Origin of the sequence: Pikeienuella sp., from assembly GCF_046290545.1 — a bacterium.
Taxonomy (GTDB): domain Bacteria; phylum Pseudomonadota; class Alphaproteobacteria; order Rhodobacterales; family Rhodobacteraceae; genus Pikeienuella.
On record NZ_JBKAGV010000002.1, the window covers coordinates 1 to 57,671 of the forward strand.

Annotated in this window: 42 protein-coding genes (1 of these 42 running past the window's edge); 27 read left to right on the forward strand and 15 right to left on the reverse strand. The window is 70.2% G+C overall.

Features of this window, described 5'->3' with window-relative positions:
* The 4 genes from ACE37J_RS00475 to mdoH all read left to right on the forward strand — a co-directional run.
* Window positions 1-230: hypothetical protein (locus tag ACE37J_RS00475; RefSeq protein WP_409705323.1), on the forward strand; the 230-nt coding region annotated here is incomplete at its 5' end.
* Between the two features lie 7 nt (window positions 231-237).
* Window positions 238-1,797 carry a glucan biosynthesis protein gene (locus ACE37J_RS00480; RefSeq protein ID WP_409705326.1) on the forward strand — a complete coding sequence of 520 codons (1,560 nt, stop codon included), beginning with the start codon at window positions 238-240 and terminating at the stop codon, window positions 1,795-1,797.
* Window positions 1,790-3,343, forward strand: a complete 1,554-nt coding sequence (locus ACE37J_RS00485) for a glucan biosynthesis protein (RefSeq protein WP_409705329.1) — start codon at window positions 1,790-1,792, stop codon at window positions 3,341-3,343. The genes ACE37J_RS00480 and ACE37J_RS00485 overlap by 8 nt, the downstream gene beginning before the upstream one ends.
* Window positions 3,340-5,430 carry a glucans biosynthesis glucosyltransferase MdoH gene (gene mdoH / locus ACE37J_RS00490; RefSeq protein ID WP_409705332.1) on the forward strand — a complete coding sequence of 697 codons (2,091 nt, stop codon included), beginning with the start codon at window positions 3,340-3,342 and terminating at the stop codon, window positions 5,428-5,430. The genes ACE37J_RS00485 and mdoH overlap by 4 nt, the downstream gene beginning before the upstream one ends.
* 22 nt (window positions 5,431-5,452) lie before the next feature.
* On the opposite strand, the gene ACE37J_RS00495 is transcribed toward mdoH, so the two are convergent.
* Together ACE37J_RS00495 and ACE37J_RS00500 are read right to left on the reverse strand one after the other, a co-directional pair.
* Entirely contained in the window at window positions 5,453-6,136 is a 684-nt protein-coding gene (locus ACE37J_RS00495; RefSeq protein ID WP_409705335.1) for an HAD-IA family hydrolase, read from the reverse strand.
* Window positions 6,137-6,517: 381 nt separating this feature from the next.
* A complete protein-coding gene (locus ACE37J_RS00500) occupies window positions 6,518-7,606 on the reverse strand; it encodes an NAD(P)/FAD-dependent oxidoreductase (RefSeq protein ID WP_409705338.1) in 1,089 nt (362 codons plus the stop codon).
* Window positions 7,607-7,720: 114 nt separating this feature from the next.
* On the opposite strand from ACE37J_RS00500, the gene ACE37J_RS00505 reads away from it, so the two are divergent.
* The 5 genes from ACE37J_RS00505 to ACE37J_RS00525 all read left to right on the forward strand — a co-directional run bounded on the left by ACE37J_RS00505 (window position 7,721) and on the right by ACE37J_RS00525 (window position 29,829).
* The gene (locus tag ACE37J_RS00505; protein WP_409705341.1) at window positions 7,721-8,149 is read left to right on the forward strand and encodes a PaaI family thioesterase; all 429 of its coding nucleotides are present in this window, start codon (window positions 7,721-7,723) and stop codon (window positions 8,147-8,149) included.
* Window positions 8,150-8,297: 148 nt separating this feature from the next.
* Entirely contained in the window at window positions 8,298-8,762 is a 465-nt protein-coding gene (gene rplM / locus ACE37J_RS00510; protein ID WP_409705345.1) for a 50S ribosomal protein L13, read from the forward strand.
* A gap of 2 nt (window positions 8,763-8,764) precedes the next feature.
* A complete protein-coding gene (rpsI, locus tag ACE37J_RS00515; RefSeq protein WP_409705348.1) occupies window positions 8,765-9,256 on the forward strand; it encodes a 30S ribosomal protein S9 in 492 nt (163 codons plus the stop codon).
* 222 nt (window positions 9,257-9,478) lie between these two features.
* Window positions 9,479-10,618: an acyltransferase family protein gene (locus ACE37J_RS00520; protein WP_409705351.1), complete on the forward strand. Its 1,140-nt coding sequence runs from the start codon at window positions 9,479-9,481 to the stop codon at window positions 10,616-10,618.
* A gap of 206 nt (window positions 10,619-10,824) precedes the next feature.
* A complete protein-coding gene (locus ACE37J_RS00525) occupies window positions 10,825-29,829 on the forward strand; it encodes a beta strand repeat-containing protein (RefSeq protein ID WP_409705354.1) in 19,005 nt (6,334 codons plus the stop codon).
* 73 nt (window positions 29,830-29,902) lie between these two features.
* On the opposite strand, the gene ACE37J_RS00530 is transcribed toward ACE37J_RS00525, so the two are convergent.
* From ACE37J_RS00530 to ACE37J_RS00555, 6 genes are all read right to left on the reverse strand, one after another.
* Complete coding sequence (locus tag ACE37J_RS00530; RefSeq protein WP_409705357.1) at window positions 29,903-31,156, reverse strand: acyl-CoA reductase; 1,254 nt, start codon at window positions 31,154-31,156, stop codon at window positions 29,903-29,905.
* The gene (locus ACE37J_RS00535) at window positions 31,120-32,187 is read right to left on the reverse strand and encodes an acyl-protein synthetase (RefSeq protein WP_409705360.1); all 1,068 of its coding nucleotides are present in this window, start codon (window positions 32,185-32,187) and stop codon (window positions 31,120-31,122) included. Before ACE37J_RS00535 ends, ACE37J_RS00530 begins: the two co-directional genes overlap by 37 nt.
* Window positions 32,180-33,592, reverse strand: a complete 1,413-nt coding sequence (locus tag ACE37J_RS00540; protein WP_409705363.1) for an AMP-binding protein — start codon at window positions 33,590-33,592, stop codon at window positions 32,180-32,182. Before ACE37J_RS00540 ends, ACE37J_RS00535 begins: the two co-directional genes overlap by 8 nt.
* Window positions 33,593-33,596: 4 nt before the next feature.
* Entirely contained in the window at window positions 33,597-34,340 is a 744-nt protein-coding gene (locus tag ACE37J_RS00545) for a glucose 1-dehydrogenase (RefSeq protein WP_409705366.1), read from the reverse strand.
* Window positions 34,327-34,557 carry a hypothetical protein gene (locus tag ACE37J_RS00550; RefSeq protein WP_409705369.1) on the reverse strand — a complete coding sequence of 77 codons (231 nt, stop codon included), beginning with the start codon at window positions 34,555-34,557 and terminating at the stop codon, window positions 34,327-34,329. Before ACE37J_RS00550 ends, ACE37J_RS00545 begins: the two co-directional genes overlap by 14 nt.
* Before the next feature lie 149 nt (window positions 34,558-34,706).
* A complete protein-coding gene (locus ACE37J_RS00555; protein ID WP_409705372.1) occupies window positions 34,707-35,192 on the reverse strand; it encodes an acyltransferase in 486 nt (161 codons plus the stop codon).
* Window positions 35,193-35,317: 125 nt separating this feature from the next.
* Between ACE37J_RS00555 and ACE37J_RS00560 the strand changes: the two genes are divergently transcribed.
* Window positions 35,318-36,259, forward strand: coding sequence for a DUF6635 family protein (locus ACE37J_RS00560; protein ID WP_409705375.1), 942 nt, complete (start codon window positions 35,318-35,320; stop codon window positions 36,257-36,259).
* A 46-nt stretch (window positions 36,260-36,305) separates the two neighbouring features.
* Here the strand turns inward: ACE37J_RS00560 and ndk are convergent, their stop codons facing one another.
* Entirely contained in the window at window positions 36,306-36,728 is a 423-nt protein-coding gene (gene ndk, locus ACE37J_RS00565; RefSeq protein WP_409705378.1) for a nucleoside-diphosphate kinase, read from the reverse strand.
* Window positions 36,729-36,800: 72 nt separating this feature from the next.
* Between ndk and ACE37J_RS00570 the strand changes: the two genes are divergently transcribed.
* From ACE37J_RS00570 to ACE37J_RS00595, 6 genes are read left to right on the forward strand one after another with little or no spacing between them, the layout of a single operon-like run.
* Window positions 36,801-37,298, forward strand: coding sequence for a DinB family protein (locus ACE37J_RS00570; protein WP_409705381.1), 498 nt, complete (start codon window positions 36,801-36,803; stop codon window positions 37,296-37,298).
* Window positions 37,295-37,708 carry a VOC family protein gene (locus tag ACE37J_RS00575; protein ID WP_409705384.1) on the forward strand — a complete coding sequence of 138 codons (414 nt, stop codon included), beginning with the start codon at window positions 37,295-37,297 and terminating at the stop codon, window positions 37,706-37,708. The genes ACE37J_RS00570 and ACE37J_RS00575 overlap by 4 nt, the downstream gene beginning before the upstream one ends.
* Before the next feature lie 28 nt (window positions 37,709-37,736).
* The gene (locus ACE37J_RS00580) at window positions 37,737-38,516 is read left to right on the forward strand and encodes an SDR family oxidoreductase (RefSeq protein WP_409705388.1); all 780 of its coding nucleotides are present in this window, start codon (window positions 37,737-37,739) and stop codon (window positions 38,514-38,516) included.
* A gap of 10 nt (window positions 38,517-38,526) precedes the next feature.
* Entirely contained in the window at window positions 38,527-38,823 is a 297-nt protein-coding gene (locus tag ACE37J_RS00585) for a DUF1330 domain-containing protein (protein WP_409705391.1), read from the forward strand.
* Window positions 38,820-39,542 carry an SDR family oxidoreductase gene (locus ACE37J_RS00590; protein ID WP_409705394.1) on the forward strand — a complete coding sequence of 241 codons (723 nt, stop codon included), beginning with the start codon at window positions 38,820-38,822 and terminating at the stop codon, window positions 39,540-39,542. Before ACE37J_RS00585 ends, ACE37J_RS00590 begins: the two co-directional genes overlap by 4 nt.
* 1 nt (window position 39,543) lies before the next feature.
* Window positions 39,544-40,119: a 2-hydroxychromene-2-carboxylate isomerase gene (locus ACE37J_RS00595; RefSeq protein WP_409705397.1), complete on the forward strand. Its 576-nt coding sequence runs from the start codon at window positions 39,544-39,546 to the stop codon at window positions 40,117-40,119.
* A gap of 600 nt (window positions 40,120-40,719) precedes the next feature.
* Here the strand turns inward: ACE37J_RS00595 and phnE are convergent.
* The 3 genes from phnE to ACE37J_RS00610 are packed head-to-tail and all read right to left on the reverse strand — an operon-like array spanning window position 40,720 to window position 43,143.
* Window positions 40,720-41,523 (reverse strand): phosphonate ABC transporter, permease protein PhnE, encoded by an 804-nt coding sequence (gene phnE / locus ACE37J_RS00600; RefSeq protein ID WP_409705400.1) that lies wholly within the window; start codon window positions 41,521-41,523, stop codon window positions 40,720-40,722.
* On the reverse strand, window positions 41,516-42,289 hold the full coding sequence (locus tag ACE37J_RS00605; RefSeq protein WP_409705403.1) for a phosphonate ABC transporter ATP-binding protein: 774 nt from the start codon (window positions 42,287-42,289) through the stop codon (window positions 41,516-41,518). Before ACE37J_RS00605 ends, phnE begins: the two co-directional genes overlap by 8 nt.
* A 2-nt stretch (window positions 42,290-42,291) precedes the next feature.
* Window positions 42,292-43,143: a PhnD/SsuA/transferrin family substrate-binding protein gene (locus ACE37J_RS00610; RefSeq protein ID WP_409705406.1), complete on the reverse strand. Its 852-nt coding sequence runs from the start codon at window positions 43,141-43,143 to the stop codon at window positions 42,292-42,294.
* A gap of 111 nt (window positions 43,144-43,254) precedes the next feature.
* Here ACE37J_RS00610 and ACE37J_RS00615 point away from each other — a divergent pair, with 111 nt between their 5' ends.
* From ACE37J_RS00615 to ACE37J_RS00645, 7 genes are all read left to right on the forward strand, one after another.
* Window positions 43,255-44,424: an alpha-D-ribose 1-methylphosphonate 5-triphosphate diphosphatase gene (locus ACE37J_RS00615; RefSeq protein WP_409705409.1), complete on the forward strand. Its 1,170-nt coding sequence runs from the start codon at window positions 43,255-43,257 to the stop codon at window positions 44,422-44,424.
* Window positions 44,425-44,508: 84 nt separating this feature from the next.
* Window positions 44,509-46,302, forward strand: coding sequence for a flavin-containing monooxygenase (locus ACE37J_RS00620; RefSeq protein ID WP_409705412.1), 1,794 nt, complete (start codon window positions 44,509-44,511; stop codon window positions 46,300-46,302).
* A gap of 338 nt (window positions 46,303-46,640) precedes the next feature.
* Complete coding sequence (locus ACE37J_RS00625) at window positions 46,641-48,515, forward strand: ABC-F family ATP-binding cassette domain-containing protein (protein ID WP_409705416.1); 1,875 nt, start codon at window positions 46,641-46,643, stop codon at window positions 48,513-48,515.
* Entirely contained in the window at window positions 48,512-49,132 is a 621-nt protein-coding gene (locus ACE37J_RS00630; protein WP_409705419.1) for a MarC family protein, read from the forward strand. Before ACE37J_RS00625 ends, ACE37J_RS00630 begins: the two co-directional genes overlap by 4 nt.
* A gap of 91 nt (window positions 49,133-49,223) precedes the next feature.
* Complete coding sequence (locus tag ACE37J_RS00635; protein WP_409705422.1) at window positions 49,224-49,691, forward strand: hypothetical protein; 468 nt, start codon at window positions 49,224-49,226, stop codon at window positions 49,689-49,691.
* Between the two features lie 131 nt (window positions 49,692-49,822).
* A complete protein-coding gene (locus tag ACE37J_RS00640; RefSeq protein ID WP_409705425.1) occupies window positions 49,823-51,133 on the forward strand; it encodes a hypothetical protein in 1,311 nt (436 codons plus the stop codon).
* The gene (locus ACE37J_RS00645) at window positions 51,133-52,479 is read left to right on the forward strand and encodes a CHAP domain-containing protein (protein ID WP_409705428.1); all 1,347 of its coding nucleotides are present in this window, start codon (window positions 51,133-51,135) and stop codon (window positions 52,477-52,479) included. The genes ACE37J_RS00640 and ACE37J_RS00645 overlap by 1 nt, the downstream gene beginning before the upstream one ends.
* A 3-nt stretch (window positions 52,480-52,482) precedes the next feature.
* On the opposite strand, the gene ACE37J_RS00650 is transcribed toward ACE37J_RS00645, so the two are convergent.
* Window positions 52,483-53,181, reverse strand: coding sequence for a haloacid dehalogenase type II (locus tag ACE37J_RS00650; RefSeq protein ID WP_409705431.1), 699 nt, complete (start codon window positions 53,179-53,181; stop codon window positions 52,483-52,485).
* A 145-nt stretch (window positions 53,182-53,326) separates the two neighbouring features.
* Here ACE37J_RS00650 and ACE37J_RS00655 point away from each other — a divergent pair, with 145 nt between their 5' ends.
* From ACE37J_RS00655 to ACE37J_RS00670, 4 genes are read left to right on the forward strand one after another with little or no spacing between them, the layout of a single operon-like run.
* Window positions 53,327-54,364, forward strand: a complete 1,038-nt coding sequence (locus tag ACE37J_RS00655) for a TRAP transporter substrate-binding protein (protein ID WP_409705434.1) — start codon at window positions 53,327-53,329, stop codon at window positions 54,362-54,364.
* A gap of 51 nt (window positions 54,365-54,415) precedes the next feature.
* Entirely contained in the window at window positions 54,416-54,967 is a 552-nt protein-coding gene (locus tag ACE37J_RS00660) for a TRAP transporter small permease (protein ID WP_409705437.1), read from the forward strand.
* Window positions 54,967-56,319 carry a TRAP transporter large permease gene (locus ACE37J_RS00665; protein ID WP_409705440.1) on the forward strand — a complete coding sequence of 451 codons (1,353 nt, stop codon included), beginning with the start codon at window positions 54,967-54,969 and terminating at the stop codon, window positions 56,317-56,319. Before ACE37J_RS00660 ends, ACE37J_RS00665 begins: the two co-directional genes overlap by 1 nt.
* Window positions 56,319-56,600 (forward strand): SCP2 sterol-binding domain-containing protein, encoded by a 282-nt coding sequence (locus tag ACE37J_RS00670; RefSeq protein WP_409705443.1) that lies wholly within the window; start codon window positions 56,319-56,321, stop codon window positions 56,598-56,600. Before ACE37J_RS00665 ends, ACE37J_RS00670 begins: the two co-directional genes overlap by 1 nt.
* A gap of 3 nt (window positions 56,601-56,603) precedes the next feature.
* Here the strand turns inward: ACE37J_RS00670 and ACE37J_RS00675 are convergent, their stop codons facing one another.
* Together ACE37J_RS00675 and ACE37J_RS00680 are read right to left on the reverse strand one after the other, a co-directional pair.
* Window positions 56,604-57,440, reverse strand: a complete 837-nt coding sequence (locus ACE37J_RS00675) for an SDR family NAD(P)-dependent oxidoreductase (protein WP_409705446.1) — start codon at window positions 57,438-57,440, stop codon at window positions 56,604-56,606.
* 76 nt (window positions 57,441-57,516) lie between these two features.
* Window positions 57,517-57,671 carry the end of an autoinducer binding domain-containing protein gene (locus tag ACE37J_RS00680; protein ID WP_409705449.1) on the reverse strand. The gene runs 688 nt beyond the window's last position, so 155 of the gene's 843 nt are visible here — the last part of the coding sequence; its start codon lies off the right edge, out of view; it ends in the stop codon at window positions 57,517-57,519.

Genomic DNA, 57,671 nt, shown 5'->3' on the forward strand with positions numbered 1-57,671 from the left:
GCGAGTCAATCGCGAATCGCTCCTCCATAGCAATATGTTCCCTCGAAGATATCGCCCCGGAGAAAAACAACGCTCAGAAACCGCGCCACAAAAGCCCGGCGCTGCAGCGGAGGGTTCAAGAAACACCGCATACCGTTAGAAAAATTGAATGCTGCTTTGCGAAAGCGGCATGGAACCGCATCCCGCGCCTGCGCTATCATGCGCAGGCCCGTATCCTTCCAGTGAAATGAACCCGCCATGAATGGCATCGATCGTCGCACGCTCTTCCTCGGGGCGCTTGCGCTCGCCGGCGCGACCGGCGCGCCCCTCTCCGCGCAGCCGCGGCTCGGCCCCGCAGAGCCCTTCGGCTTCGCGCAGCTGGCCGACCGCGCGCGCCGGATGGCGGGCGCGCCCTGGGCGCCGCCGGCGACGCCGCCCGCAGGCGTGCTGGACCGGATCGACTATGACGCCTACTGGCGCATCCGCTTCCGCGACGATTCCTCGATCCGGCTCGGAACCAGCGGGCCGGCGGCGCAGTTCTTCCATCTGGGGCGCTATGCGCGGGAGCCCGTCGCCGTTCACGTCGTCGAGGACGGCGCGGCGCGCGAGGTCGTCTACGAGGAGACGCTCTTCGATGTTCCAGCCGACAGCCCGGCGCACGAGATGGGGCCCCTCGCGGGTTTCGCCGGGGTGCGGTTCATGCGGCCGGGGCTGCGGCCGGACTGGCTCTCCTTCCTCGGCGCCTCCTATTTCCGCTGCGACGGGCCGGAGGCGCAATACGGCCTCTCGGCGCGCGGCCTCGCCATCGACACCGGCCTTTCGAGGCCCGAGGAGTTCCCCCGGTTCAGCGCGTTCTGGATCGGCGCGGGCGAGCGGGAGGGCGAGGACGTGACCGTTCACGCCCTGCTCGACAGCCCCTCGGTCACCGGGGCCTACCGGTTCGGCGCGACGCGGGAGGCGGGCTTCGGGCAGCGCCTCGCGATCGAGACGCGGCTCTTCTTCCGGAACGGGGTCGAGCGGCTCGGCGTCGCGCCGCTGACCTCGATGTTCTGGTATTCCGAGACCAATCGCGCCAGCGCGCCGGACTGGCGGCCGGAGATCCATGACAGCGACGGGCTCGCGCTCCATACCGGCGCCGGCGAACGGCTCTGGCGGCCGCTGCGCAACCCGGCGCGCGTCACCACGTCGAGCTTTTTCGACCGCGACCCGCGGGGCTTCGGGCTCATCCAGCGCGACCGGGAGTTCGATCATTATCACGACGACGGCGTGTTCTATGACCGGCGGCCCTCTGTCTGGATCGAGCCGCGGGGGAGCTGGGGCGCCGGGGCCGTCCAGCTCGTGGAGATTCCGACCGCGGACGAGACCTTCGACAACATCGTCGCCTACTGGACCCCGGCGGCCCAGCCGGCGGCCGGCGCGGCGCTCTCCTTCGACTACGACCAGCACTGGCGCGCGCTGGACCCGTTCCCCGAAACGCTCGCGCATGTGGTCGCCACATGGTCGGGCTGGGGCGGCGTGCCGGGCCAGCCGCGGCCGGCGGATGTCGACAAGATCGCGGTCGACTTCGCAGGCGGGGCGCTCGGCGGGCTGGAGGAGGGCGTGGAGTTCGAGCTCGAGGCCCGGGGGGGCGAAATCCTGATCCCGCGCGCCTATCGGGTGGTGGGCTCGGACCGCTGGCGGCTGATGTTCGACCTGCGCGGGGCGCATTCGGGGCCGGTGGAGCTCCGCGCCTATCTCCACCGCGGCGGCGAGCCGCTGACCGAGACCTGGACATGGCTCGCCGAGGGCGGCGCGCCCCGGGGGCTCAGCGATGGCTGAACCGGCGCTGGACCGGCGCGCCTTCATGGCCGGGATGGCGGCTTCGGGCTTCGCCGGCGCCCTGCCGGCGGCGGCGCAGGGGGATGCGCAGGGGGATGCGCCCTTCACGTTCGAGAGCGTCCTGGCGCTGGCCCGCGCCCGGGCGGAGAGCGATTTCGACGACAGCCGCCAGACGCCCTCCGGCCCCTTCGCCGATCTGGACTATGACGGCTATCGCGCGATCCGCTATCGCGCCGACCGCCGTCTCTGGACGGGCGAGGGGCGCGGGTTCTCGGTCGACCTCCTGCCGCCGGGCTCGATCTACGCCGACGCCGTCCGCATCTCGACCGTCGTCGACGGCGCCGTGATCCCGGTTCCGTTCGACCCGACCGTCTTCGAGTTCGACCCGGCGCGCTTCGCCCTCCCCGAGGGCGGCCTGCGCCCCGAGGACGGCGCGGGCATGGCCTGGACGGGGTTTCGCCTGCGCTTTCCGATCAACCGCGCCGAGGTCGAGGACGAGCTTCTCGTCTTCCAGGGCGCGAGCTATTTCCGGGCCATCGGGCGGGACCAGGTGTTCGGGCTCAGCGCCCGGGCGCTCGCCATCGGCACGGGCGCGCCGCGCGGGGAGGAGTTCCCCGTCTTCACCGATTTCTGGCTGCACCGGCCCGAGCCGAGCGCGACGGAGACGATCGTCCACGCCCTGCTCGACAGCGCGTCGGTCGCCGGCGCCTACGAATTCGTCGTCCGCCCCGGCGCGGAGACGGTGCTCGACATTCGCTCCGTTCTTTTCCCGCGCCGGCGCATCGACGATATCGGCGTCGCGCCGCTCACCTCGATGCACCTCTTCTCGCCGCTCGACCGGCGCGGCGTGGACGATCATCGCAACGCCGTCCATGACAGCGCCGGGCTGCAGATGCTCTCGGGCGCGGGCGAGCGCATCTGGCGGCCGCTCGTGAACCCGGAGATGCTGGAGGTCTCCACCTTCATCGACCACGATCCGGTCGGCTTCGGCCTTGCGCAGCGCAACCGCGCCTTCGCCGATTTCTCCGACGCGGAGGCGCGCTACGGCAAGCGGCCGACGGCCTGGGTCTCGCCCAAGGGCTCCTGGGGGCCGGGCGGCGTGATGCTCGTCGAGATCCCGACCGAGACCGAATTCAACGACAACATCGTCGCCTTCTGGCGCCCCGAGGCCGCGCTCGAACCGGGCCGGCCGCTCGAACTCGACTACCGGCTCTACTGGGGCGAGGACGCGCCGGACGGGGCGCCGCTCGCGCGGGTCATGGCGAGCCGGGGCGGGCGCTATGTCAACGATCCGACGCGGCGCACCATCGCGATCGACTTCGCGCTCGCCGAGGCGGGCGTCGAGGGCCTCGCACTCCATGCCGAGGCGGGGCGAGGCGAGATCGAGGCCGCGACCCTGATGCCGCTGCCGGAGACGGGCATGGTCCGCGCCGCTCTGCGGTTCCGGCCGCCGGAGGAGGGCGGGGCGGAATTGCGCGTTCTGCTGCGCGACGCGAAAGGGGCGCCGGCCTCGGAAACCTGGCTCTACCGATGGGGGCCGGGGTGAACGCGCCGACGCCCGCGGCCGCCCCCCTCGCCATGCCCGCGCAGGACCTCCGGCGCGCGCCGCGGGCCCGCTTCGCGCGGCAGTCATGGCGCGTCTACGCGGCGCGGCTCCTCGCCTTCGGCGGGGCGGCGGCGCTGACGGTCTATGCGTCCGACCAGATGCTCCGCGCCTTCGACCCCGAGGGCGTCAACGCGCTTCAGCTCGCGCTCCGGGCGCTTTTCGTCCTGACCTTCGGCTGGATCGCCTTTTCGGGCTGCTCGACGATCGCCGGGCTCCTCTTTCCGCCGTTCCGCGCGCAGGGCGACCCGGACGCGCCGCTGACGACGCGGACGGCCATCGTGATGCCGGTCTACAACGAGGACGCGGCGGCGAGCTTCGGCGCCCTCGCCGCGATGGGCCGCGGCCTCGCCGCGCGCGGCCATGCGGACGCCTTCGAGATCTTCATCCTCTCGGACACGCGGGACCCTGACGCATGGGCGCGCGAGACGACCGCCTTCGCCGCGCTGCGCCGGCAAATGCAGGGCGGCCCCGCGATCTGGTGGCGGCGGCGCACGGTCAACCGCGGGCGCAAGGCTGGCAATGTTCAGGATTTCGTCGAGCGCTGGGGCGCCCGCTACGACTTCATGCTGGTGCTCGACGCCGACAGCCTGATGGAGCCGGAGACCATCGTCGAGATGATCCGCCGGATGCAGGCCGCGCCGCGGCTCGCGCTGTTACAGAGCAACCCGGCGCTTGCCGGCGGGACGACCCCCTTCGCGCGCATCCAGCAATTCGCCGGCGCCGTCTACGGCCGCGTCGTCGCGCGCGGGGTGGCGGCCTGGCAGGGGACGGACGGGAATTTCTGGGGCCATAACGCCCTCATTCGCGTGCGCGCCTTCGCGGAGAGCGCGGGGCTGCCCGAACTGCCCGGGCGCAAGCCCTTCGGCGGGCATATCCTCAGCCATGACTTCGTCGAGGCGGCGCTGCTGCGCCGGGCCGGATGGGATGTCCGCATGGACCCCGATCTCGGCGGAAGCTGGGAGGGGGCGCCGCCCTCGCTGCTGACCTCCGCGGCGCGCGACCGGCGCTGGGCGCAGGGCAATGTCCAGCATGCGGCGCTCCTGCCTGCGGCGGGGTTGCGCATGGTGAGCCGCGTCCACTTCCTGATCGGGATCGGCGCCTATCTCGTCTCCCCGATCTGGCTGGCGATGATCCTCGTCGGGCTTGCGCTCACGGCGCAGTCCGCGCTGCTCCGGCCGGAATATTTCAGCGATGCGGTGCAGCTCTTCCCGCGCTGGCCGCGATTCGACTCGGAGCGGATGGCCTGGCTCTTCGCCGGCTCGACGGCGCTGCTGCTGCTGCCGAAGGCGCTGGGCGCGCTGGAGGCGGCCTCGCGGCCGGAGCTTGCGGCGCGGTTCGGCGGCCGCGGCCGGGTGGCGGGCGGCGTCGGCCTCGAGATCGTGCTTTCGGCGCTGCTGGCGCCGGCGCTGATGCTGATGCAGGCGCGGCAGATCATCGAGATCCTCATCGGGCGCGATTCCGGGTGGAAGACGCAGGAGCGGGCCGGGTCCGTCCTCCCCTGGCGGGACGCCCTTTCCGCGCATGGCGGGCATGCGGCGATCGGGCTCGGCGGCGGCGCGCTGCTCTGGCTCGTGCAGCCCGGCGTGCTGGTCTGGCTCTCCCCGATCCTCCTCGGGCTCGCGCTCGCGCCGCTTCTTTCGCGGCTGAGCGGCGACGCGCGGGTCGGGACTGCGATGGCGCGGCGGGGCCTCCTTGATTCGCCGGAGGACCGCGCTCGGCCTCGGATCGCCCTTGCGGCGGAGGCGGCGGAGGCGACGATCAGGCGGGAGATGGCGGCCGGCCTCGCCGATCTTGTCCGGAACCCGCGCCTTCTGGCGGACCATGCCGCGGCGATCGACCCTCGCGCGCCGCTCGACCCCCAGCGCGACGGCGAGCCGGCGCTGGCGCGGCTGACGGCGGCGGCGAAGCTCGCCGCGGCCCCTTCCTGCGAGGCCGGCCTCGGCTGGCTCACGCCGGCGGAGCGCGCGGCGGTCGCCGCCTGCCCGGAACTTCTGACGCCGGGCGGGCGCGCGAGACTGGCCGCGTGACGGCCTGCGCCCGCCGCCGGTTCTAGCCTTTGGCGCGCGCCGGGCCCACGAGGCGGTCGGCGAGGCCCGGAAGCTCCGCGAACCGGTCGAAGATCGCCTCGGGCGCGAGCGCGGCGAGCGGCGTCGTCGAAAAGCCGCCGGAGAAGAGCGCGCAGGGCACGCCCGCGGCGCGGGCCGCGTTGAGGTCCGTCTCCGTGTCGCCGATCATCACCGCGCGGCCCGGCGCGCCGCCCGCCCGCTCGATGGTCACGAGGAGGTGCCGCGGGTCCGGTTTGCGGACCGGCAGACTGTCCGCCCCGAGGAGGGCGTGGTAGCGCGCGCCGCCGCCCAGCCGCTCGATCAGGAGCCGCGCCAGCCGCTCCGGCTTGTTGGTGCAGATCGCGACGCGCCAGCCGGCGGAGAGGAGCGCCTCCACCGCATCCTCGGCGCCGGGGAAGTACCGGCTCGTCGCGTCGATCCGCGCCTCGTAGGCGTCGAGAAAGGCGGGATAGGCGGCGAGAACCTGATCGTCCGTGATCTCCCGCCCCGCCTTCGCCGCGGCGTGGCGCATCAGCCCGCGCCCGCCGCGCCCGGCCGCCGCGCGCGCCTCCACCGGGTCGAGCGGCGGCAGGTCGAGCCGCGGGGCGACGGCGTTCATCGCGGCGATAAGGTCCGCCGCCGTATCGACGAGCGTGCCGTCCAGATCGAATATCGCGCTGCGGATCATCGCCCCCTCCCCGAGTCGTTCGGCGGGACTATAGGGGGAAGCGCCGCCTTGGCGAGGGTTCGCAATCTTGAGATCCAATCGCATGCGCCGTGCGTCCGTCGCGCATGTCCCCGGCCTCGATCAGCGGCTCTCCGGTGGAGAGCCGCAGAGGCCGTCGCCCGGAGGCGCAAGCCGGAGGGCGAGGGGCGCCAAGCCGCCGCCGCGGTCGAAGATCAGTCCGAGCACGCCGCGGTGGGCGCGGTGACGCGCCCGCCGGGGGGCGGCGGGCGCGGGCTGATCTGACGCGGGTCAGATCAGCCGGGCGCTGATGGCGGCGTTCGGCTCCATAAGTCATGGATCCGGAGGGTGTAGACGTTCAGATGAGCCTACGCCGTCGGCCTCTCACCCGAAGCGCGCCGGCGCGAAGGGCGCCGGGTCGATCGCCGGGGCGGCGCCGCTTATCAGCGCCGCGGCGAGGGCGGAGAGCGCGGGCGCCGTCTGCACGCCGTATCCGCCCTGCCCGGCGAGCCAGAAGAAGCCCTCCGCCCGGTCGTCGAACCCGCAGATCGGCTCCCCGTCCGGCGCGAAGGAGCGGAGGCCGGCCCAGGTCCGCTCCACGCGCGTCACCTCGAAGGTCACCGCCTCGGAAAAGCGATGCAGGCCCTCGGCCACCACCATGTCGTCCGGCCAGGCGTCGCAGGGCTCCATCGGCTCGGCGTCGGCGGGGGAGACGATGAGCTTTCCGGCGGAGGGCTTGGCGTACCAGGTCTCCTTCGCGTCGGTGAAGAGCGGCCAGTCCTTCGCGTCCACGCCCGCGGGCGGGGGCACCACGGCGGCGGAGCGGCGCTTCGGCTGCACGAGGACCGGCGCGGCCCCCGCCATCGCGGCGACGCGGGAGGCCCAGGCGCCCGCGGCGTTGACGAGAACCGGCGCGGCGAAGGCGCCCGCCTTCGTCTCCGCGATCCAGAGCCCGCCCTCGCGGCGGAGCGTCTCGACCCGGGCGCTGGTGACGAGATGCCCGCCCCCCGCCCGCATCATCCGCCGGAACCCGCCGGTGATGAGGTCGACGTCGAGATCCTGCGCGTCCTCCTCCCAGACCGCCTCGGCGATCCGGTCCGTCCGGAGGACGGGGCAGCGCTCCGCCGCCTCCTCCGGCGTGACGCGGACGAGGCCCGGCGTCTCGGCCAGCAGCGCATCGAGCCCGCCCCCCTCCGGGTCGAGGAAGAGGAGCCCGCGCGGCTTCACCAGCGGCGCATCGGCGAAGCCCTCGGGCGGTTCTAGAAAGAAGGGCTCGGCCGCGATCGTCGCCGCCCGGACGCCTGGCGGGCCGTAGGACTTGATGTAGACGGCGGCGGAGCGGCCGCTCGAATGGAAGCAGGGCATCGGCTCCGCCTCCAGCACGATCACGCGCGCCTCGCCCGAGAGCATGGCCGCGACCCCGAGGCCCGCTATGCCGCCGCCGATCACCAGAACGTCCGCCGATTCCGCCACGCCTTGTCTCCCCGCCGCCTTCGCCGCGAGAGTGCGGCGCGCGGGCCGCGGGCGCAAGGCTGGCGCTCGCGCCGCCGCCCGCTATAGAGGGCGAGGAGCGGACAGGGGGGAACAATGGGCGCGCCGGAGCTGAAACTGAACGCCGACGAGGTCTTCGCCTATCTCGAGGAGGTGTTCCCCGCCGTGCGCGGCCGCTTTTCCGTTCTGGAGCTCGAACCGATGCGCGCGCGCCTCCGGCGGGAGACGGGGCCGGCGGACATCCGGCCGGGCGGCACCGTCTCCGGCCCCGCGATGTTCGAGACGGCGGATTGCGGCTTCTACGTCGTCCTCATGGCGATGATCGGGCGGCAGGCGCTGACCGTGACGACGAACGCGACGATCAACTTCCTCAACAAGCCCGAGCCGGCCGCGCTGATCTGCGAGGCGCGCATCCTCAAGCTCGGGAAGCTCCTCGCGACGGGGGACGCGACGATCTGGTCGGAGGGCGGGGCGCGGCCGGTGGCGCATGCGACGCTCACCTACGCGATTCCGCCCGCAAGATAGTGGGGTATCTAATAACCTCTTTTCTAAGTCATTGATTTTATTGTGATAATATCCGCATCTCCCAGTTGACTTCCGCATGAAAGCCGGTAGAAGGCCGCATCCGCCGCGGGACCGTCCCGCGGCCACGCCAACGGCGCAGGAGTTCGAGATGAAGACCTACAGCGCGCGGCCGGCGGATATCGAGAAGAAATGGGTGGTGGTGGACGCCACCGGAATTGTTCTCGGCCGCCTCGCCTCGATCATCGCCATGCGCTTGCGCGGCAAGCACAAGGCCACGTTCACGCCGCACATGGACATGGGCGACAACATCATCGTCATCAACGCCGAGAAGGTGCAGATGACGGGGAACAAGCGCGCCGACAAGACCTATTACTGGCATACCGGCCATCCGGGCGGCATCAAGTCCCGCACCGCGGGGCAGATCCTCGCCGGCGCGCATCCCGAGCGGGTGCTGGAGAAGGCGGTCCAGCGGATGATGCCGGGCGGCCCGCTCACGCGGCGCCAGCTCTCCAACCTCCGGATCTACGCCGGCGAGACGCATCCGCACGAGGCCCAGTCGCCCGAGGTGCTGGACGTCCGCGCGATGAACCCCAAGAACACGCGGAGCGCATGACCATGGCCGAAGAGATCAAATCGCTCGACGCGCTGAAGGGCGCCGTCGCCGAGGCCGGCGCCCCCCTCGCCGCCGAGGCCCCCAAGCGGGAGCCGAAGCGGGACGCGCTGGGCCGCTCCTATGCGACGGGCAAGCGGAAGGATGCGGTCGCCCGCGTCTGGGTGCGGCCCGGCTCCGGCAAGGTGATGGTGAACGGGCGGGAAATGTCCGTCTATTTCGCCCGTCCGGTGCTCCAGATGGTGCTCCAGCAGGCCTTTTCGGTGGCGAATGTGGACGGCCAGTTCGACGTCACGGCGACGGTGAAGGGCGGCGGGCTTTCCGGCCAGGCCGGCGCGGTGAAGCACGGCGTCTCCAAGGCGCTCTCGCTCTATGACCCGTCGCTCCGCCCGGCGCTGAAGGCCGCCGGCTTCCTGACGCGGGACAGCCGCGTGGTCGAGCGCAAGAAGTATGGCCGCCGGAAGGCGCGCCGGAGCTTCCAGTTCTCCAAGCGCTGAGGCGAAGGGGCGACCGCCCGCTTTCGGGGGCCCGCCATGCGCGGGCCCTTTTTCTGTTGCGCAGCCGCGTCGCGCCGCCCCATGGTGCGCGCCGGCCGGACCGCCTCGGGTAAATCCGGCCTGGGTGAACCTGGAAAGACGGTCGGGATGTCGATGCGCCTCACGCCGGAAACGTCATACGCGCCCGCTTCGCCGGGAAGACAGGGCGACAAGGCGGAAGCCGTGGAGAAGTTCGAGGCGATCGACGTCACGCGCGCGGTCGCGGTCGCGCTCGTGGTCTGGGTCCATGCGCACCACATCGTCCCCGGCCTCAACGTCTTCGTCGCCGCACTCTTCGGTTTCGGCCATCTGGGCGTTCAGCTCTTTTTCCTCGCCTCCGCCTTCACGCTCTGCCATTCGATGGCCTCGCGCGGCGAAGTCGACCTGAAGAAGTTCTACCTGCGCCGCTTCTTCCGAATTGCGCCGCTCTACTATGCTGCGATCGTCTTCTATTTCGTATGGCGAAACGGCCTGGAGCAGTTCCTCGGAGTCGAGATCACGGGCGACTACTCGCCGACGGCGTTCCTGCTCAACTTCCTGTTCCTGCACGGGTTCTCGCCTGAGCATTACAACTACGTGGTGCCGGGCGGATGGAGCATCGCGACGGAAATGGCGTTCTACGCGATCTTTCCGTTCATTTTCGCGCTCGTGATACGGATGAAGCCGGGCATGATCCTCCTCGCCGCGCTGTCGCTCGCCGCGGCGACGGCGAGCGGTCAATGGATCCTCTACAACATCGTCAACTCGGTGGCGGGGACGACGCTCGACAACGACGAGTTCAACGTCTTTTATGCAAGCATCTTCAACCAGATGCCGATCTTCATTCTGGGCATCTGCGTCTACTTCGCGCGCAAGCGCGCCCTGCCGCGCCTCGCCCCCGTCGTCGCCATCGCCCTGATCCTTGCGGGAAACCTCATCCAGAACGACCGCGCTTTCGACACAGGCGTGGACGGGGCGATCTATCCGTTTCTCGTCAGCTGCGGCTTCGCGATCTTCCTGCTCCTCGGATTTCAGCGGCTGAACCGCAAGCCCCTGGCCGAGGGCAGCCGCTTCGCCGCCTTCGTCCTCGAGGCGGGGCGGCGCTCGTATTCGATCTATATCTGCCATTTCGCGGTGCTGCATGTGCTCCGGGAGCTCTACGCAAGGCTGGGCGTCGGGCTCGATCCGAATCTCGCCCCCTTCGCCATTTTCATCGTCATGTTCCTCACGACCTACGTCATCGCCGGCTTCACGATGCGCTATATCGAGCAGCCGGGGATCGAGCTCGGCAAGGCCGTCATCGCGAGGCTGGATCGACGCCGCCTCGCCCGCGCCGCCGAATAGGGCGCAAAGCGCGCGATCCGCCATCCGCGCAGGGCGTGGGCCCGCGGGACAGAGTGCGGCTCGACCGGAGGCTCGTTCGTCGGGCGACGCGACTGACGCGGGCGTCATCGATTCTTCGCTATCCGTGGCGAAGACTGTGATTTAGGTTACATTAACGGCGTTTAAGAATCGGATAGTTTGAACAGGTCATCGCGCAGGGTTTCAGAATGAACATTCCTCTGACTTCGGAAGCTTCGGTCAACACTTTTGCCAGCGGCGCGCAGAACGGCGCGAGAATCGCCTCCCTCGCGGACGGCCGCTACGTCATCGTCTGGCAATCCCAGGATCAGGACGGATCGGGGTCCGGCGTCTTTGCGCAGCTCTACTCGGCGCAGGGGCAGAGGCTGGGCCCGGTTCTGCCGGTCAACGACACGCGGGAGGGGACGCAGAGCGACCCCGATGTGGCGGCGACGGAGGATGGCGGGTTCGTCATCGTCTGGGAAACGGTGAACCAGGACCAGCCGGGCTTCAACAATTCCGGAATCGTCTCGCAGCGCTACGACGCGGCCGGGGCGCCGGTGGGCGGAGAAAACATCGTCAACACGAGTGTTGCGGGCAACCAGACCGATCCTTCGGTCGCCGCTTTGCCGGGCGGCGGGCATGTGGTGGCGTGGCGCGACACTTCCGGGGAGATCCGGGCGCAGCGCTTCGACGATGCAGGCGCGCCGACGGGCGGCGAGTTCACGGTCGCCCCTTCGAACAGCTTCGCGCCCGCTGTCGCGGCGATCGCGCCGTCCGGGGGCGCGAACGGGCTCGCCGCCGGCGGGTTCGTCACCGCCTACGAGACGAGTTCGAGCATCGTCACCGTTCGCGTCCACGATGCGACAGGCGCTCCGGTCGGCGCCGCCATCACTCTCGGGACGTCGAACGGCCGGGGCGATCCCTCCGTCATCGGCCTCGACGGCGGGCGCTTCGCCGTGGTGTGGGATCAGTTCTCGGCGCCGGGGGACACAAGCGACACCGGCATACTGGCGCAGATCTTCGAGGGAGACGGGACCGCCGTATCGGGGCCCTTTCTCGTCAATCAGGAGCTTTCCTCCACGCAGCAATCCCCGGTGATCGCCGCCGACCCCGGCGGCGGCTTCGTCGTGCTCTGGGAATCGCAGACATCGGTCGGCGCGGGGGACGGCTCGGGGACTGGCGTGATCGGCAGGCGGTTCGACTCGTCGGGCGCTCCCGCGGGCGACGAGTTCATCGTCAACGAGGAGGTTGCCTCCACCCAGAACCAACCCGCCGTCGCCGTTCTGCCGACGGGCGAGATCGTCGCCGCCTGGACCTCCGTCACCTCCGGAACGGCGGGCGACGGTTCGGGAGACGGCGTGTTCCAGCGGCTCTTCGGCGACCCGGAGACGTTCGCCGCGCCCTCCGCCGCCCCGGAGGTGGAGGCCGTCTCGACGCTGCGCGTCTTCGCGGAGAACGTGTTCGAGGCGGGCGCGCAAAGGCTCGACATCGACGGCGCGGCGGCGGTTTCGGACCCGGATTCCGCAGATTTCGCCGGCGGGCGGCTGATCATCTCCCGCCTGTCGCAGAGCGTGGCGGAGGACGATCTCCCGGCGCAGGATGCGGACGGGCAGGATTCCTTCTCCTTCGAGACGGGCGGGCGCGTCTCGATCTCCGGCGCGGACGTGTCCGTGGACGGCGCCGTCGTCGGGACGCTGACAGCGGACGGGCAGGCGGGCGCGCCGCTCGTCCTCGCCCTGACCGCAGGGGCGACGCCGGCGACGGTGGAGGTGCTGGTCGAGCATCTGACCTATCGCAATCTTTCGGACGATCCGCGGCCGGAGACGACCGTTTCGCTCCTGCTGGAGGACGGAGACGGCTCCGCCGCCGATCCCGTCGCCATCACCATCCGGGTCGCGTCCGAGCCGGATGCGGACGGGCCGGTGCGCGGCGAGCGGCAGGTCAACAGCTTCTTCGAGGGCGAGCAGGTCACGCCCCATGTGGCGCCGTTGGCGGACGGCGGCTATGTCGTCGTCTGGACGTCGACGAACCAGGACAATCCCGGCGACAATGACCGGGGCGTCTTCGCGCAGCGCTATGACGCGAACGGCGCGGCCGTCGGCGGCGAGTTCCAGGTCAACGTCACCGCCCAGAGCGCCCAGTTCCAGCCGCAGGCGGCGGGCCTTGCCGATGGCGGCTTCGTCATCGTCTGGACGGATGCGTCCTCGCTCGACAGCAGCGGGCAGGGCGTGTTCTTCAGCCGCTATGACGCTTCGGGCGCCGTGATCGTCGCGGAGGAGCAGGCGCACACGCAAGTCTCCTCCACGCAGAACACGCCCCATGTCGCCGCGCTCTCCACCGGCGGCTTCGTGATCGGCTGGACCTCCGCCACTTCGGGCGGCGCCGGAGACGGCTCCGGCAACGGCGTCTTCGCGCAGACCTACAACGCGGGCGGCGCGCGCATCGGCGGCGAAGTGCAGGTCAATGTCGAAACCTCGGGCTCGCAGGACGGCGTGCGGTTCGCCGGGCTCGCCGATGGCGGCTTCGCCGCCGTCTTCGTTTCGCAGACGTCATCCTCCGCGGGCGACGGCTCCGGCAATGGCGTGTTCCTCAGGCTCTTCGGAGCGGACGGCCTGCCATTGGGCGGGGAAGCGCAGGTCAACCAGTTCACACCCAACGGTCAGGACTTCGCGAAGATCGCCGCGCTGGAGGGTGGCGGGTTCGTCGTCGTCTGGCGGTCGGAAGGGCAGGACGGCTCCTCGGGCGGCGTCTACGCCCGGCGCCATGACGATACGGGCGCGCCCCTCGGCGACGAGATACGGGTGAACGACCTGACCTCGGGCAACCAGACCGAGCCGGACGTGACCGGCCTTGCGGGCGGGGGATTCGCCGTCTCCTGGACGGACACGTCGACCCCGGCGCCGGGCTCCGGCTCCGACCCGCATGTGCAGGTCTTCGACGCGGACGGCACGCGCGTGGACAGCGCGCGGATCGTCAATACGAGCGTCCTCGGCACGCAGGATTCCGCCGCCCTCGCCCCCCTTCCCGGCGGCGGCCATGTCGTCGTCTGGCGCGACCAGAACGGGCTGGACGGTTCGGGTTCGGGCGTCTTCCAGCAGATCTTCGGCGACCCGGCGGATTTCGACCTCTCCGCGGCGCCGCTGATCGAAGGGCTGCCGGAGACCATCGTGATCGGCGAGGGCGCGGCGAATGCGGGCGCGCCGCTCGTCCCCTCGGGCGCGATCAACCTGACGGACGCGGATTCGCAGGATTTCGACGGGGGCCGCCTCACCGTCATGCGCTTCGCGCGCGACGAGAACGGCGACGATTTCACCGCGCCGGACGGCGCGGACCAGGACGTGATCTTCGTAGCCCCCGGCGGGCGCGTGGCCGTGGCGGGCGGCGTCGTTTCGGTGGACGGCGTCGCGATCGGCGCGATTTCGGGCGGCGTTGGGGCGGCGGCGCTGGTCCTGGACTTCACCGCCGGGGCGACCATCGACCGGGTCGAGGCGGCGATCCGCGCGCTTTCCTATGCGAACACCTCGGACAATCCGCGCGACGAGCGGAGCTATTCGATCACGCTGACGGACGGGGACGGCTCCGTCGCGGACCCGTTCCGCTTCACCATCCGCGTGGGGGAGGAGCCGGAGGCGGGCGCGTTCGGCCCCGTGGGCGGGGAGAGCCGGGTCAACGAGTTCACCTTCGGAGAGCAGACGAACCCGAAGGTCGCCGTTCTCGCCGATGGCGGCTGGGTCGCCGTGTGGCAGTCGACCGGGCAGGACGGGGATTCGAGCGGAGTCTTCCTCCAGCGCTACGATTCCGAGGGGAATCTGGCGGGGCCGGAGACGCAGGTGAACCTGACCACGGCGCGGGCGCAGGACGAGCCGGACGTCGCGGCGCTGGAGGGCGGCGGCTTCGTCGTCGTCTGGACATCGAACAATCAGGACGTTCCGAATTCCTTCGACGACGGCGTCTTCGCCCGCGTCTTCGACGCCTCGGGCGCGGCGACGACCGGGGAGATCGGCGTCAATGCGGGCCTCATCTCCCGGCAGGACGAACCTTCGGTTACCGGCCTCCCGGGCGGCGGCTTCGCCGTTGCCTTCACGACGAGCGCGAGCCTTGCCAATGGTGGGGACGGTTCGGGCGCCGCGGTGATCTTCCGCCTTTTCGATGACGCGGGCGCGCCGCTGACCGGCGATATCCGCGCCAACGAGCAGATTTCGAGCACGCAGAACGAAGCTGTCATCCTCACGTTGGCGGATGGGCGGATTGTCGTCGTCTGGACCTCCGTCACGTCGGGAACCGCTGGCGACGGCTCCTCCGCCGGCGTCTTCGCTCGGCTCTTCGACGCGTCGGGCGCGCCGCTCGGCGGCGAGTTCCAGGTCAATCAGGAAACCTCCTCTGACCAGAACACACCCGCGGCGGCCGCGCTCGCCGATGGCGGCTTCGTCATCGTCTGGGGCGATTCCAGCGGGCAGGACGGGTCGGGGATCGGCGTAGCCGCCCGCCGCTTCGGGGCGGACGGGCTGCCGGCGGGCGACGAGTTCGTGGTGAACGAGACCCGGAGTTCGACGCAGGACGATCCGGCGGTGCTCGCCCTCGCCGATGGCGGCTTCGTCATCGGCTGGAACGGCAATGGCGCCGGCGACAATTCCGGCGTCTTCGCGCAGCGCTTCGACGCTTCGGGCGCGCGGGTGGACGGGGAGATGCTCATCAACGAGCAGATCCAGGCGACCCAGAACCAGCCGGCGCTCGCCGCGCTGCCGGACGGCGGCTTCGTGGCGCTTTGGCGGTCTGACACGTCTGGCCCCGCCGGGGACGGCTCGGGCTCGGGCGTCTTCCAGCGCATCTTCGACGACCCGGCGGATTTCACGCCAGGCGCGGCGCCGGTCATCGAAGGCTTCGAGCCGGCGGACGGCATAGATCCGGCGGATTTCGCGACCGGCCTCGCGCGGATTGACCTTGACGGCGCGGTCGCCGTCGCGGACCTCGACTCGGCGGATTTCGCCGGTGGCCGGCTGACCCTCGCGGTCGCGGAGCGCGGCAATTTCAACGGAACGACGCTGACGCCGACGAGCTTCGGCGGCGCGGCGGTCGAGACGCTGGGGCTGATCCCCGGCGATCTCGGCGGCGGCGACGTGCAGGTTTCCGGGACCGACGTGACGGTGGACGGCGTCTCCGTCGGAACGATCGTCTCCGACGGCCTGGCGGGCGCATCCTTCGAGATTCTCCTCTCCGCCAACGCCATGCCCGAGGCGGTGGAGGCGCTGCTCGGCGCGCTCGGCTACCGGAGCACGGCGCCGGATCAGGCGATCCGCATCCGGCTCGACCTTTCGGACGGCGACGGGACGAGCGCGCCGACGCAGTTCCACCTGATCGAGACGGCGCCGCAGAGCGACATCGCGGAATCTCAGGTCAACACCTTCACGACCTCGACGCAGGACACGCCGACCGCCGCGCCGCTTGCGGACGGCGGCTATGTCGTCATCTGGCAATCGACCTTCCAGGACGACCAGACGGGAAATCGGGGTGTCTACGCGCAGCGCTTCGATGCGGCGGGCAAGGAGGTCGGGCCGGAATTCCGGGTGAACGACATTCCGGCGGGCGACCAGTTCGGCCCCGCCGCGGCCGGGCTCGCCGGGGGCGGGTTCGTGATCTCCTGGACCGAGTCCAGCGGGCGGGACGGCTCCGGACAGGGCGTCTTCGCGCAGGTCTTCGACATGTCGGGCGCACGGGCCGGCGCAGCGTTCCGGATCAATGAGGAGACAAGCTCCACCCAGGGCGAAGGTGTTCTGACGCCGCTGAGCGGCGGCGGTTTCCTCGCGGTCTGGAGATCGGAGAGCTCGGGCGGCGCGGGCGACGGATCAAGCGGCGGCGTGTTCGGGCGGGTCTTCGACGCCTCGGGCGCGGCGGCCGGCGGCGAGTTCCAGATCAACACGACGACGAGCGGCAACCAGTTCGACCCCGCCGCGGCGACGCTCGCCAATGGCGATGTCGTGGTCACCTGGACCGACCAGGGCGGCGCGGACGGAAGCGGCGCCGGCGTGTTCGCCCAGCGCGTGGCGCCGGACGGCTCGCTCCGCAGTTTTGACGGCCTCGCCGCCGGGGCGGACGAGCGACTGGTGAATTCGACGACGACCGGGACGCAGGACAATGCGCAGGCCGCGGCGCTGAATGGCGGCGGCTTCGTCGTCGTCTGGCAATCGCCGGACGCTTCGGGCATCGGCGTTTTCGCGCAGGTCTTCGACGCTTCGGGCGCCGCGGTCGGCGGGCAAGTCGCGGTCAACCAGTTCACAGCGTCAAGCCAGTTCGAGCCCGTGGTCTCCGCCACGCCGGACGGCGGGTTTCTCGTCGCGTGGACGGATTTCGGCTCCAATCCGGTGGAGACTCCCAATCAGGGCTCGGGCGCCGTCATCGCCCGCCGCTTCGACGCCACGGGCGCGGCGACGACCGACGAATTCCTCATCAATGTCGAGACGCAGAGCACGCAGAACCAGCCCGCCCTGACCACGCTGGCGAACGGCGCCGTAGCGGCGATCTGGGTTTCGGCGACATCCGGCCCGGCGGGAGACGGCAGCGGCTCTGGCGTCTTCCAGCGGCTGATCGACCTCCCCGCCCCTCCGGCGGGCGCGGGGGCGCCTGCGGTCGCCGGGTTCGAGCCGGTCTCGGTCTTCGACGAGGCGGCGGTGAATTCCGGGCTCCAGCTTCTCGCGCCGAACGGCGCGGTCGCGGTGATCGACCCGGATTCGGCGGATTTCGAAGGCGGCTCGCTCCTCCTTTTCCGCCAGCCGAACGTCAACACGAATGACGAGCAGCTCGGCCCGCTCGACGGCCCGGCGCAGGATGGCGTCGGGATCGTTGCGGGCGGCGGCGTTTCGATCTCCGGAGGCGCGGTCAGCGTCGGCGGAGTCGCGATCGGGACCATCGTGCGGGACGGCCAGGGCGGCGCGCCGCTTGAGATCGTCTTCACGGCCGGGGCGACCCCGGCGCGTGTCGAGGCGCTCATCGCCCGGCTCGGCTATTCCAACGCCTCCGACGCGCCGGATGCGACGCGCGATTTCGGGCTCCAGATCACGGACGGGGACGGCGGCTCGACCGGCACGATCCCGATCACCGTCGAGGTGACGCCGGAGACGGACCTGACCGTCTCGGCCGGGCCGGAGACCATCGTCAACAGCTTCACAGAGGGAACGCAGACGCAGCCGGCGATGGCGACGCTCTTCGACGCGGCCGGCAATGTCGCCGGCCATGTCGTCGTGTGGATGAGCACGAACCAGGACCAGAACGACCAGAGCTTCAACCGCGGAATTTTCGCGCAGACCTACGGGCTCGACGGCGCGCCGACGAGCGGGGAGATCCTCGTCAACGTCCACCGGCCGGGGGACCAGTTCGACCCGGTGGTGACCGGCCTCGCCGCGGGCGGGTTCGTCGTCGCCTGGAACGACAACAGCGGCGCGAACCCGGTCGGCGACGCGGCGGGAGACTTCAATTCGGCGATCTTCGGGCGCCTCTTCGCCAATGACGGCGCCGCGCTCTCGGGCGACATCCTGCTGAATGACGAGCCGGTGGGCACGCAGTTCCAGCCGGCGCTTGCGGCGCTATCGGGCGGGGAGTTCGTCGCGGGCTGGTCGGAATCGGGGACCAGGACGGCGTTCAACCAGGACGTGTTCTATCGCCTGTTTGACGCTTCCGGCGCGCCGCAGGGCGCCTCGGCGCTCGCCTCCGCCGAGATCGCCAGCACGCAGGCGAATCTCCAACTCGCCGCGCTTGCCGACGGCGGCTTCGTCGCGGTGTGGGAATCGACCAATCAGGACAATCCGGGAGACTTCAGCACCGGCGTCTTCGCGCAGCGCTTCGACGCGGCGGGGGCGAAGGTCGGCGCGGAACTCCCGGTCAACACGACTGTGGCGGCGGGGCAGTTCGCCCCCGTCGTCGCCGGCCTCGCCGATGGCGGTTTCGTCGTGGCATGGACGGACAGTTCGGGGCTCGACGGGTCGGGCCAGGGCGTCTTCCAGCAGCGCTATGACGCAGCGGGCGCGCCGGTGGGCGGCGAGGAGCGGGTGAGCCAGACGATATCGGGCACCCAGTCCGAGCCCGCGATTGTCCCGCTCGAGACGGGCGGGTGGGTCGTCGGCTATTTCAACGGCAGCTTCCCCTTCGCGCAGGTTTTCGGCGCGGATGGCGGGCGGATCGACGACGAGTTCCGCCTTCCCGTCTCCGCGCAGTTCGGCGTGAGCGGGGTCTCCCTCGCCCCACTCGCGGGTGACGACTTCGCGGCGACGTGGATCGGGTTCAACGGCCAGGACGGCTCGGGCGCCGGCGTGATCCAGCGCGTCTATTCGGCGACGGCGCCCTCCGCCGATCCGGAAGTCGCCGGCCTGCGGGAGATCGTCTCGCTCGACGAGGCGGCGGTGAACGCCGGCCCCGCCCTCCTCTTCCCCGCCATCGCCTTCGGCGACGCGGACAGCGCGAACCTCGCGGGCGGCGAGATTCGCCTCACCGTTCTGGCGACGCCGGAGACGGGGCCGAACTTCCCGGCGCCGGACGGCTCCGGGCAGGACGGCTTCACGCTCCTCCCCGGCGGCGGCGTGACCGTTACGGGGGCGGTCGTGAGCGTCGGCGGCGTGGCGGTGGGCGAGATCGTCTCCGGCGTCGCGACGGCGGGCGCGACCTTGGCGATCCGACTCAACGCGGATGCCACGCCGGCCGCCGTGGAGGCGGTGATCGAGCGCCTCGCCTATTCCAACGCTTCTGACGATCCGGCCCCGACGCGCCTTGTCTCCTTTGAGGCGACGGACGGCGCGGGCGGCTCGGTTCGCCAACTGATCGAGATCGAGATAGCGCCGGAGACCGACGGTCGCGAGGCGATCGGCGACGAAAGGCAGGTGAACAGCTTCACCACGGGCGAACAGGGCGAACCTTCGGTCGCGGGGCTCGCCGACGGCGGCCATGTCGTCGTCTGGACATCGACCAACCAGGACGCGACCGGAGACAATGATCGCGGCGTCTTCGCCCAGCGGTTCGACGCCTCGGGCGCGCCGGTGGGCGGCGAGTTCCTCGTGAACGTGACGACGACATCGGCGCAGTTCGACGCCAAGGTCACGGGGCTCGCCAATGGCGGCTTCGTCGTCGTCTGGGAGGATTTCAGCCAGCAGATCCAGCAGAACGCCTTCCCGGCCGCGGTGGCCCGGATCTATGGCGCGGACGGCGCGCCCGTGTCGGGCGAGATCAACGTCACCCCGGCGGGCGCCTTCAACGCGGCGAACCCCGTCGTGGCCGCGGCGGGGACTGGCTTCATCGTCGTCAGCCAGGCGAGCTCCGGCGCGATCTCCGGCCAGCGCTACAACGAAGCCGGCGGCGCGCAGGGGCTGCCGTTCGAGATTCCGCTGCCGCCGAACGGCTTTTCCCAGCTCACCGACCCGGCGGCGGCGGTTCGGGAGGACGGGCGCTTCGCGGTCGTCTACACGGGGACGAACCTCGACAATCCGGGCGACTTCGACCTGGGCGTCTTCATCCAGGCCTATGCGGCGGACGGCTCCGCCATCGGCGTTCCGCAGCTGGTGAACGACGTGGTGCGCCAATCGCAATTCGCGCCGAGCATCGCAGCCACGGCGGAGGGCTATGTCGTCGCCTTCGCCTCCGACATCGGCGACGGCAGTGCAACCAGCGTCATCGCGCAGCGCTTCGACGCCAATGGCGGCTTCGTCGGCGGGAATTTCCTCGTCAACGAACTCACGCAGAGCACGCAGAACGAACCCGTCGCCATCGGGCTCCCCGGCGGCGGCTTCGCCATCGCCTATACCGATTTCTCCTTCGTCGGCCTTGGCTCCGGAGACAGTTCGGGCGAGATCCGCGTGCAGCAATATGCGGCGGACGGATCGCGGATCGACGATGCGATCCAGGCCAATGTCGAGACGCAGAGCACGCAGAACCGGCCGGACATCGCGGCCTTGTCGAACGGCGCCATCGTCGCCGTCTGGCGTTCGGAAACGTCCGGCCCGGCCGGCGACGGTTCGGGCGGCGGCGTCTTCAGCCGGATCATCGGCGACCCGGCGGAATTCCCGGTGGACGGGGCGCCTGTGCTCGACGGCGTGAACGCCGAAGTCGTCTACGCGGAGAACACCGTAAACGGCGTGCCGCAGCTCATCGACGCGAACGGCGCGGCGGCGGTTTCCGACCCGGACAGCGCGGATTTCGCGGGCGGCTCGATCCTCGTCTCCAACATCATCGCCTCGGCGCCGCTGATCGACCAGATCAACCCGCCGGACGACCTGACGCAGGACGCGCTCGGCCTCCGGCAGGGCCCGCGCCTCTCGATCCTCGGGGACGAGGTGCGGGTGGACGGCGCGCTTGTCGCGACCCTCGGGAACGACGGGCAGGCGGGCCGGCCGTTCAGGCTGGATCTCACGGCCGCGGCCGATGCGGAGATCGTCGAGTTCCTTGTCGAGAACCTCACCTATCGCAACCTGTCCGACGATCCGCTGCCCGAACGGCTCCTCCGCATCCAGATCACGGACGGAGACGGCGGCGCATCCGACCCGGTGCTCGTCCGCGTCCGCATCGATGCGGAGCCGGACGGCGCGACGCCGCTCGGCGGCGAGCGGCAGGTCAACACGTTCGAGGACGGCGCGCAGAACGACAGCGCGACGGCGACGTTGGCCGATGGCGGCTTCGTCATCGTCTGGCGCTCGGAAGCGCAGGACGGCGCTTCGGGCGGCGTCTTCGCGCAGCGCTTCGACGCGCTCGGCAACCCCACGGCGCGGGACGGAACGCCCCTCGCCTCTGGCGTGACGGACGAGTTCCGCATCAACGCGACGACGGCGGGGAACCAGACCAACCCGGATGTGGCCGCGCTCGGCGACGGCTTCGTCGTCACCTTCGAGGGGCCTGACGCCTCCGGCACGGGCGTTTACGCCCGCCGCTTCGGCGGGGACGGGCAGCCGCTCGACGCGGCGGACATCGCGCTGAACGCGCTTACCTCCTCGACCCAGAGCCAGCCGCAGATCGTCGCGCTCGAGAACGGCTTCGTCGCCGTCTGGCGGGCGGAGACCTCCGCCGGTTCGGGCGACGGCTCCAGCGGCGGCGTGGCGGCGCGGCTCTACGATGCGGCGGGCGCGCCGCTTGGCGGAGAATTCATCGTCAACACGGAGACGCTCTTCGATCAGGGCGAGCCTTCGGTCACCCGGCTCGATGACGGCGGCTTCTTCGTCTCGTGGCAATCGCAATCGAACGGCGCCGCGACGAACCCGACGGCGGACGGTTCGGCCAACGGAATATTCGGCCAGCGCTTCGACGCGACCGGCGCGCCGGCAGGCGGCGAGATCCAGCTCAATTTCGTGACGGCGCAAGACCAGCGCGTCTCCGAGATCGCGACCCTCGCCAACGGCGACCTGATCGTGGTCTGGACGGACAGCCAGCTCGACGGCTCCGGCATCGGCGTCTTCGCCCGCATCTTCGGGCCGGACGGGGCGGCGCGGGGCGACCAGTTCCGCGTCAATGACGAGCGCATCTCTACGCAGGACCAGCCGGACGTCGCGGCGCTCGACACGGGCGGGTTCGTCATCGTCTGGACGGACCGGTTCGGGGCGATCGACGGCTCCAGCGGTGCGGTCGTCGCGCAGCAATACGCCGCCGACGGTTCGCGCCTGGACGGGCAGTTCGTCGTGAACACCGAGACGAGCGGGACGCAGGACCAGCCGGCGGTGACGGGTCTTCCTGGCGGCGGCTTCGTCGTCTCCTGGACCTCGCAGACCTCCGGCACGGCCGGCGACGGCTCCTCGGACGGCGTTTTCTACCGCGTCTTCGGCAACGAGGCGCCGACGATCTCCCCCGTCTCGGCGGAGGGGAACGAGGACGAACCCATCGTGCTCGGCGCCGACGTCTTCGACGCCGGCTTCGTCGATCCGGACGGGCAGGCGCTGCAATTCGTGCGGATCGAGACGCTGCCGACGCAGGGCGCGCTCACCCTCGCGGGCTCCCCGGTCGTTCCCGGGCTGGAGATCAGCCGCGCGCAGCTCCTCAATGGCGATCTCGTCTATCTCGGCGGGCAGGACTTCTTCGGGACGGACGATTTCCTCTGGACCGGCTCCGACGGCCTCTCCTTCTCGCCCGACGTCGTGGTGGCGAACATCATCGTGGCCCCGGTCAACGACGCGCCGGCGCTGGAGGCGGGCGGCGATGCTGACGCGCTGGAAGGCGGGCTCTTCACCCGCCAGCTCGCCATCGGCGACCCGGACCCGGACGTGCGGACGATCACCGTCGATTTCGGCGACGGCTCGGCCCCGGTCGTCTTCAACTCCGCGCAGCCGAACCCGACGATCAACCATGTCTATGGCCCGCAGGGTCTCTTCACCGTCACGGTGACGGTGGACGACAATTCCGGAGCGGCGAATGCGGTGGAGGTCGACACGTTCGAGGTGACGGTGCTGAACGCGCCGCCGATCGCGGACCCGGATTCCTTCACCGTCAGCGAGGACGCGGCGAGCTTCGCGAACAACGTCATCACGCCCACCTCCCAGGTCGCGGACAGGGACCCGGGCGGGGACCCGCTGACGGTCGTCGCCGTGAACGGCGTCGACGCGAATGTAGGCCAGCGCATCGCCCTGCCTTCCGGCGCCTTCGTGACGCTGAACGCGGACGGCTCCTTCGTCTACGAGCCGAACGGAGCCTTCGAGTCTTTGGCCGATTTCCAGAACGGAACGGACAGTTTCACCTACGCCATCGCGGATGACGAGGGGCTGCGCGACACGGCGACCGTCTTCCTCACCATCGACGGGCAGAACGACGCGCCGGTCGCCGCGGACGATTCCTTCACGTCGAGCGACGACAGCCCGATCTCAGGAAACGTCCTCGCCAACGACGTCGACGTGGACGCGCAGAATACGTTGACCGTGGTCGAACTGAACGGCTCCGACGCCGATGTCGGCCAGCAGGTCACGCTCGCCTCCGGCGCGCTGCTGACGCTGAACGCTGACGGGACCTTCGACTACGATCCGAACGGCGCCTTCCCCGATGGCGGGGAGGAGACCTTCGCCTATCGCATCTCGGACGGTCGCGGCGGTTTCGACGAGGCGACCGTGACCATCGTCAATGAGATCGGCAACCGCGCGCCCGTCGCCGCCGACGACGCGGTGACGACGGACGAGGAGACGGCGCTCTCCGGCAATGTCCTCGCCGACAACGGAAACGGCCCGGATATGGACCCGGATGCGGACCCCCTGACGGTCACGCAGGTGAACGGCGCGGCCGCCTCTGTCGGCCAGACGATCACGCTCGCCTCCGGCGCGACGCTCCGCCTCAACGCGGACGGGAGCTTCGACTACGACCCGAACGGGGCGTTCGAGGCGCTCGGCGTCGGCGCCTCGGCGCTCGACGGCTTCACCTACACGATCTCGGACGGAAACGGCGGCTCTGACGAAGGCGCTGTCTCGGTGACCGTCACAGGCGTGAACGACGATCCGGACGCGGGCTTCGTGACGGTCGACGTCTCGGAGGACGGCCCGGCTGTTTCCGGCGGCGCAGGGGCCGCGCTGGCGGGCTCCACGGATGTGGACGCGGGAGACGTGCTGCGCGTCACGGAGGTGAACGGCTCGACACTCGCGGTCGGCGCGGCGGTCCTCCTGCCCTCCGGGGCGCGCCTGACGCTGAATGCGGACGGCTCCTTCGACTATGATCCGAACGGAGCCTTCGAAAGCCTCGGCGCGAACGACACGGGCTTCGACGATGTCGCCTTCACGGTGGGAGACGGCCAGGGCGGCTCCGATCTCGGCGCGCTCCGCTTCGTGATCGACGGGGCGAACGACGCGCCGGACGCGCAGGACGACGCCTTCTCCGTGACGCAGAACGGGACGCTTTCGGGCGACGTGCGGGCGGATAACGGCGCGGGTGCGGATTTCGACGTCGACGGCGGCGAGACGGCGGCGCTCGTCGTCTCCGCGGTGAACGGCGTTGCGGCGGATATCGGCCGCTCGATCCTGCTCGCCTCGGGCGCGACACTGACGCTGAACGCTTCCGGCACCTTCGCCTACGACCCGAACGGCGCCTTCGACGCGCTCGGCGAAGGCGAGACGGGGACGGACAGCTTCACCTACACGATCCGCGACCCGCAGGGCGCGGAGGACGTGGCGACGGTCACGGTCTCCGTCGCCGGCGCGAATGACGCGCCGGACGCGGTGGACGACGCCTTCGCGACGGACGAGGACAGTGCGGTCTCCGGCGACGTGCTCGGCAATGACCAGGAGCCGGACGGGGACGCCTTGACCGTCACGGCGGTGAACGGCGCGGCGGGCGCGGTCGGCCAGGCGGTCACCCTGGCTTCCGGCGCGCGCCTGACCCTGAACGCGGACGGAACCTTCGCCTATGACCCGAACGGCGCCTTCGAGGCGCTGGCCGCCGGCGCCTCGGCGACGGAGAGCTTCACCTACACGGCGAGCGACCCGGGCGGGCTCACGGACACGGCGACGGCGACCGTGACCATCGCCGGCGTGAACGACGCGCCGGTCGCGCGGGATGACGTGATCGCCGCGCTGGAGGATGCGCCGGTCTCGGACAACGTGCTGGCGAACAACGGCTTCGGCGCGGACGCCGATGTCGATGCGGGGGACGTCCTCTCCGTCGTCGCGGTAGACGGCGTCGCGGCGAATGTCGGGGCGCGGCTCGACCTCGCGGGCGGCGGCGCCGTCACGGTCGGGGCGGACGGGGCGCTGAACTTCGATCCGGACGGGGATTTCGAGTTCCTCGGCGCCGGGGAGACGCGGGACGTCAGCTTCGCCTACACCATCGCGGACCTTTCGGGCGCGACGGACATGGCGACCGTCACAGTGCGGGTCGCGGGCGCGAACGACGCGCCGGCGGCGGCGGACGACGCCTTCACCATCCCGGTCAACGCCCCGCTTGCCGGCAATGTTCTGGCTGACAACGGCGCCGGGCCGGATACGGACCCGGACGTGAACGACGTCCTCGCCGTGGTCGCGATCAACGGCGACCCGGCGGGGCTCGGAACGCCCGTCACGCTCGCCTCGGGCGCGGTGGTGACGCTGCTGGCGGACGGCTCGTTCACCTATGACGCTTCGGGCGCCGGCCTCGTCATCGGCGGCGCCGATACGGTGGAGGACGGCTTCACCTACACGCTCTCGGACGGAACGGTGAGCGACGTCGGAGCCGTGACGATCACGCTGACGGCGCCGGCGGACGGAAACCCTCCCGTCGCCGTGGACGACGCCTTCACGACGGACGAGGACAGCACGCTCTTCGACGATCTTCTGGCGAACGACAGCGATCTCGATCTCGACGCCCTGACCGTGACGGCCGTCAACGGCGCGGCGCTTGCGGGGACGATAACGCTCGCCTCGGGCGCGCTGCTGACCGTCAACGCGGACGGCACCTTCGCCTATGATCCGAACGGCGCCTTCGAGGCGCTCGGCGCCGGCGCCGAAGCGACGGACGGGTTCAGCTACACGATCACGGACGGGAGCGGCTTCGACGCCGCGAGCGTGACGATCACGATCGAAGGCGTGAACGACGCGCCGGTCGCCGGCGACGACAGCTTCACGACGGATGAGGACAGCCCGGTTTCCGGCGCTGTGCTCGGCAACGACTTGGATGTGGACGAGGGAGACGTTCTGCGCGTCACGGCGGTGAACAGCGACCCGCTGACCGGCGCGCCGATCCTCCTCAATTCCGGCGCGCTCCTGACGATGAACGCGGACGGGACCTTCACCTACGATCCGAACGGCGCCTATGAGCGCCTCGGCGTCGGCGCCATGGCGATGGAGGACTTCTCCTACACGGTGGAAGACGGGAACGGCGGCGTCGCCGAGGCGCAGATTTTCTTCACCATCACCGGCGTGAACGATGCGCCGGAGGCGAACGATCTCTCGTTCACCGCGAACGAGGACAGCGTTCTCTCGGAACTCATCGTCGCGCTCGCCGTTAACGGCGACGACGTGGACGAGGGCGATGTCGTGACGGTCGCGGCGGTCAACGGCGAGGCACTCGTCGGGCCGATCCTGCTCGCCTCCGGCGCGCTCCTGACCGTCAACGCGGAAGGGACCTTCGACTATGACCCGAACGGCGCCTTCGAGTCGCTCGGCCTCGGGGCGGTGGCGCTCGACGGGTTCGAATACACGATCACGGACGGGAACGGCGGCTTCGCGACGGCGACCGTCTCCATCACCGTGGAAGGAAGCAACGATTTCCCCGTCGCCGGGGACGACGCGTTCACGACGGACGAGGACAGCATCCTGACGGGCGACCTTCTCGCCAACGACACGGATGTGGACGTCGGCGACGTGCTCCTCGTGGACAGCGTCAACAACCAGCCGCTCGCAGGGCAAATCCTGCTTGGCTCCGGCGCGCTCCTGACGGTCAACCCGGACGGGACCTTCGCCTTCGACCCCAACGGCGCCTACGACTTCCTCGCCGTCGGCGAGACGGCGACCGATACGGTTCTTTATTCGATCTCCGACGGGCTCGACGGGCAGGACAGCGCCGAGATCGCCCTCACCATCACCGGCGTGAACGACGCCCCGGAAGCAGCGGACGATGCGGTCGTGACCGATGAGGACTCCGCCGCTGGCGGCCTCCTGCTGGAGAATGACGACGACGTCGACGACAGCGACGTCATCTTCGTCTCGGCGGTGAACGGCGCGGCGCTTTCGGGGACGATCACCCTCGCTTCGGGCGCGCTCCTCGACGTCACCGGGACCGGATCGTTCACCTACGACCCGAACGGCGCGTTCGAAACCCTCGCCGCGGGCGTCATGGGGACGGACGGGTTCGAATACACCATCTCCGACGGCAACGGCGGCTTCGACACGGCGAGCGTAACAATCACCATCGAGGGCGCAAACGACGCGCCCGTGGCGGTGGACGATCTGGTCGCCACAACCAGGGAAGACACGGTGGCGGGCTCCGCGCTCGCCAACGATTCGGACGTCGACGCGGGCGATATACTCCGCGTCATCGCGATCGAGGGGGCGCCGCTCAACGGGCCGGTCCTCCTCGCCTCGGGCGCGCTGCTGACGATGAACGAGGACGGGACCTTCACCTACGATCCGAACGGCGCGTTCGACTTCCTCGGAGCCGGCGAGACGTCGACTGATGAAGCGACTTATACGGTGTCGGACGGGAACGGCGGCGTCGACGAGGCGCAGATCGTCATTACCATCGCCGGGGCCAACAGCCCGCCGACCGGCGGAAACGCGAGTTTCACGACCGACGAGGAAACCGATCTTGCGGGCAATCTCATCGCCGCGTCCGGCGCTGCGGACCCGGACACGGGCGATACGCTGCGCCTGACCGCGATCAACGGCCAGGCTCTGCTTGCGGGCGAACTGACCCTCACCTTCGGCTCTGGCGCCGAACTGACCGTGCTCGAGGACGGGACTTTCTCCTTCACCGTCGCCGGGAACTACGACTTCCTTGCCGAGGGCGCCGGCGAGATGGAAGGGTTCAGCTTCACCATCGCGGATGCGGCGGGCGCGAGCTTCACCGCCTCGGCCACCATCGCAATCTCGGGCCTGAACGACGCGCCCGTCGCGGTGGACGACGCCTTCTCGACCGACGAGGACAGCGGCTTTGCCACCGGCAACGTGCTCGCCAACGATTTCGACCCAGACAACGGGGACATGTTCGAGATCGTCGGCGTCGACACGTCGGGCGCGCTCGGGCTCGTCTCCGACAATGGAGACGGGACCTTCTTCTACGATCCGAACGGCGCCTTCGAGGCCCTCGCCGCCGGGGAGACCGCGACGGACGGCTTCTTCTACACGATCCAGGACGGAAGCGGGGCGGAGAGCACGGCGGAGGTCATTGTCACGATCACCGGCCTCAACGACACCCCTACGGGCGGAAACGCCAGCTTCACGACCGACGAGGAGACCGACCTCGCGGGCGACCTCATCGCCGCTTCGGGCGCTGCGGACGTCGACAATGGCGATACGCTGCGGCTGACCGCGATCAACGGCCAGGCGCTGACGGCGGGCGAGATCAGCGTGACCTTCGGCTCCGGCGCCGTGCTGTCGGCGAACGAGGACGGGACCTTGTCGCTCACGGTCGCCGGGAACTACGACTTCCTGGCCGAGGGCGTCGTCGCCGACGAGGCGTTCAGCTTCACCGTCGCGGATGGGGCGGGGGCGAGCTTCACCGCCTCGGCCACCATCGCGATCTCGGGCCTGAACGACGCGCCCGTCGCGGTGGACGACGCGTTCTCCACCAATGCGGACGGCGGCTTTGCCACCGGCGATGTGCTCGCCAACGATTTCGACCCCGACAACGGGGACATGTTCGAGATCGTCGACGTCAGCGCGGCGGGCGCGCTCGGGCTCGTCACCGACAATGGCGACGGGACCTTCGCCTACGATCCGAACGGAGCGTTCGACGATCTCCGGGCGGGCCAGACCGCGACGGACAGCTTCTTCTACACGATCCGGGACGGAAGCGGGGCGGAGAGCACGGCGGAGGTCATTGTCACGATCACGGGCGTCGGGGATGACGACCGGCCCGTGATCGTCGGCGGGCCGGGCGGCGACAGGCTCGTGGCGCCCCCCGGCGGCGCGATCATCGACGGCGGCGCCGGGCGGGACGTCTATGTCGGCGGGGCCGGAGCGGACACCTTCGTTCTCGGCGATGGCGAGGGCGACCAGTTCCGCCTCTTCGACGCGGCGAAGGACAAGCTGGATGTATCGGCCTGGGGCGTCCAGTCCTTCGCGGAGCTCACAATCTTCGACCGGGTTAACGAGGCGCAGGGCGCGACGCTCGTCACGATCCTCGACGCGGCGAGCGGGAACCTGAGCTTCCACTACGAGCGGGGCGACCGTCTATCGGCCGCGGACTTCTCCGCGGAGAACTTCATCTTCGCGCCCGTCCGGAACCTGACCGTGACCGGAACGGAGCCCTTCGGAAGCGAGACGATCTACGGCCGGTCCGGCGACGACGTGATCGTGAACGACAGCGGGCTCAACACTCTCTTCGGCCAGGGCGGCGCGGACCGGTTCGTGATCGGCGAGGGCGCCGGCGGCGTGATCGCGGATTTCGCGGCGGGCGAGGATGTGATCGACGTCTCGGCCTGGGGCGTCGGCGGCTTCGACGATCTCGACATATCGGAGGCGGGCGGGCTGATCACGGTTCGCGGCGAACCGGGCGAGATCGTGCGGCTGAGGCCGTTCGAAGGCCTCTCCGCCGCGGACCTGACCGAGGATCAGTTCGTGTTCGACATGTTGCTGACAGCGTAGGGCCGGCGCTGGCGGGCGCGGCCCCTGCAAGGCGACGTCCTTGCCGGGGCGGGCGTGCGCCCTGCCCCAGCCTTCAGCACTGGATGCGGACGCAGCGGACGAGTTCGAACGGGATGTCGTAACCGTCCCAGACGAAATCGAAATCGAGCGCGGCGCCGACCGGAGCCCAGCGCGAGACGCCATAGGGGCCGAGCGCGGCGGCGGCCGCCCGGACCGCCTCCGGCGCGAAGCCGAAATGCGTGATGGTCTGGTCGTGCGGGCGGACGAGCGGGGGCAGCGCCTCAAGCCCCGGGATGAAGGCGAGGCGCAGATAGCCGCCGCCGACACGGCTCTCCCGCCGCGCCGCCTCACGGTCCACCACCGCGGTCACGATCGGGTCCGCCCAGTCCACCTTTTCAGCCTCGCCAGCGGCGGCGGCGGAGAAGGCGGAGACCATCTTGCGGATCGCATGGCCGGTTTCGACGGCATAGCCGCGCGCCGCCGCCGCGCCGGAGAGCGCGGCCATCAACGCTTCCGCGGCTTCGAGATGCGCTGCCCGCTCCCCGACGATGTAGATGTTATGGGGGGAGGCGCAGGCCATCTGGTCGAAGACGAAGACATCGTTCCTGAGCCGCGCCGCCAGCGCGTCCCGCCCCGGCGCGTCGAGCGCGGCGAGCGCGGCGCCATCGAGCACGGAAAACGAGAACCGGTCTCCGAAGGACAGGGACTTGCCGCCATCCCGGAGCGGAAGCGACGCAAAGGTCGCCACCTTGGCCGAGCCGCCCCAGACGAGCCGCACGTCCGACAGGGCGGAGATCGCGGCGCCGAGATCGGAGCCCGAAGGATAGGTGAGGAAAAGCTGGGAGCCCTCGCCTTCCTCCGCCAGCGCATCGAGGAAGAGGTCGAGCACGCGGCGCATCTCCCCGCTCATCTCCGCCGGCAGCCGCACGACATTCGCGGCGCCCACGAGATAGGCGAGCGCCCAGGAATAGAGAAACACGGTCTCCACATTCTGGGGCGGCAGGTGGAAGGCGAGGCCGCGCGGGCGCGCCTGCACGTCCGGCGCGAGCCGCGCCATGAAGCCCTTCTCAAGCGCGGCGAGGGCGGCGGCGCGGGTCCAGAAGCCGAAATGCGTCACCGCGGGGGAGAAGCCGCCGCCCCTGAGGATCCGCTCCGCGACGCCGGCCACGAGCGCCTTGCGCGCCGGCGAGAAGGGCGCGGCGAGACGGAGCCGCCCCGCCTCCAGCCGCTCGGCCAGCGCCTCGCGGGACAGCGCGCCGCCGCCCGGCCCGAAGATCTCGATCCCGTCGCTCACGCCGCGACGCTCGCCGCGACGACGTCGCTGCACCCGCGGAGTTCCGTCTTCGGCGCCCGCCCGATGATGCGCAGCGCCTTGCCGAGCCGGCCGCCCGCGCCCGCATCCACCGTCTCGATCACGCCGATATCCTCCGTCAGCACGGAATGGCCGGGATAGGAGGTCGGCAGCAGCGAAAGCGTCTGGATCACGCCCTCCTCCCCGATCTCCGCCGGCTCCCATGTGCCGGGGCGGCGCACGATCACGTCCGTGAAGTTCGGCGGGTAGAGCAACCCGTCCTCCCCTTCGAGGAAGACGGAGCCGATCTGCTCCACGAAGCCGTAGAAGTTGTAGATGCGCGTGATCCCGAAACGCCGGCCGAGCGCCGCACGGAATTCCGGGTTCGAGACCTTCTCGGATTCGAGCTTCTTCCAGCCGCCGGAATGGACGAGCACCGCGTTGGAGAGGTCGATCTCCCCGTCCGCGAAGGCCTGATAGAGCTTGGACCAGACGAGGAAGGTGAAGCCGAAGATCAGGAAGGGCGCGCCGCCGTTCGCCGCCGCGAAGCGGCGGATCGCGTCGAGATCGGGCTCCAGCGCGGCGTCGAGCGCGAAGACGGTCTTCGCCCCGAACTTCATCATGCCGAGCACGCCGGCCCCGCGCGCCGTCAGCCCCGTCTCCACCAGGACGCTCTTCGAATCGATGGCGAGGAAGGGGAGCCGCCGCTCCCCGAGCACATGCCGGAAGGTCGCCACCAGAGCCGCCGATTGCCGCCCCGCCGTCTCGTCATCCACCACGATCCGGCTCGGCACCTGCCCCGTCGTCCCGCTCGACCGCATGACGATGGCGCGGGAGGTGGAGGAGGCGAGCTCCTGCTCCTTGAAGATCGTGACGGGGAGGAACGGAAAATCCGCCAGCCGCTCCCACCGCCTGAGCCCGCCCCATGCGGCGTCGACGATCCGCGCGTAGCCGGGGCAATTGGCGTAGTGCCGCGCCGCGAGGTCGTTCATCGCGCCGAGCATCATCTCCTCCTTCTCCGCCTGCTTCAGGGAGAAGGGCGCGCGGGCGAGAAGCTCCTCAAACATCGGCTTCGGCCTTCAGCCGCGCATAATCCACCTTGCCGCTCGGCTTGAGCGGCAGGGCGGGCAGCGCCCGGAGCCGGAAGCTGGCGGCGGGGACGCCGTATTCGGCGGCGAGGCGCTTCGCCTGCGCCTTCAGCGGCTCCTCGAAGCCTTCCTCGTGGAACACGATCACGCTCTCCCCCTTCTCCAGGGCGGCGACGAGGCAGGGCGGCTCCAGTTGCCGCTCGATCTCGTCGAGGCTGAGCCGGAGCCCGGCGACCTTGGCGAAGCGCTGGCTGCGCCCCGTGAGGTGAAGATAGCCCTCTTCGTCGAGGAATCCGAGATCGCCGGTGAGCAGCCGCCCGCCCTGCTCGTCCCCCCGGTCGAGGTCTGCGCGCGTTTCGGCGTAGCCGAGCATCACGTTCGGCCCTTCGTAGGCCACCGCGCCGGCCTCGCCGGGCGGCAGGTCCGCGCCCGCTTCGTCGAGGATCGAGAGCCGCCCGCCGGGAAGCGCCGGGCCGACCGAGCCCGGCTTCTCCGCCAGCCGCTCCGCCGGCAGCGTCGTCATCCGGGGCGCCGCCTCCGTCTGCCCGTACATGACGAAGAACCTTCCGCCGCGGGCGGAAACCTCGTCCGCCACCTTGGCGAGGAACCGTCGGTCGAGCGCGCCGCCCGCCTGGGTGAAGGTCCGCACCGAAGGCGGAACGGCGGCGAGCCCGAACCGCGCCAGCACCGTGTAGTGGAAGGGCACGCCCGGAAAATGCGTGCCCCCCGCCGCCGCGACCGCCGGCCAGAACTCGGGCGAGACGAGCGACCCCGAAGTCATCCAGACCGCGGCGCCGGCGACGAGATGCGAGGTGACGACGGAGAGCCCGTAGGAATAATGCGGCGCGAGATGGCCGACGCCGACATCGCTCTCCTCGATGGAGAGCGCCGCGCCGATCTGCCGCGCATTGGCGGCAAGCGCTTCGGCGGCCAGCCGCACGAACTTCGCGCTGCCGGTCGTGCCGGAGGTCGAGAGGAGCACGGACGCGGCGCCGCGGATCGGCGCGCCGCCCTCCCGCCGCGCCAGCGCCATGCCGGGGGCCGCTTCGCCTTCGGGCGAAGGGGAGAGCGCGAAATCCGGCCTGTAGGCGCCTTCCAGCCGGGCCAGCTTCGCCGGGTCCAGCCCCGGATCGGCGAGGGCGACCGCATGGCCCGCCGCCAGCGCGCCGAGAAGGCCGATGACGGCCCCCGCCCCGTTCGGCGCGAGGAGGAGCACGAGCCGCTTTCCCTCCCCCGGCTCCATCCGGGCCGCGAGCGACAGCGCCGCCTCCCGCAACTCTCCGCGCGTGAGCCGGAGCCCCGTATCGTCCCCGAGCGCCCGCGCGCCCTCCCGTTCGGGAAGGAGGGGGAGGAGGCCGCCGCAGCTCGGGTCCGCCGCCGCCATCGGCTCAGATGACCATGCCGCCGTCGACGCCGATCACCTGCCCCGTGACGTAGCGGGAAAGATCGGAGGCGAGGAAGAGGACGACATCGGCCACATCCTCCGGCGTGCCCGCCCGGCCGAGGCCGACCCGCGCCAGGGTCTCCGCCCGCACCGCGTCGCCCAGCGCGGCGGTCATCTCCGTCTCGATGAAGCCGGGCGCGACCGCGTTCACGCGCACGTTCTTCGGCGCCAGCTCCTTCGCCGCGCCGAGCGTCGCGCCGATCAGCCCGGCCTTGGCGGCGGCGTAGGCCACCTGCCCGGCCTGCCCGCGGACGCCGATGATGGAGGAGATGTTGACGATGCTGCCCCCCGTCCGCGCCATCAGCCGCGCGACGGCCTGCGTCAGGTGGATCGCGCCGAGGAGGTTGACGCGCATCGTCTCCTCGATGTCGGCGTCCTTCGTCATGCCCAGCATGCCCGCGCGCATCACGCCGGCGTTGTTCACCAGGATGTCGAGCCGCTTGTGCGTGGAAAAGACCTGCTTCGCGAGCGACCGGGCGAAATCCGCCTCCCCGATATCGTCCTCGATCGCCGTCGGCGCCGGCCCGCCCGCCGCCGCGACCGCGCCGAGCGCCGCCTCGTCGACCCGCCGCGCCGTCATCACGACATGCGCGCCCGCGCCGGCCAGACGGGCGGCTATGGCGAGGCCGATGCCGCGCGAGGCGCCGGTGACGAGCGCGACGCGGCCTTCGAGATCAGGCCGCGGCATATTTTTCCATCATGGCGACCGCCTTCTCGAAGTCGCTCATGGCGAGGATGTCGTCAGTCTCCATCATGATGTCGAACTCCGCCTCCAGCGCGGCGACGAGCATCATGTGGCCGATCGACGTCCAGGGTTCGTAGTCGCGATAGACGAGCGTAGCCGTATCGATGTCGGCCGGCACGTCAAACGCTTCCTCGAAGGCCTTCAGAACCCGTTCGCGCATCGCCATTTCCTTTCGAGTCGAAGCCCGCGCCCAAGACGCCGGCGACGCTGGCGCCCGAACATTTCAGGACGATGAACGCACGGCCGCGTCTGGGCTTCATATCCGCGTCGAAGCGGCGCGCCTCGTGAAATCATACCGGCCCCCGGCAGTCAAGAATCCGCGCCGGAGCCTGTCGCCGGCCCGGATTCCTCGAGGATCAGCTTGCCCCAGCGGCCCGTCCGGATGTCTTTCTCGATCACGCGCGCAGGATTGCCGGAAACGATGGAGTTGGCCGGCACGTCGCGCATCACAACGCTCGCCGCCGCGACGATGCAATTGTCCCCGATCGTCACGCCGGGGAAGATGAAGCTGCGCGCGCCGATCTGGCATTCCCGGCCGATCACGGTGTCCCGGTGCATGCCGCGAACATAATCGTGGGTCAGGATCACCGCGCCGAAACTGATGGCGGTATGGTCCCCGATGCGGACCCCGCGGGGATAGGTCGTGTCCAGCTTGGCGGAGAAGGAGATCATGCAGTCCTTCCCGATATGCATGCCCCAGAGGTTCCGCAGGATCCACACGCGCGCATACATGAAGGCGGGCCGGAGCTCCTTCTTGATCCGCGCGAGGAAGCCGCGCCTTACATTGTCCCCCACGACGTCACGCCCTCCCCTCGCCTCCGGTGAAACCGCGCTCGCGGTAGCACGAACCCCCCTCGCGGGCAAACGCCGCGGCGCGTCGCCCCCTTCCGCGGGCGGGCGCGCCGGGCCATATGCGCGGCATGTCGGAGAACGAAGCGGACGAGACGGAGCGGGCGGAAATCCGCGCGGCGGTGGTCGCCGCCGCGCAGCGCTATTTCGCGGACCGGCGCGCGCGGGTCGATCCCTTCGTCGACCGCTGGTTCACCTTGCGCGGCTCGCTCCGGCTTCATCGCGCCGCCTTCGGATGGGACATCGCGCGCGCGCCGGCCAACATCGCCCTCGCCCCCGTCCATGTCGGCGCCCGGCTCGCCGCCGCAGGGGCCCGCGCCGCCGGGCGGCGGCGGACGGCGGAGTGGCTCGGCGCGCGGCAGGTGATGCTGGAGACGGACGTGATGCGCCGCGTCCGGGCGCTGATCCTCGCCGAGCTTCTCGAACTGCCCGCCGGCGCCGCGGGCGGCGGGGACGCGCTGGCGGAGACCATCGCCCGCGACCCCTCGGTGCGCCGGCTCCTCGCCGCGGGCGGCGCGCCCACGGCGAAGCTCGACACCATCCTCGCCGCCTATGCCGGGACGCGCTCAGCCGTTGCGGAGATGACGACGGCGCTGGCCACGCTCGGCGCCGGCGCGGCCGCCCTTCATCAGCTGACGCCCGGCGCGCTGACCCTCGGGCCCGCCGTCGCCGCGGCGATGGCGCAGAGCGCGGCGATTTCCGCCTTTCCGCTCGGCGCGGCGGCGGGCTCGGTCTGGTACGGGTTCATGCCCGCCGCCGCCTCCCCCGCACTGGTGGCGGGCACGACGGCGGGGCTGATGGGCGGAGCCGCGGTCTTCGCCGCCTTCGCCGGGGTGCTGGCGGACCCGGCGCAGCGCGCGCTCGGCCTCCATCGCCGCAGGCTTCTTCGCCTGATCGACGCGATGGAGCAGGAATTCGTAGAGGGGCGCGGGGGCGGCTTCGCCGCGAGAGAGCACTACGTCGCGAGACTCTTCGATCTTGTCGACGCCGGAATGGGAGCCATGCGGCTCTGACCCGTTCTGCGTCGCGGGCCTCCGAGGCGGCCCGCAACCGTCTGTCTCAACCGACCAGTTCGAGGCCGGAGAAGAAATAGGCGATCTCCTCCGCCGCCGTCTCCGGCGCGTCGGAGCCGTGGACGGAATTCTCCCCGATCGAGAGGGCGAATTCCTTGCGGATCGTGCCCTCGTCGGCCTGGGCCGGGTTCGTCGCGCCCATCACCTCGCGGTTCTTCGCCACCGCGTCCTCGCCCTCCAGAACCTGCGCGACGATGGGGGCGGAGGACATGAAGGTGCAGAGCTCGTCATAGAACGGCCGCGCGGCGTGGACCTTGTAGAACTCGCCGGCCTGCGCCTTCGTCAGGTGGATGCGCTTCTGCGCGATGATGCGGAGGCCTGCGGCCTCCAGCTTCGCGTTGATCGCGCCGGTGAGGTTGCGCGCGGTCGCGTCCGGCTTGATGATGGAGAACGTGCGCTGGATCGCCATGGGGAATCTGTCCTTCGTTGGGGCTGGGCCCGGGTTCGTTTCGGCGCGTCGCCTATCATGGGAGGCCCCTCCGTGAAAGCGCATTTCGAGATGTTCGCCGCCTACAACGCATGGGCGAATCGCCGCCTCTGCGACGCGGCGGCGGGGATGGAGGATGCGGCGCGGAAGGCGCCGGCCGGCGCCTTCTTCGGCTCGCTGCACAACACCCTCAATCACCTTCTGGTCGCGGACCGGATCTGGATGAACCGCTTCAACGGGGAGGGCGAGACGCATCAGCGGCTCGACGAGTTTCCCTTCGCCGAATTCGGCGCGCTCCGCACGGCGCGGGAGGCGATGGACGGGCGGATCGTCCGCTTCGTCGCCGGGCTTTCGGATGACGATCTCGCGCGGACCTTCACCTATGTCCGCGTCACCTCGCCGGAGCCGGTCACGCAGGCGCTCGCCCCGGCGCTCGCCCATGTCTTCAACCACCAGACGCATCACCGCGGCCAGTGCCATCAGATGCTGACCGCGGCGGGGCGCGAGGCTCCGCCGCTCGATCTCCTCTTCTGGCAGCGCGAGGCGGCGTGAGCAGCCCGGCGATTCTCGAAGCCGCGCTCTACGCCGAGGACCTCGAGGCGGCGGAGGCGTTCTATTCCGGCGTTCTCGGGCTCGAAGTCGTTCTCAGGAAAGACGGGGCCCATGTCTTCTTCCGCTGCGCCGGCGCGATCCTCCTCGTCTTCGACCCGCGCGCGACGGAGGGTCAGGGGGGCGGCGCGCTGCCAGTTCCGCCGCATGGCGCGCGCGGGGCGGGGCATCTCTGCCTCGCGGCGACGGCGGAGGAAATCGACGGCTGGCGCCTGCGGCTCGAAGCGGCCGAAATCGCCATCGAGGCGGATTTCCGGTGGCCGAACGGCGCCCGGTCGCTCTACGTTCGCGACCCGGCGGGCAATTCGCTGGAATTCGCCGAACCGCGGCTGTGGTTCGACGGAAAAGACTAGAAACGACGGGAACGACAAGGGGAAACGCATGGATCTCGGGATTTCCGGCCGCAAGGCCATTGTCTGCGCCTCGAATCGCGGGCTCGGCCGCGCCTGCGCGGAGGCGCTGGCGGAGAACGGCGTCGAGGTCGTGGTGAACGGGATCGACGCCGCGCGGCTGGCGGAGACGGCGCGCCAGATCGCGGAGAAGACCGGCGCGAAGGTCACGCCCGTCGCCGGGGACGTCTCGGACCGGAAGGTGCAGGAGGCGCTGCTCGCGGCCTGCCCGGAGCCCGACATCCTCGTGAACAACAACGGCGGCCCGCCGCTCCGCGATTTCCGGCAGGTGGACCGCGAGGCGCTGCTCGAAGGCGTGACGCAGAATTTCGCGACGCCGCTGGAGATGATCCAGCATGTGATCGACGGGATGTGCGAGCGGAAGTTCGGGCGGATCGTCAACATCACCTCGGCCTCCGTCGTCATGCCGATCTTCGGGCTCGACCTTTCCTCCGGCGCGCGGGCGGGGCTCACCTCCTTTCTCGCGGGGGTCTGCCGCTCCGTCGCGGCGCATAACGTGACGATCAACTCGATCCAGCCCGGCTTCTTCGACACGGACCGGCTGCGCGGCGGCCTCGTCAAGCAGTCCGAGATGACGGGAACGCCCATCGCGGAGATCGAGGCCGCCCGCGCCGCGACGGTGCCCGCGAGGCGGTTCGGCCAGCCGGAAGAATTCGGGCAGACTTGCGCCTTCCTCTGCTCGGTCCATGCCGGTTACATCACCGGCAAGGGCGTCCTGATGGATGGCGGCCTGCACAACGCGGCCTTCTGAGGAGAGAGCGATGGCCAAGGGTTACCTGATCGCCCGCGTCAAGGTCACCGACCCGGAGCAATACGCCAAGTATCGCTCCGTGAGCGGGGACGCGATCGGCGCCTTCGACGGGAAGTTCATCGTCCGCGCCGGACGGAGCGAAGTGGTGGAGGGGGAGCCGGACGGGCTCCGCCTCGTCGTCGCGGAATTCCCCTCCTACGAGGCCGCGCTCGAATGCTACCACTCTGACGTCTACCAGGCGGCGAAGAAGCTGCGCGACGGCGCCGGGGAGGCGCAGTTCACGATCATCGAGGGCTACGATCCGTGAAGGGCGCCGCCGTCGTCGTCGGCGCGGGGGACGCGACGGGGGCGGCGGTCGCCCGCCGCTTCGCCGCGGGCGGCTATGTCGCCTGCCCCGTGCGGCGGCGGGCGGAGGCGCTTGAGCCGCTCCGGGCGGAGATCGAGGCGGCGGGCGGCGCCTGCCGGCCCTTCGGCGCCGATGCGCGGAACGAGGGGGCGATGGCAGACCTCTTCGAGACGGTGGAGCGGGAGGTCGGGCCCGTGGAGATCTGCGTCTTCAACATCGGGGCCAATGCGCGCTTCCCCTTCCTTGAGCTGGAGGAGCGGAAGTTTCGCAAGATCTGGGAGATGGCGGCCTATGCCGGCTATCTCGTCTGCCGGCAGGCCGCGCTCCGCATGGCTCCGCGCGGGCGCGGCACGATCATTCTCACCGGCGCTTCGGCGAGCGTGAAGGGCTATGCGCACGGGGCCGCCTTCGCCTCCGCCAAGTTCGCGCTCCGCGGCATGGCGCAATCCATGGCGCGCGAGCTCGGGCCGACGGGAATCCACGTCGCCCATGTCGTGATCGACGGGGCCATCGACACCGCCTTCATCCGGGAGATGTTCCCGGAGCGATACGCGCTCAAGGATCAGGGCGGCCTCCTCTCGCCCGAGGACATCGCGGAAACCTACTGGATGCTCCACAACCAGCCCCGCACCGCCTGGACGCACGAAATGGACCTTCGCCCCGCCATCGAGAGTTTCTGACATGAAGATCGAGTTCTTCTTCGATTTCGGCAGCCCCGCCGCCTACCTCGCCTGGACCCAGCTTCACCGGCTGGAGGAAGCCGGGGAGGTGACGCTCCGGCCCTTCCTCCTCGGCGGCGTCTTCAAGGCGACGGGCAACGCCTCCCCCGTCATGATTCCCGCCAAGGGCAAGTGGATGACGGACGACATGCGCCGCTGGGCGAAGCGCTACGGCGTCCCGCTCCGCTTCGCGGAGGGGTTCCCGCTCAACACGATCCTGCCGATGCGCGCCGCCGCCGCGCTGGAAGGGGATGAACGCTTCCCCGCCTATGTGAAGGCCGTCTACGAGGCGATGTTCGGAAGGGGGGAGGCGATCTCCGACCCGAACGTGATCTCCCCCGCGCTCGAAGGCGCGGGGCTCGACAGCCGCGCGATCCTCAGCCTCGCGGAGGATCAGGCGGTGAAGGACCGGCTGAAGGCCAACACCGAGGAGGCGGTGGCGCGCGGGGCCTTCGGCGCGCCGACCTTCTTCGTCGGCGACCGGATGCATTTCGGGAACGACCGAGTGGACTGGGTGATCGAGGACGCGAAGGGGTGAAGCTGAGCCTGCCGCCCCCTCCTGCCGGATCGGCTGCGGCGAAGCTGCTCGCGCCACTCGTCTCGTCATACTGCCTTCTGCCGCACCCGGGCGTTGTCCATGCGGTGGACGGACCAGTTCTACCCTCGATCCGTGACCACCGGCGGCGGGGCCAGATAGAGACGAAGGGTGAGATGCGGCTCGTGCTCGACAGCAACACAACGCCCCGCTGGTCGCTCCTCTGGACCCATGGCATCCTCCGTTCGGCTCATCCGACCGGATGGACAGTTGCCCATGTCTGGACCGCCGCGAAGGACCCGGACGCATATTGCCGCCTGGCCAACCTCGTTCTCATGCCCGAATGGCTCGCCAGCTTCTCGGACAAGGACGGCCCACTGGCCGGTTCGCTGCGCTATCACGCCTTCGAAACCTATGGCTGGGCTCCTGCGGGAGTAAAGCAACCGGGGCGCCCAGAAGGATACGAGCGCATCCGATGGGCATACCTTGAGCCGCAAGATAGCCCGCTCGATCTGGTGAGGAACCGGCTGTCCCAACTTGACAACGCCCTCGCGCGTACGCTGCGCGAGGTCTTGGCGGAGCCAGCGCAGGGGTCGGCTGACCCTACCGCAGCAGCCGCCGCAGCCGGTCCGTCGCCCATTCCATCCCCAGCACCACGACGAAGATCGCGAGGATGATGGTCGACGCCTTCTCGTACTGGAAGAGGTCGAAGGCCGTCTTCAGCTCCTGCCCGATCCCCCCCGCGCCGACGAGGCCGAGGACGACGGAGGAGCGCACGGCCTTTTCCAGCGCGAAGAGCGTCGTCGCGATGATGGAGGGCATGGCGTCGGGGAGCACTGCGCCCATCAGCACCCCGAAGCGGGAGGCGCCGAAGGCGGTCAGCGCCTCGCGCGGCTCCTCTTCCGCATCCTCCATCGCCTCGGCGTAGAAGCGGCCGCAGAAGCCGAGCGTGTCCATCATGATCGTCATCGTCCCCGCCACGGCGCCGAGGCCGATGGCCGAGACGAAGATCAGCGCCCAGACGAGATCGGGCACCGTGCGGGCGAAGGAGACCACCGCCTTGAAAAGGAAGGCGAAGGGGCCGAAGGGCGTCACCCCGCGGGCGGAGGCGTAGGCGAAGGGGAAGGAGAGGATCACGCCGAAAAGCGTACCGATCAGCGCGATCTGGAGCGTCTCGACGATGCGGAGGCCGATCCGGGCGAGAAATTCCGGGTCGAGATCGGGCGGCAGCATCCGGGAGACGAGACGCGCCATGCGCGGGCCGCCCTCCGCCAGCCGCTGCGGCGAGGGCGAGACATCCCCCAGCGAGGCGATCACCAGCGCCGCCGCGGCGACGAGGAGGACGAAGCTCAGGGGCGAGAGCCCCGCGAAACGGCCCGGCGGGGCGGGAAAGCGCCGCTCAGCCATCGAACACCGCTTCGAGCTCGCCCGGCCGCACCTCCGGCGCGCGGCGGTCCAGCACGATGCGCCCGCCCTTCAGCGCCACCACCCGGTCGGCATAGGCGAGCGCGTCCGCCATGTCGTGCGTCGTGAAGAGGAGCGCGACGCCGCGCTTCGCGACGATGCGGGAGAAGAGGGACATCACCTCCCGCCCCGCCGCCGGGTCGAGGCTCGCGGTCGGCTCGTCCGCGATCACGAGGCGGGGGCGGCGGACGAGGGCCCGCGCGATGGCGACGCGCTGCGCCTGCCCGCCGGATAGCCGGTCGGCCCGGTCCGCCGCCCGGTCCGCGAGGCCGACTTCCGCGAGCGCCTCCATCGCCTCTTCCCGCCACGCCTCGGGCGCGAGCATGGCGGACCAGGCGCGCCAGGCGCCGGGGCGGTGGAGAAGGCCGTGGAGGACGTTTGAAAGCACCGTGCGGCGCTTCACGAGGGCGTGGCGCTGGAAGACATATCCCGTCTCCCCCCGCACCGCCGCCCGCGCCCCGCTTCCCGCGAGATCGCGGCCGAGCGCTTCCACCCTGCCGGCGGTGATCGGCGCGAGGCCGACGACCGCGTTGAGAAGGCTGGTCTTGCCCGCCCCGTTCGGCCCGATCAGCGCCACCCGCTCCGCAGCGCCGACGGTGAGATCGAGCCCGTCAAGAACGCGCCGCCCCCCGCGGGAGAGGGCGATTCCGGTCAGGCGACAGGCCGCCGCGGCTTCGGCCGCGACGGCGCGGGGTTCGTCGAGCGCCAAGCTCAGTCGCCGACGAAGGCGTTCGTGTCCACGCCGATGGTCCGGTACATCGACCGGACATAGTCGTAATCGGCGTCGTCGATCTCGGTGAGGAAGAACCCGCCCTTGAACTTCTGGTTGTCCTCACCCTTCAGCACGGCGTCGAGCAGGCGCCGGCCTTCGTCGGCGAAGGCGGCCTTCACCTTGGCGAGCGCCTCCGGGTCCACGTCTTTCCGGGCGACGAGGATGTCGTTCGGCAGGTCGCGCCCGCGGGCGAGGACGGTGAAGGCGACATCCGGGAACTTCTCCCGGATCGCGTTCAGGTGGCCGAAATTCATGCCGATGGCCTGCACGTCCCCGCGGATCAGCGCCTCGACCGCGACGTTGCGGTTGAGGATCTGGGGCTGGTAATCCTCCCCGAGCTTCAGGCCGAGATCGGTCAGCGCCTGCGCGGGCCCGAGATGCTGGGACGTGGAGCCGACGGAGCCGAAGGTCACGATCCCGCCCTTGAGCTCCTCGAGCGTCTTCACAGGACCGCCCGCGAGCGTGACGACCTGCGCGAAATAGTCCGGCCGCTGCCAGCCGACGACGATGATCGGGTCCGACAGCTCCTTCATCACGACGTATTCGGCCGGGCCGGTCAGCACGAAATCGACCTGGCCTGCATTCATCGCCTCGACCGCGGCGGTGCGGGAGGAGACGGCGAAGAGCTCGAACTCGAGGCCGGTGATCGCCTCCATCTCGGCTTCGAAGGCGCCGAATTCCTGCGTGAGCTGCTCCATCCCCTCGATATCGGTGACGGCGAAGCGCAGCGGCTCGGCGGCGGCGGCGAAGGCGAAGAGCGCGACGGCTGCGGCGGCGGCGTGTTTGAGCATGGACCGGCCTTTCTTGCGGGCGTGACATGAATGACGCATTCCGCCGATAGACCCGTCACGCGACATCGCGGCGACGGGATTGTTGCGGTTGTGCGACAGAGGGACGGACAGATGGACTGGATGCTGACGGGCGGGCGGGTTCTGGGCGAAGCCGGGCTGGAGGCGCGGCCCCTTGCGCTCGCGGGCGGGCGCATCGCCGAGGCCGCGGCGCCCGGCGCCCGCGCCTTCGACGCGGCGGGGCTCGTCCTCGTCCCCGGCATCGTGGACGCGCATGGCGACGGGTTCGAGCGCAACCTCTCCCCCCGCCCCGGCGTGCTATTCGACGTGGAGACCGCGCTGATCGAGACGGACCGCCAATGCGCCGCGAACGGCATCACCACCGCCTATCTCGCTCTGACGATTTCCTGGGAGCCCGGCCTCCGCAGCCTCGAGACGGCGCGCGACGTGATCGGGGCGCTCGAACGGCTCCGCCCCGCGCTCCTGACCGATCTCCGCGTGCAGATCCGCTGGGAGGTGATGGCGCTCGACGCGGCGGAGCAGGTGGAGGCGTGGCTCGAACTCGACCCGACGCCCGCCATCGCCTTCAACGACCATTTCACCGGCATGGTGAAGGCCCCGGCCCCGGACGCGCCGGAATTCGAGGCGCGGATGGGCCGCGATATCCCGAAATACGCGGCGCGTGCCGGCATGTCGGTGGAGGCCTACATGGCGCTCGTCGCCCGGATCGAGGCGCGGATGGCGGAGAGCCCCGCCATCGTCGCGCGCATCGCCGCCCGCGCGGCCGAACTCGGCGTCCCCCGCCTCGCCCATGACGAGAAGACGCATGCGGAGCGCGCGCGCCACCGCGCGCTCGGGATCGGGGTCAGCGAGTTTCCGCTGACGCGGGAGGCGGCGGCGGAGGCCGTCTCCGCCGGGGAGCCGACCGTGCTCGGCGCGCCGAACGTGCTGCGCGGCGGCAGCCATATCGGCGCGCTCGGGGCGGAGGAGGCGGCGAAGGCGGGGCTCTGCTCCGCCCTCGCCTCGGACTATTTCTACCCCGCTCCACTCCTCGCCGCCTCCCGCCTTGCGGGGCCGGACCTGTGCGGCCTCGGCTCCGCCTGGGCGCTCGTCTCGTCCGGGCCGGCGAATGCGCTCGGGCTGACCGACCGGGGCCGCCTCGCGCCGGGGCTGCGGGGGGATGTGCTGGCGCTTTCCTTCGCAGGCGGGCGGGCGCGGGTGGAGGCGGCGTTCTCCGCCGGAAATCTCGTCTATGCCGCAGGATTCGCGCGCGCAGGGGGCTGATTTCCGCGCGCCTGCGGCGAAAAATCCCCTATCCTTCGCGTCAGAAGCGAGTCGGCGCCAAGCCGGCCGCGCGACGCGGAGGAAATGATGGACGTGCAATCGCCCACGGGGAAGATAACGACATGGCTGGCGCAGCTCGACGACGCGCTGGCGAAAGAGGACGCGGCGGCGGCCGCAGCGCTCTTCGCCCCCGCCGGCTTCTGGCGGGATTTCGTGAGCCTCACCTGGAACCTGAAGACGCTGGAAGGCCGCGCCGAGATCGAGGCGATGCTGCGCGAGACGCTTCCGGCCGCGAAGCCCCGCGGCTTTCGCCTCGTCGGCGACGCGACAGAGGCGGACGGTACGACCGAGGGCTGGATCGAGTTCGAGACGGCGGCGGGCCGCGGCGAAGGGCATCTCCGCCTCACCGCGGACGGGGCCTTCACCCTCCTCACCACGCTCCGCGAGCTGAAGGGCTTCGAGGAGCGGAAGGGCCCGCAGCGGGAGCAGGGCGTCTCCCACCACGCGGACCCGAACCGCAAGACCTGGAAGGAGAAGCGGGAGGAGGAGCAGGCCCGGCTCGGCTATCAGGACCAGCCCTATGTCGTCATCATCGGCGGCGGGCAGGGCGGCATCGGCCTCGCCGCGCGGCTCCGCCGGCTCGACGTGCCGACGCTGGTGATCGAGAAGAACCCGCGCGCGGGCGATTCATGGCGGAACCGCTACAAGTCCCTCTGCCTGCATGACCCGGTCTGGTACGACCACCTGCCCTATCTCCCCTTCCCGGATCACTGGCCCGTCTTCGCCCCGAAGGACAAGCTGGGCGACTGGCTCGAGAGCTACGTGAAGATCATGGAGATCAACTACTGGTCCTCCACGCTTTGCGAGGGCGCGCGCTATGACGAGGCAAAGGGCGAATGGGAGGTGCGCGTGGTGCGGGAGGGGAAACCCGTCACGCTCCGCCCGAAGCAGCTGGTGCTCGCCACCGGCATGTCCTCGGTCCCGAACATCCCCGACATTCCGGGGATGAAGGACTTCAAGGGGACGATCCACCATTCTTCGAATCATCCGGGCGGCGACGCCTGGAAGGGGAAGAGGGCCGTCGTGATCGGCTCCAACAACTCCGCGCACGACATCTGCGCCGACCTCTGGGAGAACGGCGCGGACGTGACGATGGTGCAGCGGACCTCCACCCACATCGCGCGGTCGGAGACGCTGATGGAGCTGGCCCTCGGCGATCTCTATTCGGAGAAGGCGCTGGCGGCGGGCGTGACGACGCATATGGCCGACATGATCTTCGCCTCCCTGCCCTACCGGATTCTGCCGGATATCCAGATTCCGGTCTATGCGGAGATGAAGCGGCGGGATGCGGACCTTTACGAGCGGCTGGAGAAGCGCGGCTTTCTCCTCGATTTCGGGGAGGATGGCTCCGGCCTCTTCTGCAAGTATCTCCGCCGCGGCTCCGGCTACTACATCGACGTCGGCGCCTCGGAGCTGATCGCGGACGGGAAGATCAAGCTGAAGGTCGGCAAGACGGAGCGGATCACGGCGGGCGGCGTCGTCGTGGACGGGGAGGAGCTGCCGGCGGACCTCATCGTCCTCGCCACCGGCTACGCCTCGATGAACGGCTGGGCGGCGGAACTGATCTCCCAGGAAGTGGCGGACAAGGTGGGAAAGGTCTGGGGCATGGGCTCCGGCACGACGAAGGACCCGGGGCCGTGGGAGGGCGAGCTCCGCAACATGTGGAAGCCGACGCAGCAGCCCGGCCTCTGGTTCCACGGCGGGAACCTCCATCAGTCCCGCCATTACTCGCTCTACCTCTCGCTCCAGCTGAAGGCGCGGATGGAGGGGGTCGCGACGCCGGTCTATGGCTTGCAGGAGACGCATCACAAGGGGTGAGGGTTAGTGAGGGGCGGCCTCACGCCCGCCCCTCACTACATTTTCTTGGTGAAAACGATAATCATGGATCCAGTGTCTGCATATTTCTTGATTGCTTTGATCGCGTTTCCAATTGCTTACCTTAAGTTTGGTTTAGGAATGGGCGTACACGGTGTTGCGTTCTCATTTCTTTTGTCCATGAGTTGGCCTGTATCTTTAATTTGGCTCTTGATGCTTTTGTTAAGTCAGTTTTTTGACCGATAGATGACGGCACCGATAGAATGGTCGCCGCTGCCCAAGCTTCTTTGAGTGAGCCGCTGGCTTGACTTCCGCCCCGGCGCGCCGCACCCCCTCGCGCCATGCTCCAGATCAACGACCTCGGATTCACCCTCGCCGGCCGCCGCCTCTTCGAAGGGGCCTCGATGCGCGCGCCGGACCGCGCGCGGATCGGGCTCGTGGGCCGGAACGGCACGGGAAAGACCACGCTTTTCAAGCTGATCGAGGGCGAGCATTCGCCCGACGCCGGCTCCATCGAGATCCGCAAGGGCGCCCGCATCGGCGGCGTGAAGCAGGAAGTGCCGGCCGGGCCGGAGCCGCTTCTCGACATCGTTCTCGCGGCGGACCGGGAGCGCGCCTCGCTTCTCGCCGAGGCGGAGATCGCGACGGACCCGCACCGGATCGGCGAGATCCACGCCCGACTCGCCGATATCGAGGCGCATTCGGCGGAGGCGCGCGCCGCCTCCATCCTCCAGGGCCTCGGTTTCGACAGCGTGGCGCAGGCGCGCGCGGCCTCGGAATTCTCGGGCGGCTGGCGGATGCGCGTCGCGCTCGCCGCCGTGCTCTTCTCTGCGCCCGACCTCCTGCTGCTTGACGAGCCGACCAACTATCTCGACCTCGAAGGCGCGCTCTGGCTCGAAACCTTCCTCGCCCGCTACCCCGCCACCGCGATGGTGATCAGCCATGACCGCGGGCTCCTCAACCGGGCGGTGGACCGCATCCTTCACCTCCAGTCCCGCAAGCTGACGCTCTACGCCGGCGGCTATGACGCCTTCGACGACAAGCGGCGCATGGAGGCGATGCAGACCGAGGCGGCCATGGCGAAGCAGAGCCGGGAGCGGGCGCATCTGCAAAGCTTCGTGGACCGGTTCCGGGCCAAGGCCTCGAAGGCGAAGCAGGCGCAGTCCCGCCTCAAGATGCTGGCGCGGATGAAGCCGATCGAATGGTCGGCTGAGGGCGCCGTCGCCCCGTTCAAGTTCGACGCGGGCGAGCAGCTTTCCCCGCCCATCATCGCCTTCGAGAAAGTGACCGTCGGCTATGACGGCAAGCCGATCCTCCGCGACATCTCGCTCCGGATCGACCCGGACGACCGGATCGCGCTTCTCGGCGCGAACGGCGAGGGCAAGTCCACCCTCGCCAAGCTCATCTCCGAGCGGTTGAAGCCGATGGCGGGGGGGGAGACGCGCGCGGCGAAGCTCCGCATCGGCTATTTCGCGCAGCACCAGACGGACGAGCTGCACGAGGACGAGACGCCGGTGCAGCATCTCCGCCGGCTCCTGCCCGACATGCCGGAGGCGAAGCTGCGCGGCCGGCTCGGCGCCGTCGGCATCGGCGCGGAGATCGCGACCAACACGGTCGGCTCCCTCTCCGGCGGGCAGAAGGCGCGGCTGCTGCTGGCGCTGATGACCGTCCACAAGCCGCATCTCATCATCCTCGACGAGCCGACCAACCACCTCGACATCGAGAGCCGGGAGGCGCTGGCGCAGGCGCTCGCCGAGTACGAGGGCGCCGTCATCATCATCGCCCATGACGCGGAGTTGATCGGCGCCTCGGCGGACCGGCTCTGGCTGGTGCGCGATGGCGCGGTGAAGCCCTTCGAGGGCGACATGGAGGATTACCGCGACCTCCTCCTCTCCGAGCGCGGCGGCGCCCGGCGCGACAAGGAGAAGGAGAAGGCGGAAAAGCCCGCCCCGAAGCCCGCGAAGAAACCGGCGGCGGACCGGCAGACTATTCTTCAGCTTCGCGCCGAGGCGCGGGCGGCGGAGGCGCGCGTCGCCAAGATCGAGGAGATGAAGACGAAGATCGACGCGGCGCTGGCCGACCCCGATCTCTACATCTCCAAGCCCGCGCATCATTTCGAGCTTCTCCAGAAGAAGCGGGCGGAGATCATCGCTGGGCTGGAGCGGGCCGAGGCGCTCTGGCTCGCGGCGCAGGAGAAGCTCGAGGCGGCGGAGTGACCGCGCTCTTCCTCTCCGCCTTCGCCACGCTCTTCGTGATGATCGACCCGGTGGGCGTCGCGCCCCTCTTCGCGACGCTGACGCAGGGCGCGAAGCTCCGGCGCCGGGCGGCCATCGCGCTCCGCGGCGTCGCCATCGGCGGCGCGCTCCTCCTGCTCTTCGGGCTGCTGGGGGACGCCGTGCTGAACGCCGTCGGCATCTCGCTCCCCGCCTTCCGCATCGCCGGCGGGCTGATGCTCTTCCTCCTCGCGGTCGACATGCTCTTCGAGAAGCGGTCGGAGCGGCGGAAGCAGACCACGGATGCGGAGGCGGAGGCGCCGGACCCTTCCGTCTTCCCGCTCGCGACGCCGCTTATCGCCGGGCCGGGCGCGCTGACGGCGATGATCCTTCTCGCGGGCGAGGCGGGGCGCGTCGAGGGCGGGGCCTTCGCCGTCTATGGCGCGCTCGCGGCGGTGCTCGCGATCACCTTCCTCATGCTCCTGGCGACGGAGCTGATCGAGCGGGCGCTCGGCGCCACAGGCATCAAGGCCATGACACGGCTCTTCGGAATGCTGCTCGGGGCGCTGGCCGTCCAGTTCGTGCTGGACGGGGTGCGCGCCTTTTCCGCCACGCTCTGAAGCCTCCCCCGAAACTGCGAGCCGACAAGCGCGTTCACGTTTCGTAAACTCTTCTTCGGTCGCCACATCGCGGCCCGAAAGGAGGCGCGCAGTGCTGTCCTACCCCTACGAGATCGAGATCGTGGACGACCAGCTGATCGAGATCGTCTATCCTGACTTCCCGCTGATCTCCGGCTTTGGGCCCGGGGCGAAGCGGCTCCTGCCGCATATGGAGCGGCGGCTCTTCGGCCTTGTCGACGCCTATATTAGCGCCGGGCTCGTTCTGCCGCGGCCGGGGCGCGGCCTGAGACGCAGCGCGTTGCCGGAGGCGCTGGCGCTCCGGGCGCGGACCTACTGGAATCTCGAGGCGGCGGGCACGCCGCGCCCGATTCTCGCCTCCGTGATGGGAGAGGGCGTCTCCGGGCTCGCGCGGGCGGCGTCGGCGAGACGGGGGGACGAAGCGGATGCGGAGACGCGCCGCGCCGCCGCCATCGCCCTCGCCCTCCGCGCCGCAGCCGGCGCGCAAGACGGGGACATTGCGCCCGCCCCCGTGCCGGAGCCGGCGCGCCTTTTCGCCTGATCGTCGCGACGCAACAGCGCCTTGTGCAGGCGCGAAGCAGCGCCCGTTGCATTTTGTCCATATTTTTAAGTTTATTATGGTGATGTCTTAATGTAATATGCCCGAAAGGCGATTTGCGGAGGGGCGACCCCGTGAAACGAATGGCGATCCTCTGCGCGCTCCTCGCGGCGGGCTGCGCATCCCCCGAGCGCTCGCAGGAGCGCGCCGCGCTCTCCCAGGGTTTGCTCCCGAACCTCTCCGACCATGGCGCGCCGTCCGCCATCGGCGCGATCGGCGCAGCGCTGAGGGAGGCGGAGAACGAGACCAATCTCCTCAAGGCCTACGCCATCCGCGCCGGCGTGATCGAGACGCCGTCCGAGCGGCTGCCGGCGCCCGGCTCGCCCGACTGGTATTTCATCACCGAAGCCGGGATGAACGACATCGGCCAGAAATGCGAGGCCTATGTCGACGCGATCTTCCAGCTTCGGCGCGACCTCGCGACGGCGAAGGACCAGATCTCGCTCGCCGGCGCGACGACGGCGACGGTGCTGGGCGTCTTCGGCGCTGCGGCGGAGGCCATCGCGGCGACGGCGGCGGGCTTCGGCTTCGCGACGCAGGGCATCGCCAACGCCTCGGAGAACATCCTCTTCACGGTCGATCCTTCCGGCGTGAGGAAGCTGATCGGCCGGCAGCAGGCCGCCTATCGCGAGCAGGTGCGGACGGCCCGCGCCGCCTTCGACAACCGGCCCGCCGCGGTTCAAGCGGTGCAGGGCTATCTCGCCACCTGCCTGCCCTCCACCATCGAGATGCAGATCAACGAAAGCGTTTCGCTGACCGACTTCTTCGTGCCGGAAGGGGCGACGGGCGCGAACGTGGTGCTGGAGCGCCGGGCGACGACGGAGACGCGCGCGCCCCTGCCGGAAGCAGGGCCCGGCCCGGCCGACGCCGGGCGCGAACCCGTCCGCCCCGAACCGGCGCCCGCCGCCGCGCCGGGCTGCGCGGGGCCGGAATGCTCGCTCTCCTCGGGGCAGGTGGGGGATGTGCAGGCCGCGCTCTGCATCCCGGCCGGGGAGCGCGCCTTCGCCTTCGGGCCGAAGACGCGCGCCGCCATCGCGGCGGCGAAGCGGCAGCCCGCGGCGCCCGGCCTTTTCGAGACGGCGGGAACTGGCCTGACCTTCCTCGAAGCGGCGCGACTCGCCTCCCTCCCCGCCTGCCCGGCGGCCTTCGGCGGCGCGCTCGAACGCTTCGCCTTCGGGACGCCGGGGGACGACTATTCCTCCGTCAACGCCGCGGTGTTCTCCCTCGCCGTGGACCGGCTGAAGGCGGACGGCGTCTCCTTCACGGGCGGGGACCCGGCGGGCTTCACCCCGGCATTTCGCGAAGGGCTGCGCGGCTGGCAAGCCGGGCGCGGGCTGGCGGCGACCGGCGTGATCGACCTTGAGACCTTCGAGGCGCTGCTATGATGACGCATCGCATTCGCTCGTTCAGCCTGCCGCTCCGCTCCGCGCCCGCGCAGGGGGCCGCGCCCGTGCCGCCCGTCATCTTCAACACCGAGCGGGTGCTGAAGCTGCGGGAAGTGCCGGGCGAGGGCGGGGCCTGGGCGGAAGTCCTCGTCCGCAACAATATCGGCGGTGAGAGGCGGGGCTTCGTGAAGCCCGGCGAGATCGCGCCCGACGATTTCGCCGATGTCGCGCCGCCCGAGCCGCGGATCGACGACAAGGCGAAATACATCGGCGTCCTCGCCCTCGCCGCCATCCGGTTCGGGACGAGCCGGGACTATCTCGCCTGCATCTGCCAGATGGAGAGCGGTCTCACCAACCCGAAACCCGCCTCGCCCGGCGGCGTGCAGGGCCCGTTCCAGTTCCGCCAGTCGACATGGGACGATCTCGCGGCGCTCGACGCGGCGGACGCCGATCCGGTCGGGATCGGGCCAGGCGACATCGGGGACCCGATCGCGCAGGCCTTCATGGCCGCCCGCCTCGCCGCGATGGACGCGAAGCGCCTCGCCCCCGCCCTCGCCGCGCCCGGCGCGGAGACGGCGGAGGGGCGGCTGCCGACCGGGGCGGAGCTCTATCTCGGCCATCTCCTCGGCCTCGGCGCGGGGCGCGCGGTGCTGAAGGCGCGGGCGGGCGGCGGCGGCGGCGCGAGCCTCCTCGACACGCTTCGCGACCATTATCGCGGCACGGCGCAGGGCGAGGACTTCGCCGACAAGGTGATCGCCGCGAACCAGAACCTGATGACGGAGGGCGGCGCCCCGCGCAGCCTCGACGGCCTGATCGGGGAAATCGAGGCGCGGTTCGACCGGGCGGCGGATGCGCTCGCCCCGGAATACGCGCGCCTGCCCGAAGGGCTCCGCAGCGCCGCGCCGCCGCCGGGCGGGGAGCCGGGCTGGCTCGCCGCGGCGCGGGCGGAGCTCGGCGTCGGGGAGGACAACGCGCCTGACCGCGTGCGCGCGTTCCATGCCGCAACCGGCGCGCCCGACGAGCCGGAGACGCCCTGGTGCGCCTCCTTCGTCTGCTGGTGCCTGAAGAACAGCGGCGACGCCCGCGCCGCCGCAAGCGCGCTGACCACGAAGCGCGCTGCGAACTGGATCGACTGGGCCGAGCCCGCCGGGGAAAACCCGCTCGTCGGGGACCTTCTCGTGACCCATCCGCTCGCGGCCGGCGCCTCCGGCCATGTCGGCTGGCTTGTGGATTATGCGCCCGACAGGGGGGCGAAGATCATCGGCGGCAATCAGGGCAAGCCCGGCGCCGTGACGGAAATGACCGTCAAGCCGGCCTCGATCCGCGGCTTCCGCCGCCTCGCGTGAGCCTCAGAGCCGGGCGGCGAGCTCTTCGAGACTCTCGACCGCGAAATCCCAGTCGCTTTCCGGCCGGCTCTCGCCAAGGCCCTTCCCCTTCTCGTCGGGCCGGGCGACGAAGGCGGTGCGGAGCCCCGCCTCCCGCGCCGCGGCGAGATCGGCGTTGTGCGAGGCGACCATCAGCGCCTCGCCCGGCTCCAGCAGGAGCGCCGCCGCGCTCATGCGGTAGACCTTCGGATCGGGCTTGTAGCCCTTTGCGATTTCCGCCCCGAGGATCGCATCCCATGTCAGCCCGCCGAACCGCGCGAGGCCGACCATGAGCGAGATCGAGCCGTTCGAGCAGGTCGCGGCCGGCATCTTCCGCCGGATCGCCGCGACGCCGGGAACGGAATCGGGCCAGGGCGGCAGCTTTTCCCACGCCTTGTTGAGCGCGGCCTTCTCCGCCGCGGAGAAGGCCGCGCCGAGCCCGCGCCGTGCGAGCACGATCTCCAGGTTTTCCAGATGCAGGTCGTCGAGCGGAACATAGCCACGCGCGCCATCGCGGATCCGGCCCATCGCCGGCTGGTATTCCCCGCGCCACTCGTCCGCGAAGGCCTTCGCGTCCTGCGTGAGCCCCTTCGCGGCAAAGGCCTCCGCCATCACGGCGGAGACGCCGGAGCGCCAGTCCACCACGGTTCCGAACACGTCGAAGAGGGCCGCCCCGATGGTCATCGCTCGCTCCTGCAGGTTGAAGGCAGGCGACACGCTGCGCGCGCCGCCGTCAAGTGCTTGCAAATGGGGGGCGGACGGCCAAATGTCGGGCATCGCGCGTGCGATTCAGGGAAACACGCCGGCGGAGACCGGCAGGGAGGTCACGATGTCCATCTATACGAGGGCCGCGCTCGCCGCGGCGGTCGCGCTTGCGGGCGGATTCTCGGCCACGGGCGCTTCGGCGCAGGAGTTCACGTTCCGCTGCCAGCATTTCGTCAGCCCGAACGCGGCGATCCCGAAATACTTCATCGACCCCTGGGTGAAGATGGTCGAGGAGCAGTCCGGCGGGCGCATCAAGTTCGAGATCTATCCGGCCATGCAACTCGGCGGCTCGCCCGCGGCGCTCTATGACCAGATCAAGGACGGCGTGATCGATTGCGGCTGGGCCCTGCCCGCCTACACGCCCGGCCGGTTCCCGACGACGGAGGCGCTGGAGCAGCCCTTCGTCTCCTCTACCTCTGCGGAGGAGACGTCGAAGGCCGCCTGGGAGCTGACCGAGAAATACTCGATGGACGAGCTGAAGGACATCAAGGTCATCGCCGTCCATGTCCACGGCCCCGGCGTCATCCACAAGAAGGGCGGCGCGGTGAAGACGATGGAGGACCTGGCGGGCCTGAAGCTCCGCGGCCCCTCGCGCGCCGCGAACGGCCTCCTGGAGAAGATGGGGGCGACGCCGGTCGGCATGCCCGTTCCCGCCTTCCCCGAGGCGCTCTCCAAGGGCGTGGTCGACGGCGGCGTGATCCCGGAGGAGATCACGGTGCCGCTCAAGGTCCATGAGCTGGCGGACGGCTCGACCTACATTTCGGGCAACCGGGCGCTCTACAACACGTTCTTCATCTGGGGCATGAACCCCGACGCCTACAACTCCCTCCCCGACGATCTGAAAGCGGTGATCGACGCCAATTCCGGGCTCGAAACCTCCGCCATGGCCGGCCGGGCAATGGACACCGGGGACGCGGCGATGCACCCGACCATCGTCGGCGGCGGGCGCGAGATCGTGACGCTGCCGCCGGAGGAGGTCGCCCGCTGGAAGGAGGTCGCCGCGCCGCTCGTCGCCGCCTGGGCGGAAGCGACGCCGAACGGCGCCGCGATCCTCGCGGACGCGAAGGCGCTCGTCGAGAAGTACAGCGGCCCGGAGGAATGATCCGGGCGGGCGGGCCCGCGCGGCCCGCCCCGTTCCGGCGGGAGCCATGAGATGAGCCAGGGCATCGCGCCCGGGGCCGAGGCGGCCCTCGGGCGGATTTTCGACCGGATCGCGCAGGCGCTTGCGCTCCTCGGCGGCGTGACGCTCGCGGCCGTCGCGCTGATGAGCGTCGGCTCCATCGGGGGGCGCGCGCTCTCGGGCTTCGGGCTGGGGCCGATCCTCGGCGATTTCGAACTCGTGCAGGTCGGCTGCGCCGTCGCCGTCTTCTCGTTCCTGCCGCTCTGCGTCATGCGGCGCGGGAACGTGACGGTCGACATCGTGGTCGATCTCTTCCCCAACCGGCTCCGCGCCTTCTTCTCGCTGGTCGGGGATGCGGCGATTGTCGCCGCCGCCTGGCTCATCGCCTCCCGCCTCTGGCTCGGGATGCTGGACAAGCGGAGCTACGGGGAGGAGACGTTCATTCTCGGCATGCCGGTCTGGTGGGGCTACGCCGCCTCGATGGCGGGGGCGGGCTTCTTCCTCGTCGTCGCGGTCTACGCATTCTGGCGCGGGCTCAACGCGATGCTGCGCGGCGCGCGCGAGGCGGGCGGGGCGCATCTCTGATGGACGGGTTCACGCTCTCGCTCGTCGGCTTCGGGCTGATGCTGCTGCTGATCTTCCTCCGGATGCCGATCGGCGTGGCGCTGTTCCTGACCGGCTTTTTCGGCGTCTGGATCGTCACGGGCCGGCCGAACATGGTCATGGCGCAGATGAAGTCACTGACCTATGAGACCTTCTCCTCCTATTCCCTCTCGGTCGTCCCGCTCTTCCTCCTGATGGGGCAGTTCGCGACGCGCTCCGGCATGTCGAAGGGCCTCTTCCGCGCGGCGGCGGACTGGCTCGGGCATTACCGCGGCGGGATGGCGATGGCCTCCGTCGGCGCCTGCGCGGGCTTCGGCGCGGTCTGCGGCTCCTCCCTCGCCACCGCCTCGACGATGGGCCAGGTGGCGCTGCCGGAGATGCGGCGCTACGGCTATTCCGGGCGGCTCTCCACCGGCGTCCTGGCCGCGGGGGGGACGCTCGGGATCCTGATCCCTCCCTCCGTCATCCTCGTGATCTATGCGATCCTGACGGAGCAGAACATCGCGAAGATGTTCGTCGCCGCCCTCGTTCCCGGCCTTCTCGCCGCGCTCGGCTACATCCTCGTCGTCGCGATCTATGTCCGGATCTGGCCGGATGAGGCGACGAGCCTGCCGCGCAAGAGCTATGGCGAGCGGCTGCGCGCGCTCGCTGGCGTCTGGCCCGTCGTCGTCATCTTCGGGCTCGTGATGTGGGGCATCGCCGGCGATTCCAACTGGGCGCAGGCCGGCCAGCAGGCGCTCTTCACGCCGACCGAGGGCGCGGCGGTCGGCGCCGTGCTGACCGGGCTCTATGGCGCGCTGAACGGCGGGCTGACGCTCCGCACCTTCTTCGACTGCGTGATGGAGACGGCGGTGACGACCGCGATGATCTTCATGATCGTGTTCGGCGCCCAGGTCTTCAACACCTTCCTCGCCCTGACGCAGACGCCGCAGGGCCTTGCGGACTGGGTCACGGCGCAGGGCTTCGCGCCGATGACGGTGCTCCTGATGATGCTGGCGCTCTATCTCGTTTTCGGGTGCGTGATGGACAGCCTCTCGATGATCCTCCTCACCATCCCGATCTTCTTCCCGATCATCCAGGGCCTCGATTTCGGGCTGACGCCGGAGGAGACGGCGATCTGGTTCGGCATCCTCGCGCTGATCGTGGTGGAGGTCGGGCTCATCACGCCCCCGGTGGGCATGAACCTCTTCATCATCTCCTCGATGGCGCGGGGCGTGCCGATGATGGAGACCTATCGCGGCGTCCTGCCCTTCGTGCTATCCGACATGGTGCGTGTCGCGATCCTCGTCGCGGCTCCGTCGATCTCCCTTTTCCTCGTGAGGGCCGTTTCCTGATGACAGACGACGAAATTCCCGCCGACATGCGCGCCAAGGTCGCCGCCTCCGATTTCGAGGGCGTGATGAAGTTCGATTGCGGGAAGGACGGCGTCGTCGTCATCAACGGGCGGGAGGTGACGCGGCAGGACATGGAGGCGGACTGCACCATCACCCTCTCCCGCAAGAATCTCGAAAAGCTGGTGCGGGGTGAGCTCAACCCGATGACGGCTTTTCTCACCGGCAAGATCAAGGTGGAGGGCGACCTCTCCGTCGCCATGAAGCTCCAGACGCTGCTCTGAGCCTCAGCGCCCGCCCATCACCCGGTCGAGCGCCCGCGTCGGCAGGAGCCGGCGGAAGAGATTGGCGAGATAGGTCGGCGTCGTGACGAAGACGCGCGCCGGCGCCCGCTCCGCCTCCAGCGCGGAGACGAGCTTCGCCGCCACCGCCTCCGGCGGCAGGTCGAACCGGCCGCCCTCCTTGTCCTTGTAGAGCCTTCGCTCCACAATCGCCCACATCTCTTCGGGATGGAGCGAGGCCGCGCGGGCCGGGCGCATCCAGCGCTCGTAATTCGGGCGGACATTGCGGCGGAACGGGGTGAGGATCGGGCCGGGCTCGATCAGCGTCACCTCAACGCCGCTCCCCTTCAGCTCCATGCGGAGCGCGTCGGCCCAGCCCTCCATCGCGAACTTGGTGGAGACATAGGGGCCGCGATAGCGCGCCGCGACCATGCCGAGGACGGAGGAGCAGAAGACGACCCGCCCCCGCCCCGCCCGCCGCATCGCCGGTATCACGGCGTTGGCGAGCTGCACCGGGCCGAAGAGATTGGCGGCGAAGATCGCCTCCATCGCCTCCCGCGGCGTATCCTCCGCCGGGCCGGCGAGCGCCCAGGCGCCGTTGAGGAACACGGCGTCCAGCCGCCCCTCCGCCCGCGCCAGAGCCTCCGCCGCGCCGGCGGCGACCGAGGCTTCGTCCGCATGGTCGAGCGCCCAGCTCTCGAACCCCTCCCGCTCCAGCCGCGCCGCATCCTCCGCCTTCCGGCAGGTCGCGAGGACGCGCCAGCCGCGCGCCTTCAGCGCCTGCGCGGAGGCGAGGCCGATGCCGCTGGAGCAGCCTGTCATGAGGATCGTCCGCGCCGCCATGCGTCTCCCCCGGACCTGCCGGGAAGCAGCGCCCTGCGGCATCTATCGACGAGCGCGGGGCGGCGGGCAAGCCCGCTCAGGCGCTGCCGACCTCGAAGCTCGCGGGGGGAAGAAAGTCCTGCGACCTGATCGCGGCGAAGCGATAGACGGCCTCGCCCACCGTCGCCGCCTGGAGCTTGCGAAAGATGCTCGCAAGCAGGGCCGCATGATCGCAACCCGGCATGACCCGCC

Coding starts and splice junctions, on each gene's coding strand:
- ACE37J_RS00535 (WP_409705360.1), bottom strand. CDS start 32,187: ATGTTTGAGGAGCTTCTCGCCCGCGCGCCCTTCTCCCTGAAGCAGGCG.
- ACE37J_RS00525 (WP_409705354.1), top strand. CDS start 10,825: ATGAACATTCCTCTGACTTCGGAAGCTTCGGTCAACACTTTTGCCAGC.
- ACE37J_RS00550 (WP_409705369.1), bottom strand. CDS start 34,557: ATGCGCGAACGGGTTCTGAAGGCCTTCGAGGAAGCGTTTGACGTGCCG.
- rpsI (WP_409705348.1), top strand. CDS start 8,765: ATGGCCGAAGAGATCAAATCGCTCGACGCGCTGAAGGGCGCCGTCGCC.
- ndk (WP_409705378.1), bottom strand. CDS start 36,728: ATGGCGATCCAGCGCACGTTCTCCATCATCAAGCCGGACGCGACCGCG.
- ACE37J_RS00495 (WP_409705335.1), bottom strand. CDS start 6,136: ATGATCCGCAGCGCGATATTCGATCTGGACGGCACGCTCGTCGATACG.
- rplM (WP_409705345.1), top strand. CDS start 8,298: ATGAAGACCTACAGCGCGCGGCCGGCGGATATCGAGAAGAAATGGGTG.
- ACE37J_RS00660 (WP_409705437.1), top strand. CDS start 54,416: ATGAGCCAGGGCATCGCGCCCGGGGCCGAGGCGGCCCTCGGGCGGATT.
- ACE37J_RS00480 (WP_409705326.1), top strand. CDS start 238: ATGAATGGCATCGATCGTCGCACGCTCTTCCTCGGGGCGCTTGCGCTC.
- ACE37J_RS00540 (WP_409705363.1), bottom strand. CDS start 33,592: ATGGCGGCGGCGGACCCGAGCTGCGGCGGCCTCCTCCCCCTCCTTCCC.
- ACE37J_RS00485 (WP_409705329.1), top strand. CDS start 1,790: ATGGCTGAACCGGCGCTGGACCGGCGCGCCTTCATGGCCGGGATGGCG.
- ACE37J_RS00645 (WP_409705428.1), top strand. CDS start 51,133: ATGACGCATCGCATTCGCTCGTTCAGCCTGCCGCTCCGCTCCGCGCCC.
- ACE37J_RS00675 (WP_409705446.1), bottom strand. CDS start 57,440: ATGGCGGCGCGGACGATCCTCATGACAGGCTGCTCCAGCGGCATCGGC.
- ACE37J_RS00615 (WP_409705409.1), top strand. CDS start 43,255: ATGGACTGGATGCTGACGGGCGGGCGGGTTCTGGGCGAAGCCGGGCTG.
- ACE37J_RS00610 (WP_409705406.1), bottom strand. CDS start 43,143: ATGCTCAAACACGCCGCCGCCGCAGCCGTCGCGCTCTTCGCCTTCGCC.
- ACE37J_RS00670 (WP_409705443.1), top strand. CDS start 56,319: ATGACAGACGACGAAATTCCCGCCGACATGCGCGCCAAGGTCGCCGCC.
- ACE37J_RS00545 (WP_409705366.1), bottom strand. CDS start 34,340: ATGCCGCGGCCTGATCTCGAAGGCCGCGTCGCGCTCGTCACCGGCGCC.
- ACE37J_RS00580 (WP_409705388.1), top strand. CDS start 37,737: ATGGATCTCGGGATTTCCGGCCGCAAGGCCATTGTCTGCGCCTCGAAT.
- phnE (WP_409705400.1), bottom strand. CDS start 41,523: ATGGCTGAGCGGCGCTTTCCCGCCCCGCCGGGCCGTTTCGCGGGGCTC.
- ACE37J_RS00505 (WP_409705341.1), top strand. CDS start 7,721: ATGGGCGCGCCGGAGCTGAAACTGAACGCCGACGAGGTCTTCGCCTAT.
- ACE37J_RS00625 (WP_409705416.1), top strand. CDS start 46,641: ATGCTCCAGATCAACGACCTCGGATTCACCCTCGCCGGCCGCCGCCTC.
- ACE37J_RS00560 (WP_409705375.1), top strand. CDS start 35,318: ATGTCGGAGAACGAAGCGGACGAGACGGAGCGGGCGGAAATCCGCGCG.
- ACE37J_RS00585 (WP_409705391.1), top strand. CDS start 38,527: ATGGCCAAGGGTTACCTGATCGCCCGCGTCAAGGTCACCGACCCGGAG.
- ACE37J_RS00655 (WP_409705434.1), top strand. CDS start 53,327: ATGTCCATCTATACGAGGGCCGCGCTCGCCGCGGCGGTCGCGCTTGCG.
- ACE37J_RS00620 (WP_409705412.1), top strand. CDS start 44,509: ATGATGGACGTGCAATCGCCCACGGGGAAGATAACGACATGGCTGGCG.
- ACE37J_RS00665 (WP_409705440.1), top strand. CDS start 54,967: ATGGACGGGTTCACGCTCTCGCTCGTCGGCTTCGGGCTGATGCTGCTG.
- ACE37J_RS00595 (WP_409705397.1), top strand. CDS start 39,544: ATGAAGATCGAGTTCTTCTTCGATTTCGGCAGCCCCGCCGCCTACCTC.
- ACE37J_RS00650 (WP_409705431.1), bottom strand. CDS start 53,181: ATGACCATCGGGGCGGCCCTCTTCGACGTGTTCGGAACCGTGGTGGAC.